Raw genomic sequence first — 53,221 nt, forward strand, 5'->3', positions numbered from 1 at the left:
TCGACGACTTCGTCGATGACACAGATCTCGTCGCCCGCATCAAGGCCAAATCACCGCGGTAGCAACCGGCCGGTTACAATGGTTCTGCAGTCCAGAGCAGTGATCCATGTCCGGATGCGTCAGCAAGAATGCATCGATAAACAGACGTCCGTCGCTGTCACGGTCAAGCGCTTTGCGAAGCTGTGCTCCAACATCAGGCACATCCTCATCTTTGTCATCAGCAGAGGCACTAATATTTATGTCTACGAGAATATAACGGCCACTCTGTGTTTTGATTAGGCTCATGTCACCATTGGCGACTTTGAAATGCGAAGTTTCGACGCTCATCAGTACTGCTCCTTAGCTTGGAAAACCTGAGTGACGCGCCTCCCACCGAATCGAACAAGTTTACGCTTTGTTCTTAACATAGTTGATCGAGGATAGCCTTTCAACAACATGTTGTGTCCCGCAATAGGCATCGCCAAAATTCCATTAATGACTATGGTCTGCTTTAAAAACCTGCGCCGCTGCGTTGATGGGATGCGCAGATGTCCACTTCGTTTCGCGCCATCACCGCTTGCCAAGGCGTCCCAACCTTGAAAGCTGTGCCAGCATCCGGGCTCCTGTGCCGGTCCCGTCGCCGGGAGCAGCAGCGGTTGGCCCTCCCGCAGTATTGGGTCGGCTTGGCAACGCTTGCACACCAAAGAATTGTCGCGCCCGCAGAGCTGCGTATTCCGCGCCAGTCGCACCTCCGATGGCGTACCGGTTGTAGACTTGTTGGCTGCCTGCGAGTCCTCGGGCAAAGGCATAGCTTCCCCCGAATCCGGCCGAGAGTGCTGGCATCATGATGTTTCCAGAAATCGCCCGAACCAGGAATGGCGTTGCTATGATGAATCCCTTTGCCATCAGCACCATCATGAAGAACGGAATGAGCGCACCGATGTTGGAGGCGCCTTCCGGGTCGCCCAGCTTAGCAAGAAGCGCACGCGAGACACCCGTGATGGTCGCGAACACGCCGGCAACGACGATCGGGTATATCGCGAAGGAAATCAGTGCCGAAAGCCAGCGTGCAAAATAATCCTTGGTCACCTCGAACAGGGTCAAGAAGATCATCACTGGCGCAATGCCAATTAGCAGAGCGATCATGAGCCGGGACGCCACAACAATAAATGCCGCCAACCCGCCAAGAATCGAGAGCAGCAGAACCCCAAGTGTGTCAAGCAAGGCACCCGCCATCCAGTTCAGCTCAGATCCCGCAGCATTCAGATAATCCCCTAGCGCTGCAATCAGTTCGTCAAATTCCTCTGCAAAGGTACCGGACGGACCAGGTGATCCGCCGCCGACAGAAGCCACAAGGGCGCCGGCAATGCTGTCAATTCCGTTCAGTATTGCTGAGGCAAGCGCATTGAACTGGACCCAGTTGGCCGCGAAGACCCCTATAAGTCCGACCTTCACGGCCAGCCAAAAGGCAGTTCGGCCGTCCATGGCGCGATACTGGTAGATCATGTTGATGAAGACCAGAATGACAACTAGTGTTGTTCCCAGAACCAGCAACGTGCCGACCGTTGCGGCGACCGCGCCGAATTGCGTCTCGGCAGCGGTATTGAGATAGCCTTCAGCGGTTTCCACGAAATAGGTGACGACACTCATGGAGACCTACCAGTTTCCGGTGGCTTCGCAGATAGGCATGGCTTCGCGTCGAAGCTCATTTGCTTGGCGTCGGTATGCGGAAGTCGCTTCCACGATGTCCCAGTATTCAGATGCGGCGAAATGCTCGATGTATACGCGTTCGGCTGCTGCCCAAGATGGATACCGCGTGGGACAGTCGCAGTTTTGCGATTCTACGACGCGCTCCATGCTTTGAGCCCGATATATCTGTTGGATTAAAAGGCGCTTATAGGATTCGCGCACATTGATGTTCTGCATCCACTTCGGCTCAGGTGGCTGGTCTGGGCAAACATTTGGGTGGTTGTCGAGCGTCGGGATCAGGTTCCGCTCGGCTACGCCAGCAGTTGTGCCAAAGATCAAGAGCAGGCCAGCGACTGCGATAGCCCGTGTCATTCCGATGCCGCCTTCATTGTACCAGTCTCACGCTTCAAGAAAGTGGTGTAGCCGTAGTCGCCGGCTTCGGCGGTGATAACCTCCCACCCTTCCGCGCCGCGCTCATTCAAAGCACGTCGCACCTCGTCGTAGTCCTTTTGCTTCTTCACCGGAAAGGACAGGATATCGTATTCAAAGGTTTTCATTGGGAAGCTCCGATCTCATTGGTGCCGGGGAGGTAGAATTCGGTGATGCCGCGTTTGCCATCATGGCGACCGGCCTGGATGATTACGTCGATGGAGTTCTCGATGTACTGGATCATGTCGGCATAGGTCATCGGGATCTCGGTCTTGAGTGCGGCGATGGCCAGACGCTGCACGGCAAGTTGCGGGGTTTCTGCGTGCAGCGTGGTCATTGAGCCGCCATGGCCAGTGTTGATCGCCTCGAGGAAGGTCATGGCTTCCTTGCCGCGCACCTCGCCCAGGATGATCCGGTCGGGGCGCATGCGCAACGTTGCGGTGAGCAGCACATCGGCGGTCTGGAACTCCGCATCGCGATTGGCGATGAGGGTCACGGCATTGGGCTGGGTCGGCAGAAGCTCGGCGGCTTCCTCGATGGTGACGATGCGTTCCTCGGATGGCACGTGCGAGAGGATCTTGCGTGCAGCCACGGTCTTGCCGGTGGAGGTGCCGCCAGAGACGATCATGTTAAGCTTGTTGTCGACGCAAAAGGCCAGCGCATCGTCGATCACGCCCGCGGCCACCACTTCGCGCAGTTCGTGGGTTTTCTCGAGGCGGAGTTCTTCAAGCTTGCGTTCCTTGCCAAAAAGGAAATCAAGCGCAATCCCGTCAAGCGGCAGGCTTGAGAAGAACCGAAGGCTGATCGACATGGCCGAGAGCACGGCAGGCGGGGTGATGACCTGTGCGCGGATCGGGCGCCCCTTGTAGGTGATCGAGACCGAGACGATCGGGCGGTCCTTGCTCATCGTTGTGTTGGCGGAAGAGGCGATCTGGTTGCCGAGGTCCTTCACTTCTGTTGCGGTCAACGCCTGGTCCAGCCTCCGCATGAAGTGATCGCCCTGGAATTCGCCCCAGCAGGTGCCATCAGGGTTGATGCAGATCTCGATGACATCGTCGCGAGCGGCGGCGTCGATCCGGTCGAGCGAGGTTTCGAGATAGCTCAGCGACATGGGCTCAGAATATCTCCAGATCGCGGTCGACCATGACCGTGACGCGGGCGCCCTGGTCGACATAGATGACGGGGCCGATGGAGAGGTAATCGCCTATGACGCTGTCCGTGGCATCTGCCAGATCATCGCCAACGTCTTCGAGAGCGTCGGCGGCAGTCTCATCCTGGACTTCGGAGGCGGCAGCACTGGGTGCTGCTGAGATCAGCGAGATCAGGGCGGCCGACCCGAAACGCTCGGCGAAGCGTGTGTCCACGAAACCGGTGACGCCAGAACGGCCCAGTTCATCACCTCCGAAGGAGCTGATCTGGACGGTCTGGCCCGCGGGCAGGATGATCCGGTCCCAGGCGATGGTGACCCGGCGCTGCGCGATATCGACGCCAGCGCGGTAGCGCCCGATGAGACGGGATCCGCGGGGGATCAAGAGGCGCGCGCCATCGACGCTGTAGACATCCTCGGACACCACGGCACGGGTCTGGCCGGGCAGGGAGCTGTCAAGGGCAGTTTCCATGACGGCCTGGATCATGGTGCCCTGTAGAATCGTGTTGGAGGGATTGGCGATCACCTCGGCCTGCGTCACGGTAGAGGGCAGCGCCCCGTTCAGCACGAAATCCGTCACCTCGCCAAAAGTGCGTTCGGTCAGAGCTGTTTCATTCGCTCCGGAGGCACCGCCAAAAGCGATGGTCGGCGAGGCGATGCGCCGCTCCTGGAAGGCGCGTTCCTCCGCGGCGCGGCGTTCAAGTTCCGCGAGCCGTCTTGCTTCTTCCTCGCGCCGGAGCCGCTCTTCTTCCCGCGCGCGTAACTCGTCCTCGGTGGGCCCGATGGGTGCCGGAAGGGGCCGGTTGGCCTCAAGCTGCGCGAGCTCAAGGTCCATGCGGAGTTGCTCCAGTTCGCGGTCGCGCGCCGTGAGCTCATCGCGAAACTGCTGTTGCGCGGTTTCCGACGCGGCTTGCAGGGCCGCGATCTGCGCGGTCAGCGCGTCAATCGCATCTGCGGCAGCGGTGTCTTCCTCGACAACTGGTTCAGGGGCGTTGCGCAACTCCTCGATCTGGGCCTGCGGCGCGGTGATCTGCGCCAGAAGCTCCGCGTTGGGCTCGACTGGATCCGGTCCGACAAACACAACCTCGGGCTCGGGCGGGGGCAAGGTCTCGATGGCGCCAAAGCCGTCCCCCTCGTTTTGGAAGACATCCGGGGTGGCCGTCGGCAAGGCTTCCTCTTCGTCGGGCTGTGAGAGAAGATAAAGCAGGGCACCACCCGCGCCGATGACGAGGACCACGATCAGCGCGAGAAGGGGCGACCGGCGCTGCGCCGCCGTGGGGGCGCGGGCACTGCCTTTCTCAAGGGCGGCGAGGCGTTTTTCCAGCTCGGTGTTCTCGGTATCGCTCATGAGGCGGCCTCCGCGGGCGGGATCGCCTCGATGCAGACCACCTCTTCGCCAAGTCGCAGGACCCATTGGCGGTTTACGCCGCTGACGCGGATCACACCGTCCTCAGGGGTTTGCGTGTTGACCGTGCGTTCACGGCCGCCCGCGTAGCGGAAGATCGCTGGCACAGGTGCGTTTCTTGGAAAGGCGAAATACGTGAACGTCCCGTCATCCCAGATGCGGGTTGGCGTGAACTCGGTCCGCGCGCTGGCGCCGTAATTGTAGTTCGGCGCTTGGGCGGCGATGGCCCGGATCGGGCGCGCAGCGTCGTCAGGGTAGCGGAACTGCACAACGTAGAAGGTCGGGCTGCGGACCTCCTCGACGTTGAAATAGTAGCTTCGCCTGTTCGTGTAGACCGTCACATTGGTATGGACACCGCGCGCGACGGGCTTGATTGCAAAGGCCTGACCACCGGGGACGCCATCGATCTCGAAGCCTTCCGTGTCGCCCGCGATGATCGAGCGGATGCTTTCGCCGATCCCGAACTCGATGGTGGTCACATGGGTGAGCGACACGCTGAGACGGTAGACCTGACCCTCCTGGTAGGTGGCCAAGCGCACCCGGCTGTCGTTGGGACCGCCACGCGGGATGGCTTCGGCAGAGGCGAGGCCGGGCAACAGGGCCATGACAAAAATAAGCGATCTTATAAACAACAACGTCAGTTCTCCAATCTGTCGGAGCGGATGGAATATTCGAGGACGGTGAAGCCGAATGGATTGGTCCAGACCTCGTCGATGGAGCGGCGGGTCTCCGGGCGGAACTCGAAGAGAAGCGTCGCAGTGAAGAGGCCGGTTTGGGTGCCGTTGATGGAGGTCAGACGCTTGCGCAGGCGCACCGTGGCGCGGTTGGTGCCGATCCGGTTGATGCTGAGGATTTCCACGTCGAGTCGGGCATTGGGGCCATAGACGGTCGGCGGATAGTTTTCATTTGCGCTGTTCCAGATCTGGCGCAGCCCGCTCTCGGCAGCCCCGTCAGAGCGGCGCAGGACGCTGCGGATGCGCAGGTCGTTGTCGAGCTGGTTATAGACCTCGCGGTCGGTCACATAGCGGAACACTTCCGCCTCGATGATCGCCTGGTTGGCGGTCACCGAGGAAGCGCCCACCGAGGCTTCGGGGAGTGCAAAGCCGGTGGCGGGATCATAGGGGACAACGACGGGGGGCGGATCGACATCGAGGATCGAGACAGCTGCCGCGCTCAGACAGCCGATGATGCCGAAGACAAGGCCTATCAGGCCAAGACGCTGCCAGAGCCGTTCACGGCGCAGGGCACCGTAGACCAGCTCTTCCTCGATGATTTCTTGTTCAGTCGCCACCATTCATGCCCCCGCTCGGCGTTTCGAAATGAGTTGAAGCGGTTCTTCGCTGCCTCTCGCTGCGCTCGAACGCGAAAACCGATATTTGTTTTTGGGGATCAATTTCGAAACGTCTTAGTCTGCCCGGAGGTCCGGCAAGGTGAAATCCATGAAGCGCTGCTCTTCCGCGATGGTGGCGGCATCGATCACGCCGCCGGTGCCGTCGCCCACGGTCTGCACCGCTTCGAGTTGCCACATGGCGACCAGCGCAATGGCGAGCTCCGCGGTCACGCGCGTGTTGAGATCGATGCTTTCCTTGAGTTCGTCCATGTCGTCGATGAGCCCGACAAGGCGGTCTACCCGCTCGAGCGATTGGCCGGCGTCCTCATAGCTGTTCTGGGCCGCCGCCGAGACGAGCGCACCGGTGGTGGCCTGCGTCGCCACGCGGTTGGCGCCGGGATTGCCGCTCGCGGCCATTTCCGAGAGGGTGTCCTCGTCAAAGCCGAGGTCGGCCAGCACCCGGTCCATCTGGGTTTCGATCTCGCCCGCGCCTGAACCGGACAGGCCGGAGAAATCCCCAGTCTTGATCGCCTCAATCGTGGCGAGGATGTCCCCGAACTCCTGGTCGAGTAGGCCATTGAGTTCGTCTTCCATCTCGGTGCGGATGATTTCTGGAAGCTCGGCAAGGCGGGTGAGGGCCTCGTAGGTGCGCTGCAGCTCGGCAAGTTGATCCGTGAGTGTGGCAAGCTGTTCGCGGAGCTGCGTCAGCTGCTCGTTTTGCAGAATCTCGTCCTCGATCATCTGCCGGAGCTGCTGGATGTTTTGCGCGATGTTCTGGGTATCGACGACGGGCACGCCTTGTGCTGCGACAGGGGGTAGGGCGCTGAACTGCAAGCCAATGCCAAGCGTTGTGACCAAAGCTGTCCTCAAGAGCAGATGTCCCATCATTCAATCTCCCTGATCGTAAAGTCCATGAACGCGCCCTCTGCCATGCGGGCGCTGGCCTGGGCCAGCTCCTCGGCAGAGAGGACTCGGGTGCGTGCAGCCTGAAGCCGGATGCGTGCAGCGACGAGGCGCACGAGTTCGGCGCGGGCATAGGTGTTGAGCGCGACGCTCTCCTGCACGTCCTCGGTTTCGGAAATCCGCTCGACGATGTCCGCAATACGCAAGGCGGCCTGCCTAATCGCCGCTGGGGAATTGTTGCCATAGAAGGCCGCGCCATGACCCGTGAGCGAGAGGTTGGCATTGGCCAGAAGCGCGGGGTCGATCGTGCCAAGCGCTTCGATCCCGCCGATACGGGTCAAATAGAGGTTATAGCGTTCGGGGATCACCTGGACGTAGTGCTGGGTCTCGCGGAAGGGCGGCACGCCGCCATACTCGAAAACCCGGCCGGGTCCGGCGTTATAGGCCGCGAGCGCGTTGATGATATTGCCATCGAATGTGTTGAGCTGGGTCGCGAGATAGCGCGCGCCGCCATGTACCTGCAGGTAAGGGCTGTCATAGTATTCCGGGTTGATGCCCAGATCGCTGGCGGTGCCCGGCATGATCTGGGTGAGACCATAGGCGCCGACGGGAGACCGTGCACCGATCGTAAACCGGCTTTCCTGCCAGATCAGCGCTTGCAGCAGCGCGCGCCATTGGACGGGGGAGAGCCCTGCGCGGCCAACACCCGCAAAGCCGCTGGTTTCCTGGGCGACGCGGATGATGAGCTGCTCGATGTTCTCGGCGGCGTCGCCGAACATCTGCGCACCGCCGGGATTGGGGTCGATCTCGCCCGTGCCATAGACGGCTTCCACGGCGCGGTCGGGATCGCCGCTGCCGCTTTCCAGCCCCGAGACCATAGCCGGCAAGCCCTGACCGCCGAAGCTGGTCTGGGCATCGAGGATGCGTTGCAGGGTTTCCAGCTGCTCCCGTTCGATCTCGGCGATGAGTTCGCGCACGGAAAGCTTGTCGGCCTGGATCGCGAGGTCTGCCTCGCGATCGCCAGTCTCGACGATATCACGCGCGGTCAGCCCACTGTCATTGGTCGGCACGCCCTGAGACAAGGCGAGACCTGGCAGCAGGCAAAGCGCTAGGATATGAGGCAGGCTAGACTTCAATGTCCCCCTCCGGGGTGCCAAGGGGCGTGAAGTCACAATCAGGCGCGACGGGTGCTGTGGACGCAAGGAACGTGAAGCAATTGGCCTGCGGCTCCCGATACTGGGTGCAGGAGGCCAGCGCGCCGAGCGCAGCCAAAGCGATAAGAATACGGATCATGAAAGCCTCCAAAAATCTGGGCGGTCGCGGTAATCGGCGCCGACGAGCGCCTCGCCTTTCTCCATGCCGCCGAGGATGGTGAGATTGGGCCCGAGAGCACTGAGATCGGCATCGACCACGATCGAGCCCTGATCGTCGCGGATCAGTGCCAAACGGCTGTTGCTGCCCGTGTTGAGAAGGACGTCGAGCTCCTTCTCCGTGAGGTTCAGCATGGCGTAGTCCGCAGGCTGCGCGCGGATATTGGGCAGCAGGATCTGCGTCGGAACGGCTTCGACGATGGTCTTGCCGGTCCGGGTGCGCTCAAGCTGGCTGGCATATTGCGTCATCATCACCGCGACGGTGTTCTGCTTGCGCGCAGTCACGAGCCAGTTCGACAGCCGTTCGGCGAAATATGCGTTGTCGAGCGCCTTCCAGGCCTCGTCGATCACGATGATGGTGGGGCGGCGGTCCTCGATCTCGCGCTCGACCCGGCGGAAAAGATAGGAGAGAACAGCCATCCGCTCCTTGTCGGCCTCGCTGTCGAGAATGCCGGTCAGATCGAAGCCCACCACATCGCCTTTGAGCGAGAACGTGTCCTCGAGGCTCTGCCCGAAGATCCAGCCGTAGCGGCCGTCTTCGGTCCACTCGAGCAGGCGCTGGTGCAGATCGCCGCCATCATCTGTGGACACAAAAAGCGATGCGAAATCCCGCCAGTTCCGCAGGGCCGGATTGGAGGCCTGGGCATTCTGGCGCACGACTTCCTGGATGCGGTTGGTCTGCGCCGGGGTCAGGGGTTTGTCGGCGCGGTAGAGCAGCGTTGTGAGCCAGTCCGAGAGCCAGGCGGTGCCACGACTATCGGTTTCAGTCCAAAGGGGATTGAGACCCGTGGGCTGACCGGCGTTCAGGGATGCGTAGCGCCCGCCATTTGCGCGGACGGCCATTTCCATGCCGAGGCGGTAGTCGAAAACGAAGATCCGCGCGCCTGCGCGGCGGGCCTGGGTCATCAGGAAGGCCGAGAGTACCGACTTGCCCGACCCCGGCCGCCCCATGATCAGGGTATGCCCGCTGGTCGGTTCTTTGTCCGGGCTGCCTTGCTCGTGATAGGAAAACCGGTAGGCGCTCTGCTCCGGCGTGGGCAAATAAGTGACGACCCGGCCCCATGGGGTTTTCGCGGCGGGTTTGCCGAGCTGTGTCCGGTGAAAGGCCGCAAAATCCGCGAAGTTGCGATTGGTGACGGCGCTGGCACGCACGCGCTTGGGCTGGTTGCCGGGATGCTGGCTGAGGTAATGGGCCTTTGCGGCGACCCGCTCACCGATCATCTTCACGCCTTCGGTCGCGGCGGCGTTCACGATTTCGGCGCTGAGCGTCTGCAGCTCATCCAGCGTTTCGCAGAAGAGCGTCACGACCATATGGTGTTCGCCGAAGCTTTGGCGCTTGGCCTCGAGATCATCGGCGGCGATATCGAGGGCTTCTAGGAGCGAGAGGGCCGCGTCCTGGCTGGCCTGCATCTGGCGCTTTTGCCGTTTGATGCGGCCCGCCATGAGGTTCGAATTGATCGGGGTGAAGGAATGCGTGACGATCATGTCGACCGGCAGGTTCAGCATGTCGAACATGGTGCAGGAGGTGCCTTCCGAGTATTCTCCGATGGTGAAGCTCTTGCCGTAGCGGTGGCCCACGACGCCCTCGGAAAGCTCGAAATGGTCGCCGTGAAACGTCACGCGGGTATTGGCGACGTTGACGGACAAAAAGCCGTAGGTGTTCGCTGGGTAGAGCGGCAGCTCTGTTCCGGTGTTGAGCGCGCCCAAAAATCCCACCAACTCTCCCGATCCGGCTGACAGCAGGCGCGGCTTGAGCTCGGTAAGCCCCGAGAGGAAGACGTTCACGGCCTCACCGAGGCGCTGCAGGCGTTTGCGGGTCTCTTCTCTCAGGCGGTCCGGCGCGCTGCGGCCGAGGTGCGGTAGGAGGCTTTTCGGAGGCGGGCGGTGAATGACGGTGAGCGTCAGTGTTTTGTCGCGGAGCCCGCTGGTCTCAAGTTTCGCGCGCCAGCGCCGGTCAACCTCGCCTGCGAAGCTGTCCTCACAGATCGGGTCGAAATCAGGTTTGATGGCCTTGGAGACCTTGTGGACGTAATAGCTGAATTCCGGCCCGAGCTGCGCGACGATGCGGGCAAAAAGCGCCGTCACCTTGTCGAGATAGGCATCGTCCGTCGTGTAGCTGTTGATTCCCTCGAGCCGGATGCAGCGGAAGAGTTCGTTCACCCGGGTCCGCACGGTCTGGTCGTCGACGAGGCTCACATAGGGCAGCATATGCGCAAGCCGGGTCTCGCGCGCATACCAGTCTGGGGTCATTGTGCGGGCATCGAGCGCAGCATCACGGGCGTCATCACGGGGCATAGCTGTCCCCGCCATGGATGCTGCGGTTTCGCGTGGGTGGCGTCTCCTGCAGCGCCGTCATCATTACGTCGATGAAACGCGGGTCCCAATCGGCGGCCTTCCACAGCACCGGATAGAGCAGGGCGGCGACACCCAGCACCGCGATGTGCTGGATCCAGACGAACAAGAGCACCGAACCGAAGAGCCAGACCATCGCGTACATGATGGGCAGGCCCAGAAGCTTCGGCGGGCGCACGAGCCCAAGAAAGAGAGGCGCGCGCTCAGCCACCGGCAAAAACCGCGGCAACGATGGTGGGGGCGGCGGCAACACCAGCGATGCCCACGAGGACCCAGAGCGCCTGGCGCAGGTCGATGATGTTGAAGAACCAGCTGAGAAAGACCCCGAGAACGGCCAGCGTCGCGATGACAACGCCAAGTGGGCCGGTCAGCGCATCGACGATGCCCTGTAACAGGCTCTGGATCGGGGAGAGATCGATGCTCTGTGCAAGGGCGGGTTCGGCAATCAGCAGGAATAGCGCCAGCGAGGCGACAAAGAGGTTTGAAATCTGTTTCATGAATTTGATCCTTCCAATCGGGCCACGACGGCCATGACGCGGGCCACGTGGTTCTGGGTTTCTCGGTAGGGGGGGACGCCGCCATACTGGCGGACCGCATCGGGTCCGGCGTTGTAGGCAGCCAGCGCCAGACGCGGATCGCCGAACGTCTCCAGCATCATCGCGAGGTAGCGGGCGGAGCCGTCGAGGTTCTGCAATGGTTGACGCGGGTCGACGCCGAGATCACGCGCAGTGGCGGGCATCAGCTGGCCAAGGCCAATGGCACCTGCACTTGAAATCGCATCCTGCCGGTAGGCGCTCTCAACCTCAATATTGGCTCGATAGAGAGCCAGCCAATCCGTCACGGAAAGCCCCGCGCGACGCAGGCCGGGATGGCCGGCATAGCGCAAGGCCGTGATCTGAATCCCGGAGAGGACATCGGCGCGGGGCAGGGGAGTCGGGCGGGCAAGGGCCTCGACTTGGACGCCCTCTTGCTCGGCCTCTACCTCGCCGAAGATCGCGATCCCATCGGAGGCCGAACCCTGACCGATGCCGTCATTGTAGTTTCGAGCAAAGCTGCTTTGGGAGCGGGACGGGATCAGGGAGCCGTCGCTCTCCATGACCAGCACCATTTGCGCGGAGGCTGGCGCGGCGACCAGCCAGAGGCAGACGAGGTTAGTTGTCAGCGCCCTTGGCTGATGGGGCTTTGTCTGACGGCGCAAGTTTGTGCGTACGGCTTGTCCCCGCCTCAAGCGGCAGGTCGACATGCGCAAAGCCAAGGCCAATGAAGAAAGACACCACGCCGGAGATCGTCTTGAACTCGCGGATCTTGATATCGTTGTAGGTCGTCCGCGTGCGGGCGGTGACGAGGAGCTTTTCCACGCCATCATCAGAGACAACGCGCATGATCCAGACCCCGTAATAGCTGGGGCCTTTCTTGTGTGCCGACTCCTGGCACAGGATTTCTGCGCTATAGCCGCTTTCCACGAGCTCGCGGAACCTGGCTTCCGTAACCACATTTGGTGCTTCGATGTCCCAGTTCATGGCCCGGCTCACGCTTTCTCCAATGGCGCGACCCCAGGCATTCCTACTTGAAGCCCAGAGTTACGATAGTATATTATCAACCGCAAGATGTAATATCGTGCTTTAGCTGTAGTTTGGTTACGCAAACACTAGTCACGGCCAGTGTCCGCGATCAAGGAGATAACAGGTTTGAGAAACCCAAGGTTGACAGGCCTGCTCCCATTGCAAGCTATGGCCCTTCTGATCTGCGTTCCCGGGCCGGTTTTGGCGGAATCCTGCTTCGCCCCGGCCCGTCCTTTCCTGCCAAGCGATTCGCAGGCGGCGCGGGACTATGCGGATATCATCCGTGGCGATTTCGAAGACTACATCCAGGATATCCAGAGCTACTTCCGTTGCCTCGACAGCGAACGCGCCCGCGCGTTCGAGGAAGCGCGCGAAGTCAGCGAGGACTATGGCCGATTTCTGCAATTGGCAGGGGATTGATGGGCAGCTTCGGGAGCATCAGACTTGCAGCCCATGGAAACCAGACGCCGATAACACCCTCAAATATCTACTTTTTAGATAACGGATTTCATCCGCTAGCGACGTCACAAAAGGTATGTGACGCGTGGCAAAGACAATCAGAACAAATGGTCAGTTGGCGCTCGTCCGTGCGTTGGTTGATGCACGTCAGAATGCGGGTCTCAGCCAGCAGCAGTTGGCGGCGAAGCTCAAACGCCACCAGTCGTTTGTGGCACGTCTCGAAAGCGGCGAGCGTCGTATCGACGTCGTGGAGTTTACAGTTCTGGCGAGGGTTATTGGCTTTGATAAAGATGAAGTCCTGTCGATTGTCGAAGCCGCCACGGAGCCCGACCACAGGATTTGAAGCCAATGAATTGTTGAGAACGCGGGAACCCATTTTCCCGGTCTGATGATCATTCCCTCCTCGAGGACCAGTTAGCCAACATCAAAGAAGCCCGGCGCGCGGTCGTAGTGAACGCTCTGCAACCCCACGCCGCAATTCGCAGCGCCGCAGTGCAGGAAGTCAGTAAACAGTGAACGAAGATAAGGGTGAGGGCGTCGCGATCGCCACTCTGATCGGGACCGATGGGTGCAGTGTTGTTGGTTGGGTTTATCGCTGGAGGACAGGCTCACATGCGGTGATGTGGGACGTCCAGGGGCCCCGGCCGGTATCGGAAACCCGGCCGGATATAAGTGACGAACAGAAGCAAGAAATCGACTTCGATGCGCTGACGAGGATCGGAAGAAGCGACGACGGGTGAACAGAGCGAACCCGCGGTGTTTGCCTAAACGCCAAACAGCATGTGGACCGCGAAGCGTATGCGGTGAGGTCTTGCAAGCCAAAGAAGCCGTCTTCCATGACAAATCTACGTGGCGGCAGGTCAGTAGTTCACCTGCTCGAACCCGTAGTTGCCGTCATAGTCACGCCAATCGACGAAGACGGATCGGTGATAAATGCCAGGGCAATGCTCGCCCCAACGTTCAAGTCCCACATGGGCCTCGGGCAGGGCAGTTATCGAAGATCGCTGCCATGAGAAGTCGCCTTGGGTCCCGTAGGTGCCGAGGACCACGGTCGCGCTTCGGTTACAATCCCCATCGCGCCCGGACTCGTGCTGTCGTGCATACCGTACATCGAAGACGCGGATGGACCGCACGAAATTGAACGCTGGACCGCTGATATCGATGTCCGCGCGGTCCTGAACGAGCCGCAGGGCGAGGTCGGTGGGAACGAGATTATCTACTGGCAAGGATTGAAGCGGTCGACGGGTGTCGGTTCGGTACAAGGCTTCAAAGATGCGGCCAGCGTTGTTTTGTAACCGATCGTTCTCGTAGGAGGCGCCCATGGGACAGCGCCAGATTTGCAGCGGTGGTTCGACCGGCCAGGGCGTGATCCGCCGGATAAATTCGGCGCGGGCTCGGGCGCAAGGGACGGAAGCAGGCCAGCCGCCAGACAGGCACAAGAGGATCGCGCAATCGATCGGGTATGTCTGCGCGCGGGCGGGTATTGGCAGCGAAGAACTTGTCACGGTCAAAGCGACTGCGACCGAGGGGAGGAGCTTCTTGAGTAAATGGCGCATGCTGTGGAGCCTCCGGGATGGGAGTTCAGCATACATACAATAATATACTATCGCAACGCTAAGTATAAAGTCGCATAATGAAGTTTATGTTAACCAACTGGCGCCCTGAGCCGCTAAAACATTACGATTTGATAATGCCCCGGCAAGGGCAGTGCCACTGTACCAAAGTTACTCCTTTGCGAAAGGAGCGACCATGTTCAGAACATTCGGATTGCTCTTGGGTCTCGCAACTGCTGTAGCTCTTTTGTTTATGGTTTCGAACAGATGCTGTCTTCTGCGAAGGCATCTGATTGAAAGCTACTCTACCTTTCACTTGCCCAGGCGATTGCCGCCTTCATTTCCGCCGGGTCGAACCGACGGAGTTCTGCCGTGGTCAGCACGTCGGCGAACCTGGTTCCCCACTCCAACAAAGCCCCTTCGCCCACCACAGCGACGCGGCGGAAGTCATTCCTATGGGCTGTGTCGATTTTCAGATCTTCGAGCAGAGCGGACGGCCCATCGTAGCCTTCGAACCTCGTGAGATCGAGAACCAGGCCGGGCTTACTTGTCTCTTGCAGGCGCTCATGAAGCAGGGCGTGCATCCGTTTCAGGTCGCTTTCGCTGAGCTTGCCCTCGCAGGCGAGGCCAATCGTGTCGTCATGAGCTGTCAGTGTCTCGGTGAACATGGTTTTCCTCCTCTTTTTCCGGTTTGCCGTGACCGTAAAGGTCAGCGTTTTCGTGTGCGCGGTCTTCGTGCTCAAATTCCAGACTCGAATGACCGATGCTGAAATCGTCCTTCAGCCGGTCCTTGATCGCGGCCTTGATCTTTTCGATTTGACCCCAGCCGTCCGCTGTCAGCACGACGTGGCAGTCCAGAGCCGCCTCGTGCTCCTGCATCTGCCACAGATGCACGTGATGAACGTCCGCGACACCATCCACACCCCGCATCGCCTGAACGACGGTTTCATTATCGATGTCCGGTGGACTGCCGAGCATCAGCGTCCGAATCGGACCGCCGATCTCGGTAAATGCGAGGTAGAGGATGTAGAGAGCGATGCCGATGGTGATCGCCGGGTCGACCCACCGCATGTTGTAGAGGAGGATGAGCGAGCCGCCGATGATGACCGCCACGGAGGCCAAAGCGTCCGATAGGTTGTGCAGGAAGAGCGCACGGATGTTCACGCTGCCTTTCTGCATCGAATAGGTGAGCAGCGCCGTCAACGTGTCGACGACCAGTGCCACACCGCCCAGGATCACCACCGTCCAGCCCTGTACCTCTGGTGGGTCGATCATGCGCATGCCACCCTCGTAGATCAGGTAGAAGCCGATCAGGATAAGTGTCGTGTAGTTGATGAGCGCTGCGACGATTTCTACCCGCCCATAGCCGAAGGTCATGCGCTTGTCCGCCGGGCGGCGAGCGATCTTACGCGCGAAGAAGGCGATCACCAGCGACGCCATGTCCGAGAAATTGTGGAGGGCATCCGCGATCAGCGCGAGGCTGCCGGAAAGGATCCCGCCGACGATCTGCGCGACCGTCAGGAGGCCGTTGGCCCAGATGGCGATGGAGACGCGACGATCACCGGATTGAGGATCGATGTGGGCGTGGCCGTGATCATGCGGCACGGTTCGTCTCCTCATGGCGGTGGTTCGGCCGATCGAATCCGGGGACCGGCGGCAAGATTCCGCGGCGGATGCGGCGAACCCTGGCATTCATCCAGTGACGGATGACGTGGCGATAGAGCAAGTCGCGCACAAATCCGAAGTTCTGGCGGTGCTTTGAGTAAAAATCGTCGGGTGCGTTGAAGGTTCCAAGATCGCGAACAATACCGGTTTTCTGGATGTAGGTATCATTGCCGGACCAAGTGACAGGCGGGGCGCTCAGACACTCCGTTCCAACCCCGTAGCCGCACAGACTATCCGTCTCGCGGAATTTCTGCTGCAGCGTCTGCAGGAAAGGCGCGTCCAGGATGAAGCCTTCAAGATTGACCCATCCGTCGCCCAAGTCCACCTCTACCCAGGAGTGGAGGATTTCGGACGGCGCGAGGGGATAGACGAGTTCCGGAACGACGCCTCTCTGAAGCGCCTTGTGGATTGTGAACCCGTGCAGTCGGCAGCGAACTCCCACGCCACGCAGCAGGGCCATGAGGAGCGTGCCCTTGGTGTTGCACTGCCCGTGGCCATCTGCGAGGACCTCGGACGCCGGAATGTCGTCGGCGCGGTTGTAGCCGAAGGTAATCTCGTTCCTGACGAAATCGTAGATGGCCCCAATTCGGTCGTCGCTGGGAAGGTCTGCCCAGCCGCGCTCCTCGATCAGTTTTGCAATTGAGGTCGCGTCAAAATCAAGCAGCCGGGTTTTGGCCAAATGAGGGTCGGCGGGGTTCACGGGATATCTCCTCGAATCGTTCACGAGAATATGTAGTTGCTACAGTCACTGTAGCTTCAAGCCCCGATTTCAGGCCGAGTCCTTGGTTACCTGATCGTCATTGTGCACCGCCTTGTGGTGTTCACCATGCGCGTCTCTCAGGATTCCGACGCCACCCCAGGCCGCGATGCCGGCGACAATCACGCCCACGACAAGGTCCGGCCAATTCGTTCCGAGCCAGGCTACGAGCCCGCCTGCGACGACGATTCCGAGATTGGCCGCGAAGTCGTTCCAGCTGAACGTATTCGCCGCTCGGATGTTTACGTCTGGATCGCGAAGCCGTGCCAGCAGCCAGACGCAAAGTGCGTTGATGGCCGCCGCTACCAGCGCCATGACAATCATGATCGTGCCAAGAGGATCCGATCCGCCGACGTAGCGGCGCCACGCGTCATACAGGATTCCAAGGGCGAAGAGGATCAGCAGGCCGCCCGAAACGTTCGCCGCTCCGCGCTTCCACTTGGCGGAGCGGGACAGCGCGAAGAGGCTGATCGCGTAGACGAAACTGTCCGACAGATTGTCGAGGCCATTGGCGATAAGCGCGCTTGACTCGCCGAATGCGCCCGAGGCGAAGAAAGCGACTGCCAGCCCGATGTTGAGACCCAGCACGATCCAGAGTGTGCGTCTTTCCGTTGCGTTTCTCTGCTCCGCCATGCCGGGTATCCAAATTAGTGAATTGCCAATGAGTAACTAACACCGGGCTTTTTGCGTTCCGATCAAAGGTCGTCGAAATTGCTCAGGCGCCGATCTCTTCATGGTCGGTCAGGCATTCGGAATGGTCGCGCAGTACCTCGAGCACACGGCAATCAGAAGTCTGTCCGCCGCTGCACTCATGCACCATCCGCTTCAATTCCGTCCGCAGCGCCTCGAGCCGCGCCAATCGTTGCTCGACCTGTTTGAGTTGCCGACGGGCGATTGCATCCGCCTCTGCACAGGACTTTCCCGGATGATCGCTGAGATCGAGGAGCTCACGGATCGCGTCCAACGAGAAGCCCAGTTGCCGAGCGTGCCGGACGAATGACAAGCGGTCGAGTTCGGCGTCGCCATAGCGTCGTTGGCCCCCCTCGGTCCTGCCGGGCTCAGGCATAAGTCCGATCTGCTCGTAATACCGGATGGTCTGCACTTTTGTTCCGGTCTTCTTCGCCAGAGTCCCAATCGTCAGCATTTCCGCTCCCCACATTACCTACAGTGGGTGTAGCTTTATGCGGTGCGCATCACAAGCTTCACCTGAGTTTCACAGATAGGTGATTGTTGGCCGATCGGTGACAATCACGCTTGAACCTACAGTAGCTAGAGGATGTAAACGCACACAAAATATAGAATCAAGTTCGGGCGGAGCGGCGTGAGGCTTTCAGGTCTTCAGAAGGTATTGTGGGTGTTGGCGGGCGCGGCGGCGTTCGTTTTCATCTGGCTGTTGCTATGGTCCGACTACCGTGCCGACCTTGCCCGAGCCGAGAATGAACCACCGTTTCTTGCTGATTTCGAACTGACCGATCATCGCGGCATTGTCCAAACGGACGAAGATTTCGCAGGGCGCTGGATGCTGGTCTTCTTTGGCTTCACCAATTGCCCTGACGTCTGTCCGACAACACTGTCCGAAGTCGCGGCCGTGATGGAGGGCCTGGGCGATGAGGCGGCAGTGGTTCAGCCGATTTTCATAACGATCGACCCCGAGCGAGATACGCCGACGGCTTTAGCGGAGTACGTGCCCATGTTCGACGCAGGGATCATCGGGCTTACCGGTACACCGGAGCAGATCGCCGCGACATCCGAAACTTTTCCGATATTCTATGAACGGATCGAGCAGGCGACTGCGCCGGGCGGATACACGATGGGTCACACGTCGCATCTTTTCCTTTTCGACACGCAAGCAGGCTTCGCGGACTCCTGGCCCTACGGCACGCCCGCCGAAGAGATCCTCGCCGATCTGAGAGAGAGGATCTGATCGTCATGACCCGACTTTCCGGAGAGACGGCCCTCGGGCTGGCCTGGATCATCGCGCTCACCGCGTCGCTTGCAGTGCTCTTCATCGGCGAGGTTCTGGGGCAGACACCTTGCGTGCTTTGCTGGTTTCAGCGTGCCTTCATGTTTCCCTTGGCCATCGTCCTCGGGCTCGGGCTGTGGTGGCAGGATCGGCGCGTGGGTCGCTACGGGATCGCGCTGGCAATCGGGGGCGCCGCCATAGCGCTCTGGCACCTCGGCCTCTATGTCGAGCTGATCCCCGAACGCATCCAGCCCTGCACGGCGACAGGCCCATCCTGTACTGACGACAATCAACTGGTCTTCGGCATTCCGATTCCTCTGATGGCGCTCGTCGCCTTCGTGGTGATCGGGCTGCTGTCGGCTCTCTCACTGAAGGAAGCACAAGAATGAAACGACGCGGCCTCATCCTGTCCGTTCTCGCGCTCGGGGTCGCCGGTTTCGGCGGGGCCGCCTGGTATGCCACCCGCCCCGACCCGATTGCCGCGTCCGATCCCATCGACCCTGAAATGGCCAACGCGCTGATCCGACCCTATTCCCCGATCCTCGGGCCCGAGGATGCGCCCGTAACCATCGTTGAATTCTTCGACCCGGCCTGCGAGGCATGCCGCGCTTTCTATCCGGTCGTCGAGGATATCATGGCGGAGCACGGAGACGCGGTGCGCGTTGTAATCCGCTATACGCCTTTTCACGGCGAGGCGTCGGTAGAAGCGATCCGTGTGCTCGAGGCGGCGCGCATGCAGGACGTGTTTGAACCTGTGCTCGAGGCAGTCTTGCGAGAGCAGCCCAGATGGGCGTCTCACGGGACCCCGGCACCCGGATTGATCCTTGAGATTGCAGCAAGCGGAGGTCTGGATGTCGAAGCTGCCCGGACACAGATGCTGGCCCCCGGTGTTGTGGCGGTGCTCAACCAGGACCGCGCCGATGTCGAGACAGTCGGGGTCCGCCAAACGCCCACGTTCTTCGTGAACGGCAAGCCTCTCGATCCGTTCGGTGAGGCCGAATTGCGGAGGCTGGTGGCAGTGGAAGTTGCGGCAAGCCAAAGCTGATTTGCGGAGGCAGGAGAAACGAGTGGTGAAGAAGTTGAGATATACCAATGCATTGGCCGTGCTTTTGACGGTTGCAGGGCTGTCGGCCCCCGCACTGGCCGGTTCGGAGGATGTCGTGGTCGAGAATGCGTGGTCCCGCGCCTCGATCGGCGTCAACAGGCCAGGTGCCGCCTATATGACCGTGCGCAACACGGGTGAAGACGCCGTTACGCTGACCGGACTTGCGACACCGCTGGCAATGATGCCCGAGATCCATGAGTCGAAAACCAACTCCGTTGGCGTCAGTTCCATGGCACCTGCAGGCGAGATCACGATTGAGCCCGGCCAAAGCGTGGCATTGGAGCCGGGCGGGTTGCACGCCATGCTCATGAAGCTGCAAGAGCCGATGACCGAAGGCGAGAATTTCCCGCTGACACTGACCTTCTCGGATGGCGGCAAGGTGACGGTCGAGGTCCCAATCCTCGGAATCGCCGCGCGTGGACCGGAGGGCTGATGCAACGTCGGCAGCTCCTTCTATACGGCGCAGCCGGTGCCGGCGTTCTTGGCCTGACGCTCTTCGTGGGCTGGTGGCGGGTGGACGGGCCCGGTGCGCCTGAACCAAAAGGGCAGCGGCCCCTGCCCCTATCGGCGATGGAGTTCCGGCTGACCGACCACGAGGAAAATGAGGTAGGGCCTGGCAACCTGATCGGTCGTCCGACAATGGTGTTTTTCGGGTTCACCTACTGCCCGGACGTCTGCCCGACGACCCTATCGGATATTTCCGGCTGGCTTGAGGAACTGGGCGACGAAGCATCAGAGATGAACGTGGTCTTCATCACGGTCGACCCGGAGCGGGACACGGTCGAGGCCATGGCCGAATATGTCGGCTATTTTCATCCGGTCATTCGTGGTTGGACGGGGCCGGAAGACCAGATTGCCCGCGCTGCAGAAGGGTTTCGTGCCTCATTTGAGCGCGTCCCGACTGAGGGCGGCGGCTATACGATGAACCATACGGCAAGCGTATTCCTGTTCGATGCCGAGGGTGAGCTCGTCACCATGATCGACTATCACGAGCCAAGAGAATTCGCGGTGCCGAAGATCCGGCGCGCACTGACAGAAGACGTAGAGGGGGCAACATGAAGATAAGAACAGTCTTGGCGGCCGTTGCGGTCGCAGGCGCATTTTCGGTGACCGCCATCGCCATCTCTGGCGTTCTGTCCAAAGAACCGGTGCCCCCTGCGATTGCTGAAGCGACCCTCTGGACTCCCGATCCGCTTGCGCCGCCTCGGATTACCGAAACCAATTCGGTCCGCCCTACACTCGCCCAGGCGGATATCGCATTCGAGTTCAGACCCCGGCCGCTCCTGACCGTTTCCCCCGCTGATACCTCCTTGCCATCTATCGAGCCCCCGCTGGTCACCTGGTCGCGGGAGATTGCGTCGGGCGAGACGCTTGATGCGGTCCTTTCCGATGCGGGGCTGGATGCTTCGGATCGCGCCGAAATCGCCTTGGCGATTGGCACGGAATACGATCTGCGCCGTCTGCGTCCGGGTCACATCATTACGGTGGTTTCCACAACGGACGACAACCCGCGTCGTGTAGAGCTCGCCGTCGAAGACGGTGTCCGGATAGAGGCGGTCTTCGGCGAACAGCTTGCCGCCCGCGTGTTGGACCCGGATCCCGAATTGGTGACTTTCGCCGGCGAGGCGGTGATCGAGAGCTCGATTTTCGCCGCCCTGAACACGGCAGACATCCCCGCCCGTTTTGCGGTGGACCTGGCGCAGATGCTGGGCGGCACCGTGGATTTCCGTCGTGATCTTGCGGGTGGCGAGACGATGCGCCTCCTTTGGCGCGAGGCCCGAGACGGGAACAAGAGGATTGGTCAGCCCGAGCTTGCCTTTGCCGCACTGGATATCGATGGCTCGGTCTATGAAATCGTCTGGCCGAACGACGGCAGCGGCCAAGCGACGATCTATGTCGACGGAGAAGTCCTGCGCGTGTTTGCGCAACCGGTCGAAGGTGCACGGCTGAGTTCTGTGTTCGGGCGCCGCACCCATCCGGTCTACGGCAATGTACGGATGCACACAGGAGTCGACTTCGCGGCGGCGCGCGGCACGCCGGTACAGGCGACGGCGCCGGGCCGCGTTAGCTTCATCGGCCGACGCGGTGGGTATGGCCGGGTCGTCGAGATCGCTCATGGCTCCGACACCCTGACGCGCTATGCGCATCTGAGCGCCGTACCGGACGGGCTCACACAAGGGCAACGCGTGATGGCCGGAGATATGATCGGGCGGGTCGGTGCGACGGGTACCGCGACAGGCCCCAACCTACATTACGAAGTGCTGGTGGACGGTCGCCCAACCGACCCTCTCTCTGACGACCGATTGGCAGAGGCGGCCGAGCGTGAAGCGGACGACACGGCCGCGCTTGAGCGACTGCGTGAGGCGCGTTCACTTCTTGCTGAGAGGCTCGCCAGCGAATTTGCACAGACGACAACCGAAAGGCTTTGATCCATGAAACGATTTACTCCCGCCCTTGCCATCGCATTTGCCTTGCTTCCTGCGGCGCAGGCCGTCGCAGAGGCGATTCAGATCGACGTCCGGAAGACCAGCGGCTGCGGCTGTTGCCTGTCCTGGATGAAGCACCTCGAGGAGAATGGCTTCGCGCCGATGGGCGAGGACATGTTCGGAGGATCTCTTGTGCGCTTCAAACTCGACAATGGCGTGCCGCAGCGCATGGTCTCCTGCCATACGGCTTTGGTCGACGGCTATGTGATCGAGGGCCACGTGCCGGCGGCTGACATCCAACGCCTGCTGGAGGACCGGCCAGACGCGGTAGGCCTGGCGGTGCCGGGAATGCCCTACGGGTCGCCCGGCATGGGACCGGAGGACGACCGGGAGGCTTACGATGTCTTCCTGATCCACGAAGACGGATCGACCGAGGTCTACACCAGCTACTCGGCTCCTGACTGAACTCGCGGCAGAACCTTAACAATTGGAACCCCTCTCCCCCATAGCGCTTGGCTTTCTTGGAAGCCTGGCCGCCGGATCGCTGACCGCGGTCGGGGCGGTCCCCGTTCTTTTTGGGCGCATCCCGTCCCGGGCCACGCGCGATCTGCTGCTTGGCTTCGCGGCGGGTGTCATGCTCGCGGCTTCGTTCTTCTCGCTGATCATCCCGGCTCTCGACGCAGCTGAAGGACAGTTCGACAACGGTGCTCTCCCGGCGGCCATCGTATGTGTTGCGATCCTGCTTGGCATGGGCGCGGTCGCTCTGATGAACGAACGGCTACCGCATGAACATTTCAAGACGGGGCGGGAAGGTCCCGACGCCGCATCGCTGCGGCGCGTCTGGCTTTTCATCATCGCGATCACTATCCACAATTTTCCCGAAGGGCTTGCCGTCGGCGTCGGGTTCGGGGCTGACGGTTTGTCGGGCGGGTTGCCACTTGCGATCGGTATTGGATTACAGAATGCCCCCGAAGGTCTGGCGGTGGCGGTTTCGTTGCTCGGCGAGGGCTATTCCAGGCTTCGCGCCTGGGGCATCGCCGCTCTGACCGGTCTCGTCGAGCCCGTCGGTGGACTTCTCGGCGCAGGGATTATCAGTCTTTCGCAACCGCTGCTGCCCTGGGGTCTCGCCTTCGCAGCAGGTGCGATGCTCTACGTCATCAGCCACGAGATCATTCCGGAAACCCACCGATCCGGCCATCAGAACAGGGCGACGCTCGGCCTCGCCGTTGGTCTTGTGATCATGTTGTTCCTCGACGTCTGGCTGGGATAAGCTGATGAGAACTTGCCTCTTCGTCGGTCTGCTTGCTGCGCTGATCGCTTTTCTTGTCGATCAGGTGACAAAAGCAATTGTCGTCGCCAACGCGGCAGATTTGAGCGCTGGAATTCCGGTCTTTCCCGGTTTCAATCTTATCTATCTGCGCAACGATGGCGTGACGTTCGGACTGCTTGGTGGAGCGCCATGGTGGAGCCTTACGGCGTTGGCCCTAGCTGTCTGCGGCTGGTTAACAGTCATGTTGGTACGCACTGCCAACCCGGTTGAGGCTATCGCCTATGGCGCGATTATCGGTGGCGCGCTCGGCAACGTCCTCGACCGCATCCGGTTTCGGAGTGTGACGGACTTCCTCGATTTCTATGTCGGATCCACGCATTGGCCCGCCTTCAACATGGCGGATGTTTTCGTGGTCAGTGGCGTGGGCCTACTGCTCATAGCCCCTTGGTTGAGCGCCAAGTTGAAAACAGGCACATGATGGCGGGCTTGCGACCACTGACGGGTCGTGGCCGTTACATTCCCCTGCGATCAGGGATTAGCTTTGCAGCGGGCGGTTTAACGGTTTTAACCCTTCCACCATTCTCATGGCTCATCGTTGTTCCAGTCGCCTTCTCAGCACTCTTTCTCGTCCTCCGGCAGGTTTCGACAGCGCCTGCCTTCTTCATCGGCTGGGTCTTCGGAATGGGCCAGTTCGGGTTTGGAGTTTCCTGGATCGCCGAGAGCTTTTACGTCGATTCCGAACGTTTCGGTGCCCTTGCGATCCCGGCAGTCGCGGGACTGTCCGCCGGACTGGCCATTTTCCCGGCGATTGCGGCGATGTTATTTGCCACCATCATGCAGCGCCGTGCTGTCGGCGACACTACGGCAGGTCTTCTGCTTGCAACCTGCTGGGTTGCCGCAGAATGGCTGCGTGGTCATGTCCTGACAGGGTTTCCCTGGAACCTTGCCGCTTATGCCCTTGTCGAACACGCCGCTCTGCGCCAACCCGCCGCCTGGGTAGGAAGCTATGGGCTGAGCTTTCTCACGGTCTTTATAGGGCTGTTGCCCGGTGTGTTGATTGTGGCGGCACCAAACAGACGCGTGCCTGTTCTCGTGCTCTTCGCCGTTGTGGTGATGGGCCTCTGGGGTGGCGGCGCGCTGCGTTTAGGGACGAATGTGCCTCCGACGGACAGCGCTTTGCGCATCGTCCAAGGCAATGTGCCGCAAGTCGAGAAGTGGGCACCGGGCAGCCGCGAGCGAACGCTGGAGAAATATTTGGGCTTGTCGGCGCAACCTGGACGCTTCGACCTGTTGCTGTGGCCGGAAACGGCCTTTCCCGGTTTTCTGGACGAGGACGCCTTGGCGCGTAGGCGGCTATCCACGGTTCTGCCAGACGGCAGGATCCTTTTGACAGGCGTACCTGACCGCGTAGAGGGCGATGGGGGAACCCGATATTTCAACACGGTTCAAGCCTATGACGGCAGCGGCGAAATTCTGACGGGATATGCAAAACATCATCTTGTTCCGTTCGGGGAATATGTGCCCCTGAGAGGCTGGCTGCCGATCGAGCGGCTGACCGAAGGTTTGGGTGATTTCACGCCAGGACCAGGGCCACGCACGCTGGCGATCCCGGGTGCGCCTCTGGTCGCGGTGGCGATCTGTTACGAAATCATTTTTCCGGGCCAGGTAGTCGATGACCTTTTTCGCCCCGACTGGATTTTCAACGCCACAAATGATGCCTGGTTCGGGACCAGCATCGGACCCGAGCAGCACCTCGCCTCCGCGCGCATGCGCGCGGTCGAAGAAGGGCTTCCTGTAGTCCGGGCGGCCAACACCGGGATTTCCGCGATCATCGACGCCAAGGGAGAGATCATCGCGCGCCTCGAGACCGGACAAACTGGAGTCATAGATGCCAGCCTGCCGACAGCGCTTGCGCCCACACCTTACGCACGTTTCGGTGATTGGACATCGCTGGCGCTCATCTGTGCGGTCTGGGCTCTAGCCTTTACCGTCGGATTGGTCAGACGACGTTTCAATTCAGAAAAATCAAAATCGGAGGAATCGTGATGCTGGTGCTCGCAGGCTTTGTCGGAGGGGCGCTCTGGGGTGGCTATCTGGCGCAACGGCGGAAAGGGAACCGCCTGGATATACTTCAATACGCGACAAGCTTCGGTATTGCTTTCGGCCTGCTCGCTTTTTTCGCCTCGGTGATCCTCTTGCGCATCACGTCTTGAGATTACTTTGGCACCGGCAACGAATTGAAACGACTATTCAACATATTACTAGACTTGCTCCTGGCGGTTTTTGCATTAGGACTGACCGTATCCGGTGTCGTCTACTTTCTTTTGCGCGCCTCCGTCCCCGACTATGACGAGGATTTCAGTGTTGCGGGTATCGAAGGTCCAGTCGATATTCTGCGAGATGCTGCGGCCATACCGCACATTTCTGCAGACTCCGCTCCGGACGCCTATTTCGCGCTTGGTTTCGTTCACGCTCAGGACAGGCTTGGCCAGTTATTGAGGGCAAGGCGGGCAGCGCAAGCCTTGATGCCACTTGACCGGACGATCGAAGTTGAGCCTTCGACAGCCCAAGCGCTCGACGCATATGCCGCAGGTGTCAACGCGTGGCTTGGCCTGGTGTCCGAAGGCGGGCGCGGCAGAGGCTCACCCGATCTGTTGATCGCGGATGAGAGAATGATCGCAGCCTGGAGACCCGTCGATAGTCTCAGACTTGCCCAAGCGTTTCTGAACGATCTTCAACCCGAGAGACGGCAGAATGACCTGTCCGGCTTGTCAGATCTACCGATCCCGTCGGATCGACCTCTTTTGCCCGAGCTGTTTGTGACCTCGCCCAAGGTCAGCCTCGATGCTTGGGCGTTGCCTGGAGACAGAACAGCTACCGGAGCACCAATTCTCGCCGCCGATATACGTGGCCCCTTATCGCTGCCTTCTGAATGGTACCTGGCGGATATTCAACTCCCGACCGGAGCCGCGATTGGGGCTACATTGCCGGGTGTGCCCTTCATTGTCGTCGGTCGCAGCGAACGCGTCGCTTGGGCGTTCCGATCTGTGTCCCAGAAAGCCGTTAAAGAGCCAGAGAATCCCACGGCCGCGCAGGCCAGCAATTTTCTGATGATGCTTGACCGTCTGGCGCGGTCCGCCGATGTGAACGATGCTATGGACGCATGCATGAACCTGTCACCAGCCGGATTGGAGATTCTTGCGATCGACCGAGAAACCCTTGCTCGCTGGCCTGACAGGGAGGTCGAAACTCCTTTATCGTTTCGAGACGCCCGTCTGGCTGCTCTTGATGAGCGGCAGCCGATATTCTCGGTCGAGGGCGCGATTACGGTGCAGCGCGACACGGTCAGCGCTGCCGCGCGGGCGCTTCTTCCTATAATGGCAAAAGAGCTTTGGTTCGTGGGTTCCACAGGTGCTCTCGAAGAGAACCGCGCAGATGAGCTTCGCGGCGATATTCTGGATCAACTTGCCCAATGGAATGGCGACATGGATCGCTTTTCACCGGAGCCGCTCGTGTTCTGGGCCTGGGCGCGCGCGTTGCAAAAGCGAATACTTCAGGATGAATTTCCATCCGCGACGAAGGTCTGGGCCAGGCCAAATGCCGATGTCCTATTTGCGGTGCTTTCAGATCGCGGAGGGAGCGCAATCTGGTGCGACATCCGCCCGTCCACCCGCATCGAGACCTGCCAGGATCAGGTTCGTGCGGCCTTGGATGATGCCATCGGCTGGCTTGTCGACCGCTACGGACCCGATCCGTCCGCTTGGGTCTGGGGCGAAGCACACGCTTTGAATATGGGGTGGGCACCAATCCGATCGAGTGGGATCATCAGCGATCTGCTGTCTCTCAAAGCCCCATCTTCGGGCGATTCATACACAATGATTGCAACACTGTTTACTTCTGACGATGACCGCCCCTTCGCGCCCAGCGGGGGCACCAATTTTCAGGCGGTCATGTCGTTTTCGGAAGAAGCCGGATCCTATTTCATCGCGCCCGCCGGTCAGTCCGGCCACCCGCTCTCACGATTCTATGAGAACCTTTTTCTCATGTGGATGCAGGGCAAATACCTCGCGATGTCCACTGATCTGTCCTTGGCCCGGGGTGGCGCTGTGGGAACATCCCGACTTTTACCGGCATCTGTCCAAAGGCCAACAATACAAGATGACAGGAGCCAATGATCGCCTACTTCCTCCTTTTCGACCCGTTTGGATACGCGATTTCGCCAGTGTCCCTTGTTTCCGTCAGCTTGGCCGCATGGATCTACATGCGCGGCGTCGCGCGATCCACACGGCTGCGCGGGACGGTTTCCATTTGGCGGCAAGCCCTGTTCTTCGCTGGCTTGACCTGCATTCTCGCGGCCACGAATGCGCCTCTGGCTTCGTTGGGGCACAGCCTCTTTTCGGCGCATCAAGTGGAGCACCTTCTCCTCCGCCTTGCAGGACCACTACTCATCGCGGTCACTCAGCCGTGGCGATTATTGCAAGCCGGTTTGAACAGACGGTGGCGTCGATACCTCGGCGCTCTTGGAAAATCTATTACTTTGCGGTTCTTGGCACATCCGGTAACCGCCACTGCTGCGCTCATCACGTCGCTCTTTATCTGGCAGATTCCAGTGCTTTACGGACTTGCGCAGCGCATCGCGGCGATCGAGGTGTTCGCCCATTTTGCGATGGTGCTGGCAGGGATCTGGTATTTCGGCATGCTCTTCGACCCGAGAGATCCCCCTGAGGGCGCGAGGCGCGGCGCAAGGCTGATCTCTGGTTTTGCGGTGATCGTTTCAAACATTTTTCTGGGTTCCTTGACGACACTCAAAGAGGTGAGCCTCTATGCCTCCTACCAAACGGCGGGAACCGGGTTGCTCGATCCCCTGTCCGACGAAACCATGGGTGGCTATACGATCTGGGTCCCGTCCTCGATGCTGATGATCGCCGCGATCATTCTGGTCATGAACGGGTGGAACGCGGCCGAGGTGCGTCGCTGGAATTCACGATATGAGTTGGTGCGAGGCTCGAACTCCGCGGCGCTCGAGTTTCCGGAAACGGCCGAAGAATTGCGTCTGAAAGTGGCAAAGCCAAACCGCGACATGGGCCGGACGCTCGCCATAGGCGCCTTGGTCATGTTCTTCATCGTCATGACGACGGTGGTGACTATTGTCTATGCGCTTTGAACAGAGGAGCAAATCAAAGGTTGTACCCACGTCTTTTCCCGCGATCGACATTTTCGCTGCACCGTCGTCGCAGTCAGAGATTTTGGGCACACTATCTCGGGCTGGCCAAGCTCAGAGGACACGAACGATTTTCTGCACTAAAGTTGACCATCAGAACAGACCCACCAGCCTTTGACTGCTGACGCCGCCGCCTCCTGAGTCTTGCTTTGCTGAATTTCGCGAGAACTTGATGCTGCGCTATTTGCCGCTCTCAGATTGCAGGAGGGCGTGTTCGAAGGCCTCCAGCGTGGTCGTGCTGACGTGATGCTCGATCCCCTCCGCATCGCGTTCCGCAGTCTCTTCGTCGATTCCCAGGCTGAGGAGAAACGCGACGACGATCCTGTGCCGCCGGCGGCAGGCCTCGGCCAACTCCCGACCGGCATCCGTGAGGAATATCGCGCGGTAAGGTTCCCGCCGCACCAGGCCAGCAGCTTTGAGTCGCGAGATGTTCTTGGTCACGGTCGGCGGCTTCACTCCAAACCGCTCGGCGATTTCCACCGGCCTTGCCTCTCCGCGCGACTCGATCAGTTCGGCGATCAGTTCAACGTAATCTTCCGCCATTTCGCTCTCATGTGCCTGACGCACAGTCGCGAAGCCCTCAGCCTGTGCTTCGGGAGCCCTGTCGACAGTTTCGAACAGTTCACGTTCCTGTGATTGCAGCTTTGTCATACTTGGGACTTTGCAAGGAAACTGCGGGATTGACAACTTGTTTGCTTAGGGTAGATAAGTTAGCCGTGTCTAACTTTGGGATTGGGAGACTGCGGTGATTCAGAAATTCCTTGGAGCGTTCATTGCCGCACTCGCAAGTGCGCTCGTCCTGTCCGGACCTGTCGCTGCGACGCCCGCCAAGGAGGCCCCATGGCTTCCCGAGGCGGCGGCCTACCGGTTGACTCTCTTCCTCGCAAATCTCGAACCGCTGCCCTGGGATGACGTCGGGACCGCCTGGGCCGAACCCTACCGGGGTTCGGAATTCGCTGTCGGTGCATTGGCATGGCTGAACGGCAGCAGCGACATCGGACCCGCGCCCCTTCTGGACGCCATAACTCGCGAGGACCGCCAGGCGGTCTTCGCCGAGGCGACGCGGCTGATAGCGCGCAGGATCGACGAGGAACTGGACCGGGCAGTCATGGCCGACGATTCTGCACGTGCACAGCAGGCCGTGCGGACAGCTCGAGAACTCTATCGCGCATTCGCTGACGGTATCGCGGCTGCTGACCCCGACGCTTCGAGACGCATCGGCCTCGCCTGGCTGGAACTCAACAGCAGCACAGGTTCCGCCGGTGTTCTTGGTACTGGTGACACACCCGCGAATCGCGAAACCATGGAAGCCGCGCGCGGAGTCATCTCCGGCTATCTCGCCGAGAATTACCTCGTTGACGATTTCGCGCCGCGCCGGACGCTGAGCGCGCTGCCGGAAACTTTTGTCCTGAGTGGCCGCACCATCGAGGTGCCGCCTAGCCTGCCGCCGGGGTCTGACATCTTCGATCAGGATCCGCTGCCGCTGCTCGTGCTCAACTTCGAGGAACAGGGCATCGACGAGACCGATCTGCCGCTTGTTGCCTACGGCGACATGCTGTTCGACAGCGCGCAACTCTTTGGAAGCCCGGCGCAGGATCTCGGGATCGCCTGCTCGACCTGTCACAACCGCTCGGACGTCAACCAGCGGCTCTTCATCCCCGGCGCCAGCCACCAACCGGGCGCGATCGACGTGGACGGCGCCTTTTTCAACCCGATCTTCAATGACAGGCGCGACGACCCGCTCGACATTCCCAGCCTGCGCGGCTTGCGTTTTACCGGTCCCTACGGCCGCGATGGCCGCTTCGCCTCCTTGCGCGATTTTACCCGCAACGTGGTCGTCAACGAGTTCGGCGGGAAGGAACCGACGCCCTTCATGCTGGACGCTCTCGTCGCCTACATGCTCGAATTCGACTTCCTGCCGAATTCCATGCTGACGACTGATGGCCGTCTGACCGATACGACCCAAGAGGCCGCCCGGCGCGGCGAGGAGATCTTCAATACGCCCTTCGCCCGGCTCGGCGGTCGGTCCTGCGCCAGTTGCCACGTGCCAGACGCGAACTTCCTCGACCGGCAGGCCCACGACATCGGCTCAGTAGCGCCGGGCTACGAGGGGGCCCGCGCCGGTGCGCTGGACACGCCCACGCTGCTCGGCACGGCCTATACCGCCCCCTATTTCCACGACGGGTCATTGCCGACGTTGGCCGCCGTCGTGGACTGGTTCGACGAGACGAAATCGCTTGGGCTTACCGAGGAAGACCGCGCCGACCTAACCGCCTATCTCGAGACCGTTGGCGCGGCAGACGAGCCCTATGAGGCCTTCGACACCGAGAACACCGCTTTCCGGCTGGCATTCGCCGAACTGACGACCTTCGCCTCGACAATCGATACGCTACTGCCGCGGCGGGACGCAGAGCATATCCTGCTGCTGACCGACACCGTGGCTGCGGACCTTTCGGCCGACGCCAGCACCATGTCGAACCTCCCCGCCCGGCCCGAGGTCTATGCGCTGGCCGAGCGGCTGGCCGCGGTCGGCGCCGCCGTCCGCGTGGAAGACTGGGAGGCCGCTGAAGCAAGCTGGACCGCGTTCAAGTCCGAAGCCGACGCAATCGAAGAGAGGGCATTCTGATGCCGGTCCATCTGACCCGTAGAACGATACTGACCTTGGTCGGCGCGGGCGCGGTGTCGCTGGCGACACCTCTCGCCGCGCAAGACGTAACCCTGCGGCTTGCCTTCATCCCGCAAGAGAACCCCGACAAGCTTCTGGGGGACATCGAGGCCATCACCGGATGGCTGGCAGAGGAGATCGGCGTCCCCGTCGAGGGGTTCGTCACCATCGACCATGCAGCGGCGGTCGAGGCGCTGCGCAACGGCGACGCGGATATCTCCTTCATGGGCGCCCTGCCCTTCGTTCTGGCCGAGGCCGAGATCGGTGCCGTGCCGCTCCTGTCCGAGGTCTACCGCGACGCGCCGAGTTATACGGGCCGCATCTTCGTGCGGCGCGACAGCGGCATCGGCGCGCTCGCAGACCTGCGCGGGCGCGACATCGCTTTTGCCGATCCGATTTCGGAATCGGGCTATCTCTACCCGCTCGCCGAATTCGTAGAAGCCGGGCTGATCGAAGACCCCGGACAGGCGGAAGCATTCTTCGGCCGCGTCTTCTTCGCTGGCGGCTACCAGCAGGCGATGCAGGCGATGGCCGAAGGCCTGGTCGATGCCGCAGGCGCCAGCCAGTATGCCGACCTGCTTCTGACGCCGCAGCAACAGGCAGAGGTAACCTGGATCGCGGAAAGCGCGCCGATCCCGAGCCATTTGGTGATCGCTCGCCCGGGGCTCGATGCCGCTCTGCGGGACCGTTTTGTCGACGCAATGCTGCGGCTCAACGAGCCGGAGCACCGCAACAAGCTGCGCTATTTTTATGGACCGGATGGGTACGTCAGGGCCGACGGCGCCGCCTATGACGGCGTACGCGATATGGCACGGCAATACGGGCTGTTGCGATGAGCACAGCTGTCGAAGTAGACGACCTGAGTTTTGCCCATACGGGCGCGGACCTCCCGGCGCTGGAGCGGGTCTCGTTTCGGGTTTCGGCGGGCGAGAGCGTCGCTTTGCTCGGCCCGTCCGGGGCGGGCAAGACGACCCTGCTGGCACTGCTCGACGGCAGGCTCCAAGGCTGGAGCGGGCGGGTATCGGTTCTGGGTGCGCCGCTCGATCCCGACCGTCCGCCGCCGAGCGCGCGCCGTCCGGATACCGGTTTCGTGTTTCAGGAGTTTGCATTGGTCGAGCGTTCCTCGGTTCTGCGCAACGTCCTGAATGGCAGCCTGGGGCGCATGTCGCCGCTGCGGGCCCTGTTGGGATCACCGACCAAACATGATCTGGAGATTGCGCGCACGGCACTTGCCGATTGCGGAATTGCCGATCTTGCCGAACGCAGGGTCGACAGCCTCAGCGGCGGGCAGCGGCAGCGTGTGGCCATCGCACGGTGTCTGGCGCAGGAACCGCGCCTAATCCTCGCCGACGAACCGGTGAGCAACCTCGACCCCGCGCGTGCATGTGAGATCCTGGCGCTGCTGACCGGGGCGGCGCGAACGCGCGGCGCGACGGCGCTGTTTTCGTCGCACCAGCCCGACCTGGCGCGGCGTTTCGCGCAGCGCATCATCGGCATGCGGGACGGGCGGATCGTGTTCGATGTACCGACCTCCGAGTTGAACGATGATGCGACGGCGGAGCTCTATCGGGAGGTAGGGCCAATCCCCGGTATCGGCCTCAGGGCGGTGTCCTGATGGCGTTCCGCGGGTTTGGCGGCATTGCGACGAGCGGTCTGATCGCAGCCGCGATCCTGTGGTCCTTCGCCACGACCGATGTCGAGTTCTCGCGACTTCTGTCGGCCGGCCCGCGGATCGCCGATTTCTTCGGCCGGATGTTTCCGCCTGACCCGACGGTGATGGCCGAGATCAAGAAGGGCAGCGCGGAAACGCTGAGGATCGCGATCCTCGGCACCCTCGGTGCTGTGATCCTGTCCGTTCCCCTCGGCATTCTCGCGTCTGAGACGATGGTATCGCCTGCGGTGTTTCGGCCGATCCGAACGCTGCTTGCCTTCATCCGGGCGATTCCGCTGATCCTCGTGGCCATGCTCATGGTGGGCGCTGTCGGGCTCGGGCCGCTGCCCGGCATCATCGCGGTCGCCTTTCATGCAACGGGGATGCTCGCCAAGTTCTATGCCGAGGCGATCGACGGCGTGTCCCGCGCGCCGATCGCAGCACTTGAAAGCGCGGGCGCCGGGCCGCTCGTGCGGCTCAGATACGCGATCTGGCCGCAGATGGCGCCGGTCGTCGCCCGCGACACGATTTTCCGGTTCGAGTTGAACCTGCGCGAGTCGCTGATCCTCGGCATTGTCGGCGCGGGCGGGATAGGCTTTTACATCCAGACCTACGTGCGCTCTTTCCAGTATGACAAGGCGGCCAGCGTCACGATGGCGGTCGTCGCCATGGTCATCGCCATTGAGGCGATCAACGTCGCGCTGCGGCGCCGCTTCACCTGATCCTTAAGCGTATATGTCGATCGGTGTCCCGTCCCTGACCATGGCATAGATTTCCTCGATCTGGCGGTCAGTGACGGCGATGCAGCCTGCCGTCCAGTCGCGGACATTCATTGGGTCGATCCCCTTGCGCGGTCCGCCGTGGATGAAAATGTCGCCACCGGGCGACTTTCCTTGAGCCTGCGCATAAGCGATGTCTGCCGCGTTGGGATATGAGATGCCAATTGACAGGTGAAAGAGGCTGTCCGGGTTGCGCCGATCAATCACGTAGGAACCCTCCGGCGTACGGCCGTCCCCCTCGAACTGCTTGTGACCTTCGGGCGCGAAGCCTAATCCGATGGGGTAGGTCCGCAAGACGTCATCCGCCCCGTCCAGAACCAGAAACCGCTGCGCCTTGTACATACGCAGCCGGGTCACTTCGGGTCCGTTGTACGACCGGAACTTGCTGGCACAGCCTGACAGGAAGGCGGCCAATCCGCCTATCAAAAAGGCACGCCTTGGAAACTTGGTGTTTGTCACTGCTCGACGCCCCTTTTTGCGAGGTCTGTTGATGCCAGAGTTTACTCTACCGAAGACGTCAGATCAATGACCGTGCGCCAGTGCTCCCTTCGCCATCTGCTTGCCCACCGGTTTGCCGCCCGAAGGCCCGTCCTTGATCCGATGGCCGTTCAAAAGCCGCAGCGCATTGGCGACCACCAACAGGGATACGCCCACATCCGCAGCAATGGCGCCCCACATTGAGGCCATGCCGAATGCGGTCAGCCCGACGAACAGCGCCTTTGTTGCCAGCGATATACCGATATTCTGGTGGATAATCGTCATTGTCCGGCGAGAGTGAGCAATCAGCCACGGCACTCGAGCCAGATCGTCGGTCATCAGTGCAATATCTGCCGTTTCAATCGCCGCGTCCGATCCGACAGCCCCCATGGCAATGGCATAATGCGCGCGCGCCATTGCGGGCGCGTCGTTCACGCCGTCACCGATCATCGCCACCATGTCGTGGCTTTCCACCAGTTCCTCGATGGCCGTCACCTTGTCTTCTGGCAAAAGTTCGGCGCGCACCTCGTCAATGCCGACCTCGGCCGCCACCGCACGCGCTGTGCGATCGTTGTCGCCGGTCAGCATCACGATGGTCTTCACGCCCTGCGCGTGTAGGCGCGCCACGATGCCCTTTGCGTCTGGGCGGATGCGGTCGCGAAGCTCCAGTACGCCGGTCACGCCAGTCTCGTCACCCACGGCAACAAGGGTGCTGCCTGCCCCTTCGATCCGGTCCCGCAGCTCCGCCGGAATGCCATTGGCGAAACCTTTCTCTTGGGCAAACCGATCTGAGCCGAGCCAGATCGCGCGCCGGTCGGCGCGTCCTTCGAGCCCGCGCCCAGGCACGGTCCGCGTGTCCTCTGCGGCAGACACGGAAACACCATCGCTTTCTGCGCGCGCGAGGATGGCGCGTGCCAGCGGGTGCGAAGACCGCGCCTCCAGACTGGCCACCAGCGAGATGATTTCGCGAACCGAGGCTTCACCCAGTGGGTGAACGGCCGCCACCTCAGGCTCGCCCATGGTGATCGTTCCCGTCTTGTCCATCGCTAGCGCGGTGGTGCGCCCCGGCGCCTCGACATAAGCGCCGCCCTTGATGAGCACCCCTGCACGCGCCGAAGCGGCCAGCGCTGCTACAATGGACACCGGCGTAGAAATGACCAGTGCGCAAGGACATGCGATGACAAGAAGGACCAGCGCATTGTAGAACCAATAGTCCCAGGCGCCGCCGAGCAGGAGTGGCGGCACCAGTGCGATGGCGATCGCCAGAGCCATTACGATGGGTGTGTAGATGCGCGCGAACTTGGCCACCCACTGTTCGACCGGAGCGCGGCGGGCATGGGCATCGCCCACCATGCGAATGATCTTGGCCAGTACCGTGTCCGAGGCGGCCTTGGTCGCCCGCACCGTCAGTGTGCCCTCGCCGTTGATCGTGCCGGCATAGACCTCGTCGCCGGGTTCCTTGGGCACTAGCGCGCTTTCGCCGGTGATCGGGGCCTGATCGACCGCCCCTGCCCCGTCCACGACCTCACCGTCGAGGGGGATCCGGTCGCCGCCGCGCACGATAAACCTTGCATTGACTGCCACAGCTGCGGCCGGAACGTCGGATTCAGATCCGTCGTCGTAAAGAACCCGCGCCGTTGGCGGCGCCAGATCGAGGAGCGCGGAAACCGCATTACGCGCCCGCCCCACGCTCCAGCTCTCCAGATAAAGCGAAAGCGAGAAGAAGAAGGCGACCGTCGCGGCCTCAAAAAACTCGCCGAGGCCGATGGCGCCCGCGACGGCGACCACCATGAGCAGGTTCATGTCGGGGCTAAGCCTCCGCGCCGAAGACCAGGCCTTGGGCGCGACAAGCCAGACGCCAAAAAGAATCGCGACGGCGAAGATCCCTGCTTCCGCCAAAGGCATAGGCACCTCGCCATGCCCCGCAAAGAGCCCGAGCGCGCCGCCCATGCCGGTCTCGACAATGTGAAAAAGGAATCCCGCCGCCCAGAAGCCGCCGCTCAACGAGGTAAAGCGCTTCTGACGTGCCAGATGCGCGGCCTGATCCTCTGCTGCCTTGTCGGCGTCCCACGGTTTTGCGCTCATGCCGGTACTCGCGACAAGTTGCGAAACCTCGTTTTCCGAAATTCCGACTGCGGTATCCATAATCGTCATCCGACCATTGATGACATCGAACGCCAGATGCTCAGTCCCGCCGACTTTTGGACCGACCACCCTATTCAGGATTGCCACCTCTTCGGCACAATCCAGACCGGAAACTTGAAAACTTCGCCCATTCGAGGGGATGGATTGTGCCGGTCCCGTGTTGGCTCCAGCACCGCAGCACGCAGCACCTTTTCCATGAGAGTGGGGAACTACGCTCGCATGTTTGTGATCATCACCATGGTCGTGACTGCAGTCAGAGCTGTGCTTGTGGTCGTGGCGGTGGCCATTGGAAGACATGGGATTGACCTCGGGATTCGTTCATTCCACATTGAGATAGCCCCTACAGTAACTAGAGCTTCAAGAGCAAAAACAGAAACTTGGTCAAATAAGGACACAGACCTGCGGAACCTTGAAACGCGCCGCTAAGTCTGAGGACGCGGCTGACCTGCCAAAGAGTGAGATAGATATGCTTCAAAAATATGCGGTGATCATGGTTGCAACATTGGCCCTGGCTGGCTGCGCGGTGCCTTCTAAGGAAGACAACGATCCATTCAGGATCGGCAATGTTCCAGAATCTGTCGCAGCCCTCGCTGCACCCGACCAGGATCTCATCACGGCACGGCTACGTCCCGAAGATAATTGCTATTGGTATGCCCATAGTGGGCCGGTGGAAACGACCTTGGTCCCGTTGCGATCGGCAGGCGGCAATCCCATCTGCGTCGCGCGCCAATCCTGATTGACGCGTCCAAGCGTCGGATTGACGGCGCGGCTTGGGTCAACTCTGCGGAGTCACGCTGTCCTCGGCCGAATATAGGAACGCCGTCGAGCCAATCTCCACATTCGGATACAGATCGTTTATGTGCGCCATGACCATCCGGACGCAACCGGAACTGGCTCGGCCGCCGATGCTTCGCGGCTGTGGTGTACCGTGGATGCGCAGATAGGTGTCTCGGTCCCCGACATAGAGATAAAGCGCCCGTGACCCGAGCGCGTTCTCAGGTCCGGGTTCCATACCGTCAGCGATGTCGGCGTAGAGCTCCGGGTCGCGGTCAATCATGTTCTGTGTTGGCTGCCAATGCGGCCACCTGACCTTGCGCTTGATCGTGTAGACGCCTGGCTCATAAAGTTTGCCACGAGCAATCGCTACGCCATAGCGCATCGCCGTGCCGCCTTCCTCGATATGGTAAAGATAGCGCGCGACAGCATCGACATGGATGTCACCGGCCACAAGACCATCTTTAGTTATAACCCGCTGCGGCAGAAAGCGCGGGTGCAGGCCCCACGGGTTTGATGTGGCTGGGTTATAGCCCGGCGGTGTAATCTGTGCATCCCAAGCCGCCTTTTCCGCTTCAGTGGGCCAGGTGTCAGCGAGGAGCGGACTCGAGATAGACGCCGAGAACAATGCGGCAGTCGTCTGGATGAAGTGTCGTCTTGTCAGCATATAGATTGCTCCGTTCACGCATTGGACGGCAAACCGAACCTTACCCCGAACGCAGTGTTGTTCGCCCGGGAAAGAGTGAGGCGTTATTGGCAACTTGCTCCATGGTGCCGTTCTATGTCGGTGGCTTAACTCCTAAAGCTACTAGAGGTTCAAGAGAAATTTTGATGCCAGACGATCTCGGTAATACTTCGGGCCCGTTCGTTTCTTTATCAGTCTAAGCGCTGTCACGATCTGTGGGGTGAAACCAGGCTACTGCCACGATGCCGGGCCTCGTCTTGATCTTCGCTTCAATTGTGATCCTTAACTCGCTATGCCGAGCAGTTAAATTGAGCGCTTTCAATAATGGGTCTTTTCAACACGTTTGGCAGCAAGCCCCATATAAAATTTTGCCTCACGCGGAAGTGGTCGTGATGACGTGCATTGGGATATTATCGTTCACGCTTCGCGATAATTGTCACAAGCCCCAACACCTTCTGCGACCACATCAAGCAGGGCGTCTACATCATTTAAAAGAGCTGCTATGCGCGGACTGCTGATCCGGTAGCGAATGAAGCGCCCATCGCGGTCGCTGGCGACAAGTCCGCAATCCAGAAGGCATCGCAAATGATTTGACACGTTGGGCTGCGATAGCCCTGTGCGTTTGACGATCTCGTGAACAACCAACGGTCCTTCACACAGCACGCCCAGTATCGCCAGCCGGCTCGGGTCGGCAAGACCGCGAAAGAGCTTTGCCCTACGCTCGATGCCAGCGGCCGCAGCATTGCGGTCGGCGAAGACTTGCATCATATCACTCCTTGCTGATATGTTTGAACTTGATCCACTTTAGCAGGAGTATTGCACCGATGGCCAACACCGAAAGCACCGGATCGACAGCAGATACGTCGACCGTCCGTTACCGGGTTTCCGGAATGGATTGCGCCAAGGATGCCGCCCAGATCGAGCGGGCGGCGCAGTCTGCGGGTGTCGCGCCCGACGCAGTGAAAGTATCAGCGGCGACCCATATCATGACTCTGAAAGTCCCTGAAGCAAGCCTGCCGGAGATTGAAAAAGCCGTTGAGACAACGGGATATGGGTTCGACCGCAGCGAGAGCGACGAGGACCTTCAGCAAAGTGCGGCCCATCAGGACCCGGGCTACCGCCGCGCGCTCTGGATCGTCGTGATTCTAAATGTCGGTTACGGCGTTCTGGAAATGATTGGTGGGTTTATTGCCGGGTCACAGGCGGTGAAGGCCGACGCGCTGGATTTCATCGGCGATGGCGCGATCACCTTCCTCGGCCTGCTGGCCATCGGTTGGAGTCTTCTCTGGCGGGCGCGGTCGGCCCTGATCCAAGGCATCTTCCTTGCCCTGCTCGGTCTTGGCGTCTTTGGGACAACCATCATGCGGGCATTCGAGCCGACAACCCCAGACGCCACGCTGATGGGGCTTCTGGGCCTGATTGCTCTTGTGATCAATGTCATCTCCGTGCTGCCGTTGCTGCATTACCGGAAGGGGGACGCGAACATGCGTGCCGTCTGGCTGTTCTCGCGCAACGACGCCATTGGCAATGCGGCAGTCGTTGTCGCGGCCGGTCTGGTGGTTTGGCTGGGTAGCGCGTGGCCCGACCTCATTGTCGCCTTCGGCATCGCCGGGTTATTCCTGCATTCTTCCTGGTCGATCATCCGCGACGCGCGGTCCGATCTGAAGGCGGCGGCATGAACAACCGCGTTCTGGGTGGGCTCTGTGCGATTGCAGCTTTCGGTTTCGATCAGGGCACCAAGGCGCTTGCCCTGAACACCCCGGCGCTTGAACATGGGGTCGAGGTTCTGCCCTTTCTCAATCTCGTGCGGGTTTTGAACGATGGGGTCAGCTTCGGTATGCTCGGCGGGGTCGTACCCTGGTGGGGCCTGGTCGCACTTGCTGCCGTGGTCGTGGCATGGCTGCTGATCTGGCTATGGAAGGCTCCGGACGGGCTGACAGGTGCGGCGCTCGGTCTGATCATCGGAGGCGCGCTTGGCAATATCCTTGATCGTCTGCGCTATCAGGCCGTCCCTGACTTTCTCGACTTCCATTACGGGTCATACCACTGGCCGTCCTTCAACTTGGCTGACGTGGCGATCTTTTGTGGGGCAGCATTGCTGTTCTGGGACAGCTTTCGCACCTCGAAAGTCAGGCCGGAAAATCGGGAACAAGACAATCGCAAGGGAGATGTCACGGGGGGATAACAGCTAACAGGCAAAGAACTTTGGGAGGGAATTCGGCTTGAGATTTTTGGATTGGATTGACCGTGGCATTCGCGGCATCGGCGTCGTGACTGCGTGGCTGACAGTTGTTTCGATTGCTGCTTATGGCGCGCTTCAGATGCTGGATCGCAAGCTACAACTTGGCGTGTCGAGCTATTTGCCGGACCTGTCCACGTCACTGCTGTTCATCCTAATTTTCTTGACCTTTGGGTATACCTATCTGCGCGACGGTCACGTGCGCGTTGATGTTCTTCGCAGACATTGGTCCGCCCGCCGCATTGCTTGGATCGAACTGATTGGCGGCCTTTTTATCCTTCTGCCGCTCGCCGCCATCCTGACCTACTACGGATGGGACGGTTTGATGCGCACCACGAAATACGCGGAAACCCAGTTGTGGGCACAACGCATTGCCGGGGTCATCGGCCCCATCCTGCTGGCTCTTGCCGGGATGATCGTAGCCCTTCGCAACATCGCCTTTCTGACAGGGAGACGTGCGCAAGGTGCACCGGAACAAGCAAGCGGCCTGCACAATGGTGAATGAGGTCCTCACGGTTGCCATGCTTGTCGTGATGGCGATTGGGGTTTTCAGTGGCTTTCCGGTGGCGCTGGTGCTCGCGGGGACAGGCTTCTTGGGGTTTGTCGCTGCGGTTTGGGTGGGGATCACTGATTTTCAGCATCTGGGGCTGATCTACCTGCGGGCCCGTGGTGTACTGACCAATGAATCAGTCCAATTCACCAGCGTTCCAATGTTGATTTTTCTTGGCCTGATCCTGAATGCCAGCGGGATTGCCGAAACCATGTTTCGCTTGCTGGGGCGTCTTCTGACAGGCGTTCCCGGTCGCTACGCCATTGCGACTTTGCTGATCGGCCTCGTTCTTGCGCCCGCCGCCGGGGTGATCGGTGCTTCCGTCATAACTGTGGCGTTGGTGGCCTATGCCCCGATGATGGCGTCGGGCTACGCACCGCGAACCGCAGGAGGCGCTGTCGCAGCTTCTGGAGCATTGGGTGTCGTGTTCCCGCCAGCCGTGATGCTGTTCTTCATCTCGAACGTGTTCTATCTGCGCATCGGATTGATGTATGTGGCCCTCATCGTACCTGTGCTTCTGATGGTCATGGCCTTCGCGGTCTACTTTGCGGTCACGTTGAGAAAAACGGTCGAAATCCCGCTGGACACACCCAAGACCAATCTTGTGTCAGACCTCTTGTTTGTACTCGCGTCTGTCGCGGTCATCGCATCCATTTCGCTCAGCATCATTCTGGGCTTTGCGACACTAACAGAGGCGGCTGGAGTAGGGGTTTTTGGCGCGCTATTGGTCGCGCTGGCGCGAAAGCGCTTGTCTTTCTCATCGTTGAACTCTGTCACAGTGCAGACAAGCACGATGACGTCGATGGTCTTCTTCATCGTATTGGGCGCATCGGTATTCTCGCTCAGTTTCCACCTGGTCGGTGGACCGGACGTCATCTTCGAGTGGATATCCGCATTCGATCTCACCCGGTGGGAACTGTTGGCGATCCTCCTTGGCGTGATCATCATACTTGGGTTTGTTTTTGACTGGATCGAGGTGCTGCTGGTCTTTGTACCCGTACTGATGCCGATTATTTCAGATCTCGACTTCGCAGATCACGTCGGCTCTGCCTACTTTGCGCAGATCTGGATCGCTGGCCTGATTGCGTTGGCCTTGCAAACGTCCTTCCTGACGCCTCCCTTCGGCTATGCCCTGTTTTTTGCTAAGATGGCGGCACCGAAGGTATCAACCTATCCGATATCTATCGCGGAGCGGTACCTCTTGTTGCCATTGAGATCGTATTGATCGTGGCGCTGATCTCGTTTCCTCAGCTTATCACTTGGCTCCCCGAAATGGCCCTTGGGGATGCGGATGCGCCGCAGCTGATCCAGCGGTGACAGATGTTATGGGCGCGGACGCCGTGCTTTCCTTCGGAGCGGCACTGCTGTTTCGGCACCGTGCCCGCCCCGCGAACGGCGAGGCAAAAAAGGCCAGAAAAAGAGAATAGAAACAGGAGGATAGCCGATGTCTAGCATGCCATCTGCAACAGGCTTTGACAGCACACTCGCCCTGCTGCGCAACCCGTATGGGTTCATTCGGCAAACTTGCCGCCATCTCGACGCAGACCTCTTCGAAACGCGCATTCTTCTTCACAAGACAATCTGCATGACTGGCGCTGCCGCGGCAGAAGCCTTCTATCGGGAAGAGCAGCTGATCCGCGAAGGCTCGATGCCAAGCCGCATACAAAAGACCCTATTGGGTGAAGGCGGCGTTCAGGGATTGGACGACGCTACCCACCAGCACCGCAAGAAGATGTTCATGTCGATGATGGGGACCGAGCATATAGCCGCGCTTCAGGGCATGTCACTTCACATGCTGGACAACTTTGCGCCGGACTGGGAGGCGAGGAACGAAGTCGTTTTTTACGACGAAGTGCGCGAAATGCTCACGAGAGCCGTTTGCGCCTGGTGTGGGGTTCCGATTCCCGAGGCGGAGGTGGCGACCCGAACGGCGCAGCTTACATCGCTTTTTCAGGACGCCGGTGCCATCGGCCCGAAACATTGGGCCGCGCGACTGGCGCGCCACCGCCTGGAAAAATGGGCAGCACGGATGATCCAACAGGTCCGCGATGGCGAGCTTCAGCCGACGCAGGAAAGCGCCCTTCATTTCATCGCGACATGGCGCGATCTCGACGGGGAGTTGTTGAACCCCAGGGTGGCCGCCGTAGAGTTGCTGAACGTCTTGCGTCCGACCGTGGCGGTGTCTGTATTCATCGTGCAGACGGCGCACGCCCTGTACAGGTACCCAGAATGGCAGGAGAAACTGCGGAACGACGAAGGACTGCTCGAACCCTTCGTTCAGGAGGTCCGCCGCCTCTATCCATTCTTTCCTGCGGTCGCGGCACGAGTCAAAAGTACTTTCGAGTGGCAAGGGTATCGCTTTCCCAAAGGACACCGGGTTCTGCTGGACCTCTATGGTACGAACACCGATCGGCGTTCATGGGATGCGCCACTTGAGTTTCGGCCCGAACGGTTTCGGGGCCGCGCCGAAAACCCCTTCGACTTCATTCCACAGGGCGGCGGCAACCACTACACGAACCACCGCTGCCCGGGTGAATGGATCGCGATCAGTCAGATGAAGGCGTTTTGCAGGTATCTTGTGAACGACATCGACTACGATGTGCCGGATCAGGATTTGGAGCTTGACCCAGGAGAGCTGCCATCACTGCCCCAGAACCGGTTCATCATGCGCAACGTCAGGCGTCGGCAGTAGCTTCGGCCTCACCCGGCCCGACCGACCGCGCATCCTTCGTGGCCTCGAACGCCTCCCACGCAACGTAGGGCACGATCAGAAGCGCCGCGACCGGATCGGCCCACCACCAGCCCATCCATTGCGTCAGACCGATTCCGGCCAACACCACAATGGTCTGGTATTCGCAGATCATGGTATCCTTGGCATCGTATTTCAGGGCGGGTGAATCGAGCCGCTTGCCGTAGCGATACTTGCCCCAGGCCAATAGCGGATTGACCACTAAAGAGACAAACAGGATCGCGATCCCCCACCAATTGAAGCCCGGTGCCTCCTGCGAGATGAAGGCGGACACCGCCTCGTAGAGGATCGCGGCGACGACGATCCAGAAAGCACAGGCGACCACATAGAGCGCGACCTTCTTGCGATGCAGGACCGTGCGCTTGTCGCCACCGTCCTTCTCGGCCTTCAAGCGCCAGATCAGCGTCCCGGCTGAGGTGGCTTCGACCGTGCTGTCGAGGCCCCAACTCACTAGTGCGGCGCTGCCGGTCAGAAGTCCAACGGTGACGGATACGACGACCTCGATGAGGTTGTAGACAAGGCTGGCGATCTCGACGCGGATGCCGCGTGTCAGATTGGTTTGTCTATCATTTTTCTGCTTGCTCATGATGCGGTAACCCCTGATATATTCTATAAGTTCCCGCCGAGAGTTGGTTACCTTGTCATCAGTATCTCGCCATTTGGAAGCCGACATTGTTCTCCTTCTAAGCTGCCTCAATAAAGGCGAGCTTGCCCCTCATACATGAAAACAAAGGGTTTCGGACCTTTCGCGTAGCCGGTGTCGAGCCGCTCCATGCGGAAGCCGTTCTGCTCGACCAGAGTGTCTGTCTGGCGGTCAAGGTGACAGTTTCCGGCACAATGCTTCCAGGCAGGCGTGAGCCAGCGCTGCCAACGCTGGACACCGGGTTCGGGCGCTGTTCCATGCTCGACGAAGCGGAAGGCGCCATCCGGCTTGAGAACGCGCCGGATCTCGGCCAGCACCTTCTCCGGTTCCGACACGCTGCAGAGCGTCCAGGTGGCAACCACGCAGTCAACGCTGCGATTTTCCAGCGGCAATGCTTCGGCCACGCCCTCGATCATCTCCGTTGTCGGCGTCAAGCCCTGAGAAGCCTGCGCGGCCCGATGAAGGAGTTCCGGCGACGGGTCCACACCGACGATCTGATCCACGGCGTCGGGGTAGAGCGCGAGGTTCAGGCCCGAGCCGATCCCGATCTCCAGCACGCGGCCCTTCGCACCTGAGACCTCGCGCCTTCGGTAGGGAAGAAGCTGTTCCTGACCCATGGTGAGATGCGTGAGGCCAGGAAGTATATGTTTTTCGTAGAACCGCACGAGCTGTTACCCTATTCGTCCAAGAACCGGAAATGCATCGAGCATCCAGTATGACAGCGCGCTCAACTGTCCAGTCATCATCGCCAGTCCCATAAGGATCATCACGACGCCTGCAATCTGGTGGAGGCGGCGGCCAACCCGGCCGATGGCCCGCAACCGTCCCGCAATCTGATCGGTGAATCCGGCCACGATCAGAAACGGTATCCCGAGGCCTGCGGAATAGACGGCAAGCAGCATGACGCCTTCGCCCATCGTGGCGCTCGCCGCACTGGCTGTCAGGATTGCGCCGAGGATCGGGCCGATACACGGCGTCCAACCGAAACCGAAAGCAAGACCGAGGACATAGGACGCAGCGGGTTGGCCCCCGGGGATGTTGAGATTGAACCGGAAATCGCGTTCCATCACTGAAACACGCGCGGCCCCGATCATGAAAAGCCCGAAGACAATGATGATGCCGCCCCCAACGAGGTTGAGTTCATACCGCCACCGAAGAAGGGCCTGACCCAATGCTGTCGCGGATGCGCCAAGCCCCATGAAAATGGTGGAGAAGCCGAGGACAAAACACAGGCTCAGCCAGACCGCGCGCGACGGCGAGGCCGCAGCCGCCCCGCCTTCAGCGGCTGTGCGCCCGGCCACGTAAGAGACATATCCTGGCACAAGAGGCAGCACGCAGGGAGACAGAAACGATATCGTACCGGCCAAGAGCGCGGCGGTGAGCCCCAGAAGCGAGATATCTACCATGAACCACGTTCACCCCTGAATAGCTTGCGCAAGGGCACTCTTGTGGCAGCCCAATATGCCAGGGTCGGGACGATGATCCATTGCAGCAGGGGCGTGAGACCGGCGTCGATGACGGGGACCACCGGCATGATGTCGCGATAGGCCCAGGCCGCACGGATTACGATGTTCAGCCACTCGCTGAAGATCGTGTAAGAGACGCCCATGGCCACGGCCAAAAGCAGGACACGCCCTGCGCGTTCCGACGGCCATGCGTGCCCTCCAACAAGAAACAAGGCAAGCAAGAGCGTGCTCATGGCGATCAACAGGTCTCCGCCGGTGCAGTGCACGACCGCGAACACAATCTCTCCCCAGGTGCCTTCGACCCAGATCGTGTAGAGCGGGATATGTGCCATTTCCCAGATCAGGTGTCCGACGGCGGTATAGACGATGTATCGGCGGATGACGGACAGCCATCCGGTATCGCTTGTCTCAATGGTTTCTGTGTTTGCTGTCATGCTGGGGGTCCGTTCTTCGATCAATGCGCGTTGGTCAGGCCGTTGACGTACAGGATCATGTTGATGTGCCGGAAAGCGGAACCCGCAAAGACCCCGGAATGGCGGTTGCCGCGCGCGATAACATGCACAAGCGGAGCTTCGGGACGGTCTGGCGCAATCGCGCGATACTGATCGATCAGATTCTCTATTGGCACTTGTGCGCGAGCAATGACCACGTTCTCGGCAATCGGTCCGGGAACCGGATCACTGGCGTCGGTCACCACAAGGAAGGTCACCATGTCCAGCATGGGAGATGCATTCACTCCGCCCCTCACCTTTTCAAGAAGTGCCTGCTGGTCAGCACAGGGCGACCCGCAGTTGGACGGGACGGAACTAAGAACGACGACCTGATCGGAGAGGCTTTCCAAGTCCAACGGTTCTCGGTCAGGGCCGAGCAGATCCAACGCAGGAAGTTCGTTGATGTCAACGGCAGTGAAAGCAGGTTCTTTTTGTGCCATCACCTCGTCAAGACGGTCGCCAGGATGATCTGCGTAGGCCGGGAGGCCCGCGACGAGGGCTATCAGCAGGAGTATGTTTTTCATGGCTGTTACTCCTTCGGTCCCATTGCGCCCGGTCCGAGAACCGGGACGCTGATTTCCATTCGGGCACCCGATGCGAATGTCAGGATCAACGGCAAATCGGTGCCTTCTTCGAGTTTTTCCGACAGACCCATCAGCATCAGATGCATGCTGCCGGGCGCGAGGGTCACTGGTTCTCCGGAGGGCAGATCCAAGGCGTCGATCTTGACCATTCGGCTAACATCATCGCCGCCGGTCTCGACGGCGTGAATGGTGACGTTTCCAGCGATGAGTGTGGTGATCGCAACCAGCTGATCACTCTGATTGCTCGTGAGCGTGAGATAGGCCGCAGCCGGACGCGAGGCGAGGATGCTCGCGCGGGCCCAACCGTCCGATATCGTTACATCGGCCGATGCGAAAAATGGCCAGAGAGTTAACGCGGTTGCAAGTGTCGTAATTTTCATTTGGCAAGTTCCATTGTTTATAGCTTTTTGCGGATTTCCTGCGCCAGCGCCTCGGGCGGTTGGCCGCCTTCCTGATAGACCGCCTCAAATTCGCCACCGGGCCGCATGAGGTATATGTGCCCGGCATGCGCCATGAAATAACCGTCCGGCGCGCTGTCATCCTCGGTCCGCTTGTACCATGCGCGGAAATTTCTGGTGGCCTCGGCAACCTGCGCTTCAGTTCCGGTCAAGCCAATCAGTCTTGGATGAAAGACTGACACATATTCGGCCATAACTGGCACGGTGTCTCGCGCAGGATCGACAGTGATAAAGATCGGCGCCACCTGATCCGCATCATCACCAAGCAAGTCCAGAACGCTCGACATGTAGGCGAGTGTGGTGGGGCAAATGTCGGGGCAGTTGGTGAAACCAAAAAAAACAAGTTGCCAGCGATCAGAATAATCAGCTTGGGTCACCTCCTGTCCGGTATGATCCGTGAGTGAAAGTTCGGATCGAATATCCGCCTCGCCCGAATAGCGGACAGTCTTCGATCCATTGCCGAGATACATTTCCAAGGCAGAGAATATTGCGACCCCGGCAATGGCCACAAATACCGCGCCCCACAATATGGATCTCAGGAGCCGCGCTTCCGGAGGGGTTTCACCGGGTTCAATCGACATCTCCGGCCTCCGCAATCAAAGCCTGAAGATCGGCCTTTTCCAACAATCCGGGAACGAGCGTTTCCCCGATCAGAAATGTCGGCGTGCCGGATATTCCAAGCTGCCGTGCGAGATCGTGAGACTTTGCGATATGGGCATCGACTTCAGGCGCGTCCATATCTGCCTGCAACTGGTCGTAGTCCAGCCCTGCCTGCTCAGCGGCCCTTCTTATAAAGACGGCATTGGCGCGCGGCTGCGCCATCAGGGCATCGTGGAAGGCCTCGAATCCGTTCTGTTTTATCGCCGCCAGCGACGCCCGAGCCGCCAGTTCGGAGTCGGGTCCGAGAATCGGCCACTCCCTCACGATGATGCGCAAGTCCGGGTTCTCCTCTATCAATTCGAAAAGGACCGGAGCCGCGCGTCGGCAATAGGGGCAGTTGTAGTCGAAGAATTCGACAACCACGATGTCGCCCTCAGGATTGCCCATCACGCCGGTGTTTGCGTCCGCAAGCAGGAGTTCACCCACGCGCTGAATCGCAGCCCGTTGTTCGGCCTGGGCTTGTGCCTGAGCCTCTTCCTGGAAGGCCAGGAGCGTATCCACCAGAACTTCCGGGTTCTCGCGGATGGTTTGCAGGATCAAGGCTTTGATGGCCTCTTGCTCAACCTGATCGAGCGGCGTCGATTGCTGGGCCAACGAAATCGTGGGCGTGGAAATCAGCGCCCAGAGGAAGACCGCAAACACGCGAAGGGCAGTTTTGAGTATCATCTATTTTTCCCTGTCAAATCGCCGGGGGCCTTGGCCCCCGGCGATGATTGATCAGCCCTTGTCGGTCGAAGGGGTGGTTTCATCCTCGGAGTTGTTCATGGCCTCCATCATCTCGGTGCAGGCCTCCATCATCGGGCCCATTTTCTGCATCATCTTCATCATGGGCATCATGCCGTCCATGCCGGACATATCGCCGTCCATCATATTGCCGGCCATTCCGTTCTCACCGTCCATCATCTGGCCGGACGAACCGGTGTTGTCCTGGGCGAATACACTGGTGGCCAAAAGCGCGGATACGGCAGTCGCCATGCTCAGTTTCTTGATAAGTGTCATTAGTTTCTCCTTAAGGTTTCTTGAGGTTTTCGGGTTCAGTCCCTCGGCAGGCCCGGCTCTGCGGCCGTGCTCTTGTTGTCACATGATTTCGATTTGCACATCACGCAGGCACCCAGCCCGCACATCACGGCGCAGGGTGCCAGCGCCAGGATCAGCGGAGCGGCCCCGATCGCCGTCACCCAACCCCAGTTCAGGTAAAGCCCGGCACCGATGATCGTCATTGACGCGAGAATCAGGCTGCGCTGTCCAAATTGTGGCCGCCATGGGCGTGCCACCGGATTCTCAGTGTGAGATGAAGTTTCAGACATTGGTTATTCACTCCTTTCGTTGATGAGATTCTGAATCTGGGCCATGACCTCGGGACTGTCCCATTCGGCCGGCCCGACAAGCCTGCCGCGCTCGAAACCGTCGCGGTCGATCAGGATCGTGGTGGGAAGGCCCACTACGGCAAACGCTGCCATCACCCGAATGTCTTCGGCGAGGTATGTATCGAGATGACGAAGACCGATTTCGTCGTAGAAGCGGCGGACGATCTTCATTCCGGCGCGGTCGATCGACAGCGGCAGGACATGGAAGTCGCCGCCGCCCATTTTCTCCTGCAAGGCGTCGAGCGTCGGCATCTCTTCACGGCAGGGAACGCACCAGGTCGCCCAGATGTTCAGTAGGACCACCCTGCCCCGGAAATCCGCCAGCGTGAGATCGCGGCCTTTTCCATCGACGAAAGGTGGCGACAGCATCTCCCGCGGCTTTTCGTGAAGCGGCATTAATGGTCTGGCTTGAACCGGCCCCGCGACGCCGAGCGCCGCCATACCAGCCAATAACTCGCGTCGTTTCATGATCCGGCTCCTTCCTGAAGGCGCCGCACCACGGGAAGGATGTCTTCCTCCAGGGAACGACGGTCAAAGGGGCCGATATGCTTGTAGGCAATTCGGCCCTCGGCATCGATCACGAAGGTCTCGGGCAGGCCGTAAACGCCCCAATCGATGGAGACGCGCCCGTTCCGGTCGGCGCCGATGCGGGTGTAAGGGTCACCAAGCTCATCGAGAAAGCCCAATGCCTTTTCGGGACGGTCCTTGAAGTTAATGCCGAAGATCGGGACTTCACCCTGCGCCGCCAGTTCGTTCAGCAACGGCATTTCGACCCGGCACGGTACACACCAGGACGCCCAGACGTTGACCAGGGACACCTGCCCCTTCAGATCGGCCGTCGACAGGCCGTTCGGCAGGCCTTCTATCGGCGGCAGGTCGAACTCGGGCACCGCCTTGCCAATAAGCGGTGACGCTAAAGTATCGTCACCATTGAACAGCCCCCAGTAAAAGCCCGCGCCGATGAGGGCGAAGATCGCGACTGGCATCATAGTTAGTAGCCGACCCTTCCGGCGGCGGGGTTCCTCGGTCACGCTCATAAATCACCTTTGTCGTTGGCAGATACTTCCGCCTGGAATTCGCGCTGTCGATCCGGCCAGGTGCTTTTGATGTAAGAGAGAACATCGGCAATCTCGTCGTCGGTCAGAATGCCATCGTACGCCGGCATGTCGCTTTCGTAGCCGGGCACGACGGCGCCGACGCCGCCTTTGGTCACAATAAAGAGGTTCCGGTCCGAATGGTGCCAGGTATGGCCGGTTTCGTCATGTGGCGGCGCGGGCATGCGCCCATTGTCCAGACGCCGCCGCCAATCGGGCTGTCCTTCCAGATCGGCACCGTGACAGGATGCGCAATTCTCGGCATAGAGTGTCTCGCCTGCTGCGATGTCGGCTACAGTCACGGGGTCGCCAAGGAAGGTCAATCCGTCCACCGAAGCTTCGTCGCTTTCCGACTGCGCGAGGACGGCAACACCGATCGCGGTCAATGTGGCAACAGCGGCACCGATTGTTGCGGCCCGCCTCATGTCGCACTCCTGAGGTATTTCACGAGTGCGACGATGCTGAGCAGCAGAACCGCGGCGACGAGCAGGAGCAAAAGCCCTCCACCGAACATCATCACCCCCATCATCGGGCCGGTCATCATATCCATGCAGTTACTCATCGGAGTAAACGGTGATCCCGCCCTCGCCGAACGCATAGGTCTTGAGCGTACCGGTCTTTACGCGTGCCATTCCTGGCGCGTTCGAAGGCATGCCCGGCAAAGTAATGCCGGTGATGTCGGGCTTCTCCGTGACCAGCCTTTCCAGGATCTCCGAGGGTACCAATCCACTGACATAATAGCCTTCGATCTCGGCCAGATGACAGCCGAGCCCCTGCTCGGGAACGCCGACTTCGATTGAGCGCTTATCAAAATCCCGATCGTCGATGCGTGTCACCTGATAGCCGTTCTCTTCCAGATAATCGGCGTAGCTGTCGCAGCAACCGCAGCCCGGATCGCGCCAGATCGTGATCTGCTTCGTTCCGTCTGACACGTCGGTACTTGCGGGACCGGTCGCGTCTTCGGTGCTTTGTGCTGAAGTCAGCGTCGTGAAAGTGAAGGTTCCGCCGACGCCAAGTGCAGCAAGCGAAGCCAGGACATATCTTCTGTTCATGGGGTTCTCCATCATGCGACCGCGAGCGCGGCCCAGGTAGCGCCGCCATCGCGGCTGAGGTTCAGGGTGCCGTTGAGGAGGGCGGCTATGTGATTTTCGTCCCTAGGGTGAACCGCGACGGCCCTCCCCTGCCCTTTTGCCTTGTGCGTCCAGATCACGCCGCCGTCCTGCGACGCCCACACCCCCGACGGCAGTGCCGCGTAAAGTGTAGACGGTGCCGCAGGGGCACTGGCCAGTGACAGGACCGGCTCGTCCGCCGGCAGGGGTGCCTCGGCAGGTGGCGTGTCGCCCGTCACCAGCGCGTCCATCGCATTGCCGGGCTGAACGTCTTGCCAGCGGCAGAAACAGTCCGGAACACGGGTCAGGCCTTTCTCGGTTCCCGCATAGATCCAGATGCCGCCCATTCCGGTTTCGAGATCGACCGATGCCAGCGTCAGCGGGTCACGCTCGGCTGCGTCGAGCCAGGGCCTGTCCATCGCCAGGGCCCAGGTTGCGCCTGCGTCCTCGCTCTTCCAAAGGCCGTCGCCGCGGATTGCGGCATAGATCATGTCGGGGTTTCCGGCGGCCACGGCCAGCGCGGTGACCTCGCCGGAGGCAAGCCCCTCGCTTCGGGCAGCCCATGTCGTTCCGCCATCGTCGGACACGGTCACCCCTCCCCGCGCCAAACCGGCAAGGAGACGTCCGGGACGCGCAGGATGCGTGGCGATCGAGGAGACCGGGGAAGGTGTTGGCCTGTCATGCCAACTGCGACCGTCATCGGGGCTCGCCCTCAGTGTTGCGCCTGCGATCAGCAGCGTGTCGCCATCGAAGGCGAGCGTTCGAATATCGGCCGCCCCGTCGGCCGCGCGCACCGCGCCGGGCAACACGAGCACTGCAGCTGCACCCATACCCAGTGCCAGGAAGTGGCGTCTGTCCGGCTCAAAATTCAAGGTGCTGTTTGTCATTTCTTGTCCTCCTCCGGGTCTCATGCGACGCGGATCACGCCCATCATTCCCGCGGCTTGGTGTTCGAGAATGTGGCAGTGGAACATCCAGTCGCCGGGATTGTCGGCGACGAAGGCGATCTCGACCCGTTCGCGGGGCGCCATCAGCACCGTGTCCTGCCATTCACGATGCTGCGTCGGCGTACCATTTCGGCTGATCACCCGGAACGAATGGCCATGCAGATGGATCGGGTGGTCGAAGGCGGTCGCGTTGGTCATCTCGAGGATGTGACTGGCACTGCGTTCCAACGTCAGGAACGGATCGAGCACATGGCCCTCGGCGGCCTTTCCGTTGACAAACCAGATGCCGCGCCCGTCATGCATCATGCCCATCATACCGCCGCCCATCATGCCGCCACGCGGCTCGAGGCCCATTTCGCGTTCCACCATCATGCCCATCATGCCGCCGGTGAACGTCACCTCATGACGCTGCGCGGATCTCAGGTTAGGTTCCGGAATGGGGTTGGTGGGCAATGCGATCGGCCAGTCGGGTGTGGCCTCGCGCAGGGCGGTTTCAGCGTAGGTGAAATCGAGGACTCGAAAATCGTTCCCGCGGTACGCACGGTCTACAAGCTGGGCTTGTGCGCCTGGCTTGCCGGTGCAATCCAGGATCACATCGACGCGCATTGCGGGTCCAAGAACGACAACACCGTCCCGCGGCTCATGCGGTGTGACGGGTTGCCCGTCGAGCGCGATGATGCGCGGTGTATGGTCCCCGAAATCGAGTGCGAAGATCCGGGCATTCGCCGCGTTGATCAGGCGGAGGCGGATCCGTTCCCCCGATGCCACCTCGAGTGTTTCCGGCACGTGACCGTTGATCGTCACAGTGTTCCCGAGGCGGCCAGCGTGGCTTAAGTCATGGGCATTGCCGAAATCATCCGAAATCGATGCGTCCTCGGCCAGACGCCAGTCGTCCAGGACCCAAGTAACATCGCGGTCGACCCGAGGTGGATTGGCCTCCTCGACGATAAGGGGACCGTAGAGACCGCGCCCGACCTGCTCGAAGCTGCGCTGATGTGGGTGATACCAGAAGGTGCCGGCATCGACTGCATCGAATTCGTAGACGAACTTGTCGCCCGGGGCGATCGGTCCCTGTGTCAAGTGCGGCACCCCGTCCATTGCGTT

The 53,221-nt window shown here is 60.5% G+C and carries 69 protein-coding genes (1 of these 69 cut by a window edge); 25 read left to right on the forward strand and 44 right to left on the reverse strand.

Going from position 1 to position 53,221, the window contains the following annotated elements; translation table 11 throughout:
• Window positions 1-39 precede the first annotated feature (39 nt).
• The 16 genes from MF270_RS24715 to MF270_RS24790 all read right to left on the reverse strand — a co-directional run bounded on the left by MF270_RS24715 (window position 40) and on the right by MF270_RS24790 (window position 12,124).
• Window positions 40-327, reverse strand: coding sequence for a ComEC/Rec2 family competence protein (locus MF270_RS24715; protein WP_238368384.1), 288 nt, complete (start codon window positions 325-327; stop codon window positions 40-42).
• A gap of 222 nt (window positions 328-549) precedes the next feature.
• Window positions 550-1,629, reverse strand: coding sequence for a TrbL/VirB6 family protein (locus MF270_RS24720; protein ID WP_093412172.1), 1,080 nt, complete (start codon window positions 1,627-1,629; stop codon window positions 550-552).
• A gap of 6 nt (window positions 1,630-1,635) precedes the next feature.
• Window positions 1,636-2,040: a hypothetical protein gene (locus tag MF270_RS24725; protein WP_082386782.1), complete on the reverse strand. Its 405-nt coding sequence runs from the start codon at window positions 2,038-2,040 to the stop codon at window positions 1,636-1,638.
• A complete protein-coding gene (locus MF270_RS24730; protein ID WP_054540613.1) occupies window positions 2,037-2,225 on the reverse strand; it encodes a hypothetical protein in 189 nt (62 codons plus the stop codon). The genes MF270_RS24725 and MF270_RS24730 overlap by 4 nt, the downstream gene beginning before the upstream one ends.
• The gene (locus MF270_RS24735; RefSeq protein ID WP_043755074.1) at window positions 2,222-3,208 is read right to left on the reverse strand and encodes an ATPase, T2SS/T4P/T4SS family; all 987 of its coding nucleotides are present in this window, start codon (window positions 3,206-3,208) and stop codon (window positions 2,222-2,224) included. Before MF270_RS24735 ends, MF270_RS24730 begins: the two co-directional genes overlap by 4 nt.
• A 4-nt stretch (window positions 3,209-3,212) precedes the next feature.
• Window positions 3,213-4,592, reverse strand: a complete 1,380-nt coding sequence (locus tag MF270_RS24740) for a TraB/TrbI/VirB10 family type IV secretion system protein (RefSeq protein ID WP_238368385.1) — start codon at window positions 4,590-4,592, stop codon at window positions 3,213-3,215.
• Window positions 4,589-5,254, reverse strand: coding sequence for a TrbG/VirB9 family P-type conjugative transfer protein (locus tag MF270_RS24745; RefSeq protein WP_238368386.1), 666 nt, complete (start codon window positions 5,252-5,254; stop codon window positions 4,589-4,591). The genes MF270_RS24740 and MF270_RS24745 overlap by 4 nt, the downstream gene beginning before the upstream one ends.
• 32 nt (window positions 5,255-5,286) lie before the next feature.
• Window positions 5,287-5,943, reverse strand: coding sequence for a VirB8 family type IV secretion system protein (locus MF270_RS24750; protein ID WP_009503797.1), 657 nt, complete (start codon window positions 5,941-5,943; stop codon window positions 5,287-5,289).
• 111 nt (window positions 5,944-6,054) lie between these two features.
• Complete coding sequence (locus MF270_RS24755; protein WP_076695233.1) at window positions 6,055-6,864, reverse strand: type IV secretion system protein; 810 nt, start codon at window positions 6,862-6,864, stop codon at window positions 6,055-6,057.
• The gene (locus MF270_RS24760) at window positions 6,864-7,952 is read right to left on the reverse strand and encodes a lytic transglycosylase domain-containing protein (RefSeq protein WP_076695144.1); all 1,089 of its coding nucleotides are present in this window, start codon (window positions 7,950-7,952) and stop codon (window positions 6,864-6,866) included. Before MF270_RS24760 ends, MF270_RS24755 begins: the two co-directional genes overlap by 1 nt.
• Before the next feature lie 55 nt (window positions 7,953-8,007).
• Window positions 8,008-8,175, reverse strand: a complete 168-nt coding sequence (locus tag MF270_RS24765; RefSeq protein WP_170846621.1) for a hypothetical protein — start codon at window positions 8,173-8,175, stop codon at window positions 8,008-8,010.
• Window positions 8,172-10,547: a VirB4 family type IV secretion/conjugal transfer ATPase gene (locus tag MF270_RS24770; RefSeq protein ID WP_076695146.1), complete on the reverse strand. Its 2,376-nt coding sequence runs from the start codon at window positions 10,545-10,547 to the stop codon at window positions 8,172-8,174. The genes MF270_RS24765 and MF270_RS24770 overlap by 4 nt, the downstream gene beginning before the upstream one ends.
• On the reverse strand, window positions 10,537-10,815 hold the full coding sequence (locus tag MF270_RS24775) for a VirB3 family type IV secretion system protein (RefSeq protein WP_303571167.1): 279 nt from the start codon (window positions 10,813-10,815) through the stop codon (window positions 10,537-10,539). Before MF270_RS24775 ends, MF270_RS24770 begins: the two co-directional genes overlap by 11 nt.
• Window positions 10,808-11,101 carry a TrbC/VirB2 family protein gene (locus MF270_RS24780; protein ID WP_009503803.1) on the reverse strand — a complete coding sequence of 98 codons (294 nt, stop codon included), beginning with the start codon at window positions 11,099-11,101 and terminating at the stop codon, window positions 10,808-10,810. Before MF270_RS24780 ends, MF270_RS24775 begins: the two co-directional genes overlap by 8 nt.
• Entirely contained in the window at window positions 11,098-11,712 is a 615-nt protein-coding gene (locus tag MF270_RS24785) for a lytic transglycosylase domain-containing protein (protein WP_076695148.1), read from the reverse strand. The genes MF270_RS24780 and MF270_RS24785 overlap by 4 nt, the downstream gene beginning before the upstream one ends.
• Before the next feature lie 43 nt (window positions 11,713-11,755).
• Window positions 11,756-12,124 carry a hypothetical protein gene (locus MF270_RS24790; RefSeq protein ID WP_058123676.1) on the reverse strand — a complete coding sequence of 123 codons (369 nt, stop codon included), beginning with the start codon at window positions 12,122-12,124 and terminating at the stop codon, window positions 11,756-11,758.
• Window positions 12,125-12,334: 210 nt separating this feature from the next.
• Between MF270_RS24790 and MF270_RS24795 the strand changes: the two genes are divergently transcribed.
• Both MF270_RS24795 and MF270_RS24800 read left to right on the forward strand, forming a co-directional pair.
• A complete protein-coding gene (locus MF270_RS24795; protein ID WP_076695150.1) occupies window positions 12,335-12,586 on the forward strand; it encodes a hypothetical protein in 252 nt (83 codons plus the stop codon).
• A gap of 124 nt (window positions 12,587-12,710) precedes the next feature.
• Window positions 12,711-12,968: a helix-turn-helix domain-containing protein gene (locus MF270_RS24800; RefSeq protein ID WP_028284972.1), complete on the forward strand. Its 258-nt coding sequence runs from the start codon at window positions 12,711-12,713 to the stop codon at window positions 12,966-12,968.
• A gap of 517 nt (window positions 12,969-13,485) precedes the next feature.
• On the opposite strand, the gene MF270_RS24805 is transcribed toward MF270_RS24800, so the two are convergent.
• The 6 genes from MF270_RS24805 to MF270_RS24830 all read right to left on the reverse strand — a co-directional run bounded on the left by MF270_RS24805 (window position 13,486) and on the right by MF270_RS24830 (window position 17,744).
• Window positions 13,486-14,181 carry a hypothetical protein gene (locus tag MF270_RS24805; protein WP_238368388.1) on the reverse strand — a complete coding sequence of 232 codons (696 nt, stop codon included), beginning with the start codon at window positions 14,179-14,181 and terminating at the stop codon, window positions 13,486-13,488.
• A 302-nt stretch (window positions 14,182-14,483) separates the two neighbouring features.
• A complete protein-coding gene (locus tag MF270_RS24810) occupies window positions 14,484-14,846 on the reverse strand; it encodes a SpoIIAA family protein (RefSeq protein WP_005645232.1) in 363 nt (120 codons plus the stop codon).
• On the reverse strand, window positions 14,818-15,783 hold the full coding sequence (locus tag MF270_RS24815) for a cation diffusion facilitator family transporter (protein ID WP_007803480.1): 966 nt from the start codon (window positions 15,781-15,783) through the stop codon (window positions 14,818-14,820). The genes MF270_RS24810 and MF270_RS24815 overlap by 29 nt, the downstream gene beginning before the upstream one ends.
• On the reverse strand, window positions 15,773-16,543 hold the full coding sequence (locus MF270_RS24820; protein ID WP_005645237.1) for a transglutaminase-like domain-containing protein: 771 nt from the start codon (window positions 16,541-16,543) through the stop codon (window positions 15,773-15,775). Before MF270_RS24820 ends, MF270_RS24815 begins: the two co-directional genes overlap by 11 nt.
• Window positions 16,544-16,612: 69 nt before the next feature.
• Complete coding sequence (locus MF270_RS24825) at window positions 16,613-17,233, reverse strand: cation efflux transmembrane domain-containing protein (RefSeq protein WP_008327361.1); 621 nt, start codon at window positions 17,231-17,233, stop codon at window positions 16,613-16,615.
• Between the two features lie 82 nt (window positions 17,234-17,315).
• Window positions 17,316-17,744, reverse strand: coding sequence for a MerR family transcriptional regulator (locus MF270_RS24830; protein ID WP_007803476.1), 429 nt, complete (start codon window positions 17,742-17,744; stop codon window positions 17,316-17,318).
• A gap of 213 nt (window positions 17,745-17,957) precedes the next feature.
• On the opposite strand from MF270_RS24830, the gene MF270_RS24835 reads away from it, so the two are divergent.
• From MF270_RS24835 to MF270_RS24895, 13 genes are read left to right on the forward strand one after another with little or no spacing between them, the layout of a single operon-like run.
• On the forward strand, window positions 17,958-18,524 hold the full coding sequence (locus MF270_RS24835; RefSeq protein WP_040643209.1) for an SCO family protein: 567 nt from the start codon (window positions 17,958-17,960) through the stop codon (window positions 18,522-18,524).
• A gap of 5 nt (window positions 18,525-18,529) precedes the next feature.
• Window positions 18,530-18,952 (forward strand): disulfide bond formation protein B, encoded by a 423-nt coding sequence (locus tag MF270_RS24840; protein ID WP_046002647.1) that lies wholly within the window; start codon window positions 18,530-18,532, stop codon window positions 18,950-18,952.
• Complete coding sequence (locus tag MF270_RS24845) at window positions 18,949-19,608, forward strand: DsbA family protein (protein ID WP_050532586.1); 660 nt, start codon at window positions 18,949-18,951, stop codon at window positions 19,606-19,608. Before MF270_RS24840 ends, MF270_RS24845 begins: the two co-directional genes overlap by 4 nt.
• 22 nt (window positions 19,609-19,630) lie before the next feature.
• The gene (locus tag MF270_RS24850) at window positions 19,631-20,101 is read left to right on the forward strand and encodes a copper chaperone PCu(A)C (RefSeq protein WP_005647556.1); all 471 of its coding nucleotides are present in this window, start codon (window positions 19,631-19,633) and stop codon (window positions 20,099-20,101) included.
• Window positions 20,101-20,727, forward strand: a complete 627-nt coding sequence (locus MF270_RS24855) for an SCO family protein (RefSeq protein WP_050532587.1) — start codon at window positions 20,101-20,103, stop codon at window positions 20,725-20,727. The genes MF270_RS24850 and MF270_RS24855 overlap by 1 nt, the downstream gene beginning before the upstream one ends.
• Complete coding sequence (locus MF270_RS24860; protein WP_076695154.1) at window positions 20,724-22,097, forward strand: M23 family metallopeptidase; 1,374 nt, start codon at window positions 20,724-20,726, stop codon at window positions 22,095-22,097. The genes MF270_RS24855 and MF270_RS24860 overlap by 4 nt, the downstream gene beginning before the upstream one ends.
• 3 nt (window positions 22,098-22,100) lie before the next feature.
• Window positions 22,101-22,559, forward strand: a complete 459-nt coding sequence (locus MF270_RS24865; protein WP_076695156.1) for a DUF411 domain-containing protein — start codon at window positions 22,101-22,103, stop codon at window positions 22,557-22,559.
• 22 nt (window positions 22,560-22,581) lie between these two features.
• Window positions 22,582-23,364 carry a ZIP family metal transporter gene (locus MF270_RS24870; protein ID WP_054540603.1) on the forward strand — a complete coding sequence of 261 codons (783 nt, stop codon included), beginning with the start codon at window positions 22,582-22,584 and terminating at the stop codon, window positions 23,362-23,364.
• A 4-nt stretch (window positions 23,365-23,368) separates the two neighbouring features.
• Entirely contained in the window at window positions 23,369-23,842 is a 474-nt protein-coding gene (lspA, locus tag MF270_RS24875; RefSeq protein WP_076695159.1) for a signal peptidase II, read from the forward strand.
• Window positions 23,839-25,410, forward strand: coding sequence for an apolipoprotein N-acyltransferase (gene lnt / locus MF270_RS24880; protein ID WP_050775788.1), 1,572 nt, complete (start codon window positions 23,839-23,841; stop codon window positions 25,408-25,410). Before lspA (MF270_RS24875) ends, lnt begins: the two co-directional genes overlap by 4 nt.
• Window positions 25,410-25,577, forward strand: coding sequence for a hypothetical protein (locus tag MF270_RS24885; RefSeq protein WP_008282832.1), 168 nt, complete (start codon window positions 25,410-25,412; stop codon window positions 25,575-25,577). The genes lnt and MF270_RS24885 overlap by 1 nt, the downstream gene beginning before the upstream one ends.
• Before the next feature lie 24 nt (window positions 25,578-25,601).
• Complete coding sequence (locus MF270_RS24890) at window positions 25,602-27,539, forward strand: penicillin acylase family protein (RefSeq protein WP_076695161.1); 1,938 nt, start codon at window positions 25,602-25,604, stop codon at window positions 27,537-27,539.
• Window positions 27,536-28,528 (forward strand): cytochrome c oxidase assembly protein, encoded by a 993-nt coding sequence (locus MF270_RS24895; RefSeq protein WP_076695163.1) that lies wholly within the window; start codon window positions 27,536-27,538, stop codon window positions 28,526-28,528. The genes MF270_RS24890 and MF270_RS24895 overlap by 4 nt, the downstream gene beginning before the upstream one ends.
• Before the next feature lie 237 nt (window positions 28,529-28,765).
• Here the strand turns inward: MF270_RS24895 and mntR are convergent, their stop codons facing one another.
• Window positions 28,766-29,236 carry a manganese-binding transcriptional regulator MntR gene (mntR, locus tag MF270_RS24900; RefSeq protein WP_076695165.1) on the reverse strand — a complete coding sequence of 157 codons (471 nt, stop codon included), beginning with the start codon at window positions 29,234-29,236 and terminating at the stop codon, window positions 28,766-28,768.
• Between the two features lie 94 nt (window positions 29,237-29,330).
• Here mntR and MF270_RS24905 point away from each other — a divergent pair, with 94 nt between their 5' ends.
• From MF270_RS24905 to phnE, 4 genes are read left to right on the forward strand one after another with little or no spacing between them, the layout of a single operon-like run.
• A complete protein-coding gene (locus MF270_RS24905; protein ID WP_076695167.1) occupies window positions 29,331-31,211 on the forward strand; it encodes a cytochrome c peroxidase in 1,881 nt (626 codons plus the stop codon).
• On the forward strand, window positions 31,211-32,086 hold the full coding sequence (locus MF270_RS24910; protein ID WP_009824424.1) for a phosphate/phosphite/phosphonate ABC transporter substrate-binding protein: 876 nt from the start codon (window positions 31,211-31,213) through the stop codon (window positions 32,084-32,086). Before MF270_RS24905 ends, MF270_RS24910 begins: the two co-directional genes overlap by 1 nt.
• Window positions 32,083-32,865, forward strand: coding sequence for a phosphonate ABC transporter ATP-binding protein (locus MF270_RS24915; RefSeq protein WP_076695169.1), 783 nt, complete (start codon window positions 32,083-32,085; stop codon window positions 32,863-32,865). Before MF270_RS24910 ends, MF270_RS24915 begins: the two co-directional genes overlap by 4 nt.
• Complete coding sequence (gene phnE, locus MF270_RS24920) at window positions 32,865-33,623, forward strand: phosphonate ABC transporter, permease protein PhnE (RefSeq protein ID WP_076695171.1); 759 nt, start codon at window positions 32,865-32,867, stop codon at window positions 33,621-33,623. Before MF270_RS24915 ends, phnE begins: the two co-directional genes overlap by 1 nt.
• Window positions 33,624-33,626: 3 nt before the next feature.
• On the opposite strand, the gene MF270_RS24925 is transcribed toward phnE, so the two are convergent.
• Window positions 33,627-34,103 carry a L,D-transpeptidase family protein gene (locus tag MF270_RS24925; protein ID WP_076695237.1) on the reverse strand — a complete coding sequence of 159 codons (477 nt, stop codon included), beginning with the start codon at window positions 34,101-34,103 and terminating at the stop codon, window positions 33,627-33,629.
• 99 nt (window positions 34,104-34,202) lie between these two features.
• A complete protein-coding gene (locus MF270_RS24930; RefSeq protein ID WP_272490871.1) occupies window positions 34,203-36,599 on the reverse strand; it encodes a heavy metal translocating P-type ATPase in 2,397 nt (798 codons plus the stop codon).
• 169 nt (window positions 36,600-36,768) lie between these two features.
• On the opposite strand from MF270_RS24930, the gene MF270_RS24935 reads away from it, so the two are divergent.
• Window positions 36,769-37,038, forward strand: coding sequence for a hypothetical protein (locus MF270_RS24935; RefSeq protein ID WP_005613342.1), 270 nt, complete (start codon window positions 36,769-36,771; stop codon window positions 37,036-37,038).
• Window positions 37,039-37,077: 39 nt separating this feature from the next.
• On the opposite strand, the gene MF270_RS24940 is transcribed toward MF270_RS24935, so the two are convergent.
• Entirely contained in the window at window positions 37,078-37,743 is a 666-nt protein-coding gene (locus tag MF270_RS24940; protein ID WP_005613343.1) for a L,D-transpeptidase, read from the reverse strand.
• Window positions 37,744-38,178: 435 nt separating this feature from the next.
• Window positions 38,179-38,526, reverse strand: a complete 348-nt coding sequence (locus tag MF270_RS24945; RefSeq protein ID WP_425442834.1) for an ArsR/SmtB family transcription factor — start codon at window positions 38,524-38,526, stop codon at window positions 38,179-38,181.
• A 59-nt stretch (window positions 38,527-38,585) separates the two neighbouring features.
• On the opposite strand from MF270_RS24945, the gene MF270_RS24950 reads away from it, so the two are divergent.
• From MF270_RS24950 to MF270_RS24970, 5 genes are all read left to right on the forward strand, one after another.
• Entirely contained in the window at window positions 38,586-39,440 is an 855-nt protein-coding gene (locus tag MF270_RS24950; protein ID WP_076695178.1) for a cation efflux transmembrane domain-containing protein, read from the forward strand.
• Entirely contained in the window at window positions 39,437-39,946 is a 510-nt protein-coding gene (lspA, locus tag MF270_RS24955; protein WP_076695180.1) for a signal peptidase II, read from the forward strand. Before MF270_RS24950 ends, lspA (MF270_RS24955) begins: the two co-directional genes overlap by 4 nt.
• A 37-nt stretch (window positions 39,947-39,983) precedes the next feature.
• On the forward strand, window positions 39,984-40,505 hold the full coding sequence (locus MF270_RS24960; protein ID WP_237219245.1) for a TRAP transporter small permease subunit: 522 nt from the start codon (window positions 39,984-39,986) through the stop codon (window positions 40,503-40,505).
• On the forward strand, window positions 40,456-41,775 hold the full coding sequence (locus MF270_RS24965; protein WP_238368389.1) for a TRAP transporter large permease subunit: 1,320 nt from the start codon (window positions 40,456-40,458) through the stop codon (window positions 41,773-41,775). The genes MF270_RS24960 and MF270_RS24965 overlap by 50 nt, the downstream gene beginning before the upstream one ends.
• 219 nt (window positions 41,776-41,994) lie before the next feature.
• On the forward strand, window positions 41,995-43,242 hold the full coding sequence (locus MF270_RS24970) for a cytochrome P450 (RefSeq protein ID WP_238368390.1): 1,248 nt from the start codon (window positions 41,995-41,997) through the stop codon (window positions 43,240-43,242).
• On the opposite strand, the gene MF270_RS24975 is transcribed toward MF270_RS24970, so the two are convergent.
• The 17 genes from MF270_RS24975 to MF270_RS25050 form a co-directional block, all read right to left on the reverse strand.
• The gene (locus MF270_RS24975; RefSeq protein ID WP_198039720.1) at window positions 43,226-43,885 is read right to left on the reverse strand and encodes a cation diffusion facilitator family transporter; all 660 of its coding nucleotides are present in this window, start codon (window positions 43,883-43,885) and stop codon (window positions 43,226-43,228) included. The genes MF270_RS24970 and MF270_RS24975 overlap by 17 nt on opposite strands.
• Before the next feature lie 107 nt (window positions 43,886-43,992).
• Window positions 43,993-44,607: a class I SAM-dependent methyltransferase gene (locus MF270_RS24980; protein WP_083716750.1), complete on the reverse strand. Its 615-nt coding sequence runs from the start codon at window positions 44,605-44,607 to the stop codon at window positions 43,993-43,995.
• A 6-nt stretch (window positions 44,608-44,613) separates the two neighbouring features.
• Window positions 44,614-45,348: a cytochrome c biogenesis CcdA family protein gene (locus MF270_RS24985; protein WP_009824512.1), complete on the reverse strand. Its 735-nt coding sequence runs from the start codon at window positions 45,346-45,348 to the stop codon at window positions 44,614-44,616.
• Complete coding sequence (locus MF270_RS24990; RefSeq protein WP_067264422.1) at window positions 45,342-45,842, reverse strand: hypothetical protein; 501 nt, start codon at window positions 45,840-45,842, stop codon at window positions 45,342-45,344. The genes MF270_RS24985 and MF270_RS24990 overlap by 7 nt, the downstream gene beginning before the upstream one ends.
• Before the next feature lie 20 nt (window positions 45,843-45,862).
• Window positions 45,863-46,423 carry a cytochrome-c oxidase gene (locus MF270_RS24995; protein ID WP_076695183.1) on the reverse strand — a complete coding sequence of 187 codons (561 nt, stop codon included), beginning with the start codon at window positions 46,421-46,423 and terminating at the stop codon, window positions 45,863-45,865.
• 5 nt (window positions 46,424-46,428) lie between these two features.
• Entirely contained in the window at window positions 46,429-46,863 is a 435-nt protein-coding gene (locus MF270_RS25000) for a copper chaperone PCu(A)C (protein WP_076695185.1), read from the reverse strand.
• 17 nt (window positions 46,864-46,880) lie between these two features.
• Window positions 46,881-47,522: an SCO family protein gene (locus tag MF270_RS25005; protein ID WP_076695187.1), complete on the reverse strand. Its 642-nt coding sequence runs from the start codon at window positions 47,520-47,522 to the stop codon at window positions 46,881-46,883.
• The gene (locus MF270_RS25010) at window positions 47,512-48,267 is read right to left on the reverse strand and encodes a DsbA family protein (protein WP_076695189.1); all 756 of its coding nucleotides are present in this window, start codon (window positions 48,265-48,267) and stop codon (window positions 47,512-47,514) included. Before MF270_RS25010 ends, MF270_RS25005 begins: the two co-directional genes overlap by 11 nt.
• A 51-nt stretch (window positions 48,268-48,318) precedes the next feature.
• Window positions 48,319-48,600, reverse strand: a complete 282-nt coding sequence (locus MF270_RS25015) for a hypothetical protein (RefSeq protein WP_076695191.1) — start codon at window positions 48,598-48,600, stop codon at window positions 48,319-48,321.
• 35 nt (window positions 48,601-48,635) lie between these two features.
• Complete coding sequence (locus MF270_RS25020; protein ID WP_083716751.1) at window positions 48,636-48,821, reverse strand: hypothetical protein; 186 nt, start codon at window positions 48,819-48,821, stop codon at window positions 48,636-48,638.
• Between the two features lie 90 nt (window positions 48,822-48,911).
• The gene (locus tag MF270_RS25025) at window positions 48,912-49,436 is read right to left on the reverse strand and encodes a TlpA family protein disulfide reductase (RefSeq protein WP_076695195.1); all 525 of its coding nucleotides are present in this window, start codon (window positions 49,434-49,436) and stop codon (window positions 48,912-48,914) included.
• Window positions 49,433-50,005: a DsbE family thiol:disulfide interchange protein gene (locus MF270_RS25030; RefSeq protein WP_198039721.1), complete on the reverse strand. Its 573-nt coding sequence runs from the start codon at window positions 50,003-50,005 to the stop codon at window positions 49,433-49,435. Before MF270_RS25030 ends, MF270_RS25025 begins: the two co-directional genes overlap by 4 nt.
• On the reverse strand, window positions 50,002-50,487 hold the full coding sequence (locus MF270_RS25035; RefSeq protein WP_076695200.1) for a c-type cytochrome: 486 nt from the start codon (window positions 50,485-50,487) through the stop codon (window positions 50,002-50,004). Before MF270_RS25035 ends, MF270_RS25030 begins: the two co-directional genes overlap by 4 nt.
• Window positions 50,484-50,612 carry a hypothetical protein gene (locus MF270_RS28270; protein ID WP_254903793.1) on the reverse strand — a complete coding sequence of 43 codons (129 nt, stop codon included), beginning with the start codon at window positions 50,610-50,612 and terminating at the stop codon, window positions 50,484-50,486. Before MF270_RS28270 ends, MF270_RS25035 begins: the two co-directional genes overlap by 4 nt.
• A gap of 4 nt (window positions 50,613-50,616) precedes the next feature.
• Window positions 50,617-51,114, reverse strand: coding sequence for a DUF411 domain-containing protein (locus MF270_RS25040; RefSeq protein WP_093743767.1), 498 nt, complete (start codon window positions 51,112-51,114; stop codon window positions 50,617-50,619).
• A gap of 11 nt (window positions 51,115-51,125) precedes the next feature.
• On the reverse strand, window positions 51,126-52,058 hold the full coding sequence (locus MF270_RS25045; protein WP_237219247.1) for a sialidase family protein: 933 nt from the start codon (window positions 52,056-52,058) through the stop codon (window positions 51,126-51,128).
• A gap of 20 nt (window positions 52,059-52,078) precedes the next feature.
• On the reverse strand, window positions 52,079-53,221 hold the 3' portion of the coding sequence (locus MF270_RS25050; protein ID WP_238368391.1) for a multicopper oxidase family protein. It continues 309 nt past the right edge of the window; only the last 1,143 of its 1,452 coding nucleotides appear in the window; the start codon falls outside the window, past its right edge; it ends in the stop codon at window positions 52,079-52,081.

The sequence above is a fragment of the Mesobacterium pallidum genome, assembly GCF_019966535.1.
Classification (GTDB): domain Bacteria; phylum Pseudomonadota; class Alphaproteobacteria; order Rhodobacterales; family Rhodobacteraceae; genus Mesobacterium; species Mesobacterium pallidum.

What these genes read in the sequence shown, in the direction of transcription:
- MF270_RS24910 (WP_009824424.1), top strand. Translation starts at nt 31,211, where the DNA reads ATGCCGGTCCATCTGACCCGTAGAACGATACTGACCTTGGTCGGCGCG.
- MF270_RS25005 (WP_076695187.1), bottom strand. Translation starts at nt 47,522, where the DNA reads ATGTCGATTGAACCCGGTGAAACCCCTCCGGAAGCGCGGCTCCTGAGA.
- MF270_RS24935 (WP_005613342.1), top strand. Translation starts at nt 36,769, where the DNA reads ATGCTTCAAAAATATGCGGTGATCATGGTTGCAACATTGGCCCTGGCT.
- MF270_RS24790 (WP_058123676.1), bottom strand. Translation starts at nt 12,124, where the DNA reads ATGAACTGGGACATCGAAGCACCAAATGTGGTTACGGAAGCCAGGTTC.
- MF270_RS25010 (WP_076695189.1), bottom strand. Translation starts at nt 48,267, where the DNA reads ATGATACTCAAAACTGCCCTTCGCGTGTTTGCGGTCTTCCTCTGGGCG.
- MF270_RS24735 (WP_043755074.1), bottom strand. Translation starts at nt 3,208, where the DNA reads ATGTCGCTGAGCTATCTCGAAACCTCGCTCGACCGGATCGACGCCGCC.
- MF270_RS24930 (WP_272490871.1), bottom strand. Translation starts at nt 36,599, where the DNA reads ATGTCTTCCAATGGCCACCGCCACGACCACAAGCACAGCTCTGACTGC.
- MF270_RS28270 (WP_254903793.1), bottom strand. Translation starts at nt 50,612, where the DNA reads ATGGATATGATGACCGGCCCGATGATGGGGGTGATGATGTTCGGTGGA.
- MF270_RS24725 (WP_082386782.1), bottom strand. Translation starts at nt 2,040, where the DNA reads ATGACACGGGCTATCGCAGTCGCTGGCCTGCTCTTGATCTTTGGCACA.
- MF270_RS24825 (WP_008327361.1), bottom strand. Translation starts at nt 17,233, where the DNA reads ATGGCGGAGCAGAGAAACGCAACGGAAAGACGCACACTCTGGATCGTG.
- MF270_RS24730 (WP_054540613.1), bottom strand. Translation starts at nt 2,225, where the DNA reads ATGAAAACCTTTGAATACGATATCCTGTCCTTTCCGGTGAAGAAGCAA.
- MF270_RS24720 (WP_093412172.1), bottom strand. Translation starts at nt 1,629, where the DNA reads ATGAGTGTCGTCACCTATTTCGTGGAAACCGCTGAAGGCTATCTCAAT.
- MF270_RS24770 (WP_076695146.1), bottom strand. Translation starts at nt 10,547, where the DNA reads ATGCCCCGTGATGACGCCCGTGATGCTGCGCTCGATGCCCGCACAATG.
- MF270_RS24995 (WP_076695183.1), bottom strand. Translation starts at nt 46,423, where the DNA reads ATGAAAAACATACTCCTGCTGATAGCCCTCGTCGCGGGCCTCCCGGCC.
- MF270_RS24940 (WP_005613343.1), bottom strand. Translation starts at nt 37,743, where the DNA reads ATGCTGACAAGACGACACTTCATCCAGACGACTGCCGCATTGTTCTCG.
- MF270_RS24745 (WP_238368386.1), bottom strand. Translation starts at nt 5,254, where the DNA reads ATGGCCCTGTTGCCCGGCCTCGCCTCTGCCGAAGCCATCCCGCGTGGC.
- phnE (WP_076695171.1), top strand. Translation starts at nt 32,865, where the DNA reads ATGGCGTTCCGCGGGTTTGGCGGCATTGCGACGAGCGGTCTGATCGCA.
- MF270_RS24970 (WP_238368390.1), top strand. Translation starts at nt 41,995, where the DNA reads ATGTCTAGCATGCCATCTGCAACAGGCTTTGACAGCACACTCGCCCTG.
- MF270_RS25020 (WP_083716751.1), bottom strand. Translation starts at nt 48,821, where the DNA reads ATGACGATCATCGGTGCCGGGCTTTACCTGAACTGGGGTTGGGTGACG.
- MF270_RS25040 (WP_093743767.1), bottom strand. Translation starts at nt 51,114, where the DNA reads ATGAACAGAAGATATGTCCTGGCTTCGCTTGCTGCACTTGGCGTCGGC.
- MF270_RS24715 (WP_238368384.1), bottom strand. Translation starts at nt 327, where the DNA reads ATGAGCGTCGAAACTTCGCATTTCAAAGTCGCCAATGGTGACATGAGC.
- MF270_RS24915 (WP_076695169.1), top strand. Translation starts at nt 32,083, where the DNA reads ATGAGCACAGCTGTCGAAGTAGACGACCTGAGTTTTGCCCATACGGGC.
- MF270_RS24945 (WP_425442834.1), bottom strand. Translation starts at nt 38,526, where the DNA reads ATGCAAGTCTTCGCCGACCGCAATGCTGCGGCCGCTGGCATCGAGCGT.
- MF270_RS24885 (WP_008282832.1), top strand. Translation starts at nt 25,410, where the DNA reads ATGCTGGTGCTCGCAGGCTTTGTCGGAGGGGCGCTCTGGGGTGGCTAT.
- MF270_RS24810 (WP_005645232.1), bottom strand. Translation starts at nt 14,846, where the DNA reads ATGTTCACCGAGACACTGACAGCTCATGACGACACGATTGGCCTCGCC.
- MF270_RS24950 (WP_076695178.1), top strand. Translation starts at nt 38,586, where the DNA reads ATGGCCAACACCGAAAGCACCGGATCGACAGCAGATACGTCGACCGTC.
- MF270_RS24865 (WP_076695156.1), top strand. Translation starts at nt 22,101, where the DNA reads ATGAAACGATTTACTCCCGCCCTTGCCATCGCATTTGCCTTGCTTCCT.
- MF270_RS24860 (WP_076695154.1), top strand. Translation starts at nt 20,724, where the DNA reads ATGAAGATAAGAACAGTCTTGGCGGCCGTTGCGGTCGCAGGCGCATTT.
- MF270_RS25025 (WP_076695195.1), bottom strand. Translation starts at nt 49,436, where the DNA reads ATGAAACGACGCGAGTTATTGGCTGGTATGGCGGCGCTCGGCGTCGCG.
- MF270_RS24985 (WP_009824512.1), bottom strand. Translation starts at nt 45,348, where the DNA reads ATGGTAGATATCTCGCTTCTGGGGCTCACCGCCGCGCTCTTGGCCGGT.
- MF270_RS24795 (WP_076695150.1), top strand. Translation starts at nt 12,335, where the DNA reads ATGGCCCTTCTGATCTGCGTTCCCGGGCCGGTTTTGGCGGAATCCTGC.
- MF270_RS24780 (WP_009503803.1), bottom strand. Translation starts at nt 11,101, where the DNA reads ATGAAACAGATTTCAAACCTCTTTGTCGCCTCGCTGGCGCTATTCCTG.
- MF270_RS24750 (WP_009503797.1), bottom strand. Translation starts at nt 5,943, where the DNA reads ATGGTGGCGACTGAACAAGAAATCATCGAGGAAGAGCTGGTCTACGGT.
- MF270_RS25030 (WP_198039721.1), bottom strand. Translation starts at nt 50,005, where the DNA reads ATGAGCGTGACCGAGGAACCCCGCCGCCGGAAGGGTCGGCTACTAACT.
- MF270_RS24805 (WP_238368388.1), bottom strand. Translation starts at nt 14,181, where the DNA reads ATGCGCCATTTACTCAAGAAGCTCCTCCCCTCGGTCGCAGTCGCTTTG.
- MF270_RS24895 (WP_076695163.1), top strand. Translation starts at nt 27,536, where the DNA reads ATGATCGCCTACTTCCTCCTTTTCGACCCGTTTGGATACGCGATTTCG.
- MF270_RS24765 (WP_170846621.1), bottom strand. Translation starts at nt 8,175, where the DNA reads ATGATCCGTATTCTTATCGCTTTGGCTGCGCTCGGCGCGCTGGCCTCC.
- lnt (WP_050775788.1), top strand. Translation starts at nt 23,839, where the DNA reads ATGATGGCGGGCTTGCGACCACTGACGGGTCGTGGCCGTTACATTCCC.
- MF270_RS24830 (WP_007803476.1), bottom strand. Translation starts at nt 17,744, where the DNA reads ATGCTGACGATTGGGACTCTGGCGAAGAAGACCGGAACAAAAGTGCAG.
- lspA (WP_076695159.1), top strand. Translation starts at nt 23,369, where the DNA reads ATGAGAACTTGCCTCTTCGTCGGTCTGCTTGCTGCGCTGATCGCTTTT.
- MF270_RS24990 (WP_067264422.1), bottom strand. Translation starts at nt 45,842, where the DNA reads ATGACAGCAAACACAGAAACCATTGAGACAAGCGATACCGGATGGCTG.
- MF270_RS24755 (WP_076695233.1), bottom strand. Translation starts at nt 6,864, where the DNA reads ATGGGACATCTGCTCTTGAGGACAGCTTTGGTCACAACGCTTGGCATT.
- MF270_RS25000 (WP_076695185.1), bottom strand. Translation starts at nt 46,863, where the DNA reads ATGAAAATTACGACACTTGCAACCGCGTTAACTCTCTGGCCATTTTTC.
- MF270_RS24855 (WP_050532587.1), top strand. Translation starts at nt 20,101, where the DNA reads ATGCAACGTCGGCAGCTCCTTCTATACGGCGCAGCCGGTGCCGGCGTT.
- MF270_RS24785 (WP_076695148.1), bottom strand. Translation starts at nt 11,712, where the DNA reads ATGGTGCTGGTCATGGAGAGCGACGGCTCCCTGATCCCGTCCCGCTCC.
- MF270_RS24845 (WP_050532586.1), top strand. Translation starts at nt 18,949, where the DNA reads ATGAAACGACGCGGCCTCATCCTGTCCGTTCTCGCGCTCGGGGTCGCC.
- MF270_RS24740 (WP_238368385.1), bottom strand. Translation starts at nt 4,592, where the DNA reads ATGAGCGATACCGAGAACACCGAGCTGGAAAAACGCCTCGCCGCCCTT.
- lspA (WP_076695180.1), top strand. Translation starts at nt 39,437, where the DNA reads ATGAACAACCGCGTTCTGGGTGGGCTCTGTGCGATTGCAGCTTTCGGT.
- MF270_RS25015 (WP_076695191.1), bottom strand. Translation starts at nt 48,600, where the DNA reads ATGACACTTATCAAGAAACTGAGCATGGCGACTGCCGTATCCGCGCTT.
- mntR (WP_076695165.1), bottom strand. Translation starts at nt 29,236, where the DNA reads ATGACAAAGCTGCAATCACAGGAACGTGAACTGTTCGAAACTGTCGAC.
- MF270_RS24840 (WP_046002647.1), top strand. Translation starts at nt 18,530, where the DNA reads ATGACCCGACTTTCCGGAGAGACGGCCCTCGGGCTGGCCTGGATCATC.
- MF270_RS25035 (WP_076695200.1), bottom strand. Translation starts at nt 50,487, where the DNA reads ATGAGGCGGGCCGCAACAATCGGTGCCGCTGTTGCCACATTGACCGCG.
- MF270_RS24975 (WP_198039720.1), bottom strand. Translation starts at nt 43,885, where the DNA reads ATGAGCAAGCAGAAAAATGATAGACAAACCAATCTGACACGCGGCATC.
- MF270_RS25045 (WP_237219247.1), bottom strand. Translation starts at nt 52,058, where the DNA reads ATGACAAACAGCACCTTGAATTTTGAGCCGGACAGACGCCACTTCCTG.